Origin of the sequence: Nonomuraea candida (genome assembly GCF_000725485.1) — a bacterium.
Taxonomy (GTDB): Bacteria; Actinomycetota; Actinomycetes; order Streptosporangiales; family Streptosporangiaceae; genus Nonomuraea; species Nonomuraea candida.
On record NZ_JOAG01000030.1, the window covers coordinates 115,344 to 170,938 of the forward strand.

The following is a 55,595-nucleotide window of genomic DNA, read 5'->3' on the forward strand; positions in this document are numbered from 1 at the left end:
CGAGGGACGGCCGGGGCCGGTCCACATCCACGTGCCGCAGAACCTCACCGCCCCCGGCGCCGACGTGCCCGGCTACCACGACGTCCGCGTGGACGTGGCGCCGGTGCGGCCCGACCCCGAGCAGGTCGAGGCGATCGCCGGCACGCTGGCCGACGCGCTGCGGGACGGTCGCGGGGTCGTCGTCCTGGCCGGGTTCGGCGCGATCCGCAGCCACGCGGAGGAGGCGATGCTGCGCTTCGTCGAACGCTTCCAGATCCCGCTGATGACCACCCTGGACGGCAAGGGGATCATCCCCGAGACCCACCCGCTGGCCGCCGGGGTGTTCGCCGAGAGCGGCCACGCCCGGGCCCGCAAGGCCTTCCGCGAGGCCGGCGTGGTCCTGGCCGTCGGCAACTCCTTCAGCCAGCACGCGACCTTCGGCCTGCGCGAGGACCTGTTCGACGGCAAGGAGCTCATCCACGTCAACATCGCGGCCGGCGAGATCGGCAAGATGTACGCGCCCCGGCACCGGCTCGTCTCCGACGCGCGCCTGGCGGTCGAGGCGATCACCGAGGCGCTGGAGCGCCGGTCCCCGCCCGTCAGGCCGCCGCACGTCGCGGGCCGCGACCACGAAAGACGACGTCTCCTGCGGCTCCCCGGCAGGATCCACCCGGGCGAGCTGGCGCGGGCGATCGGCCGGATGTTGCCCGAGCGCGCGATCCTGCTCGCCGACGCCGGCGCGCACCTGGCCTGGCTCGGCTACTACGTGGACCTCGAAAGCGGCCAGAACTTCCGCAAGACGGGATCCTTCGGGCCGATGTCCGGGCACGTCAACGGCGCGATCGGGGCGAAGCTGGCGCAGCCGGACCGGACCGTCGTCGTCGGCTGCGGCGACGGGTGCTACTCGATGGCGGGATTCGAGCTGATGACCGCCGTGGAGAACGACGTGCCGGTCATCTGGGTCATCTTCAACGACTTCGAGTACAAGATCGTGAAGCTCTATCAGCTCGCCACGTACGGCGAGTCGGCCCTGGTGGACTTCAGGAACCCCGACTTCGCCGCCTACGCGCGCCTGTGCGGCGCGGACGGCCATCGCGTGGAGACGATCGAGCAGTTCGAGGAGGCGTTCCGCGCGGCGCTCGCCGCGAACCGGCCCACGGTGATCGACGCCATGATCGCCCGCTGGGCCGTCCCGCACTACAGCCCCTCCCCCGCCGGGGTGATCCCCGGCATCTGGGAGACGATCGAGGACCGGCTGCGCCACCAGTGACCGGCACCCGGCAAGAGTGAGGAATCCATGAAGGTGTACGAGGCCATCGTCAAGGGCCTGGAGGACGTCGGGGTGCGGGCCGCGTTCGGCGGCGCGGGGGAGAACGCGGCCGGGCTGATGCTGGCGCTGAAGCACTCACCGCGGATTCGGCCGATCATCACCCGGCACGAGCAGGCGGCGTCGTTCATGGCGTGCGGGTACGCGATGTTCACGGGCGAGCTCGGCTTCTGCTTCGCCACGGCCGGGCCGGGGGCGTTCAACCTGTTCTCCGGCCTGGCCATGGCGATGTCCGACTCCTACCCGGTCCTCGCCGTCTCGGGCTACGCGCCCAGGAAATGGCGGGGCTGGGGCTCGCTCAACGAGACCTCGGGCGTGAACGGGACACCCGACTCGCAGGCCATGTTCGCCGCCACGACCAAGAAGTCCTACCTGCTGGAGGACGCCGCGGACACGTTCGACGTCCTGGAGGAGGCGGTCAACGTCGCCCTCGCGGGGCGGCCGGGGCCGGTGCACATCCACGTGCCGCTGGACCTGACCGAGCCCGGGGTCGAGGTGGAGCAGGCCCGGCCCGTCCGGCTGGACGTCGCGCCGGTGCGGCCCGACCCGGCCCGCGTGGAGGAGATCGCGTCGGTGCTGGCCCAGGCCATCGGCGACGGCCGGCGCGTCGTCGCGCTCGCCGGGTTCGGCGCCGTGCGCAGCGGCGCGGGCCCGGAGATCAAGCGGTTCATCGAACGCTTCCAGATCCCGCTCCTGACCACGCTCGACGGCAAGGGCGTCGTCTCCGAGCGGCATCCGCTGTCGGCGGGCGTCTTCGCCGACAGCGGCCACGCCGCCGCCTGGAAGACCTTCCGCGAGGCGGACGTCGTGGTGTGCATCGGCAACTCGCTCAACCAGCACGCCACCTTCAACTACCGCGACGACCTGTTCGACGGCAAGCTCCTCATCTACGTCAACATCTCCGAGACCGAGTTCCGCAAGGCGTACCCGCCGGACCACGCGCTGCTGTCGGACGCGCGCCCGGCAGTGGCGGCCATCACCGACGCGCTGGAGCGGAAGGTGGGCGAGGTGCCGCCCGCCGCCGTCGAGAGCAGGGACTACGAGTTCCGGCACATCACCCGCCTGACCAAAGAGCTGATCCACCCGGGCGAGCTCGCGCAGGCGATCGGGCGCCTGCTCCCCGACGGCGGCGTGCTCCTCGCCGACGCCGGCGCGCACCTGGCCTGGCTCGGCTACTACGTCGACGTGGAGGAGGGCCAGAACTTCCGCAAGGCGGGCTCGTTCGGGCCGATGGCCGGGCACGTCAACGGCGCGATCGGGGTGAAGGTCGCGCAACCGGAGCGGACGGTCGTCGTCGGCTGCGGCGACGGCTGCTACTCCCTGTCGGGCTTCGAGCTGATGACGGCCATCGAGCACGACATCCCGGTCATCTGGATCATCTTCAACGACGGCGAGTTCAAGCTGATCAAGCTCTACCAGCTCTCGGCGTACCTGGAGAGCGGGCTCGTCGAGTTCGACAACCCGGACTTCGCGGCGTACGCGCGGGCGTGCGGCGCCGACGGCCACCGCGTGGAGACGATCGAGCAGTTCGAGGAGGCCTTCCGCGCGGCGCTCGCCGCCAACCGGCCCACGGTGATCGACGCCAGGATCACCCGCTGGGCCGTCCCGCACTACAGCCCCTCCCCCGACGGCGTGATCGCCGGGCTGGTCGAGATCATCGAGGACCGCCTCCGGGGTTAGCAAGGCGCCGCGGGCTTTCCGGCCAGGGCTCCCCGGCCAGGGCTCCCCGGCCGGGGCTTCCCGGCCAGGGCTTCCCGGCCAGGGCTTCCCGGCCAGGGCTTCCCGGCCAGCTCCTTTCCGGTCCGGGCCCGCGGGCTCTCAGGCGAGGGCCGGGGAGGTGAGCGCGCTGCCGACCACCTGGGCGACCTCGGGGTGCGCGAGATACTCCTCGATGTCGTGGGCCCGGCCCGCCGGGTTGGCGACGGGAGCCTCGGTCAGCTCTCCCCGCCAGTGGTCGTTCAGGGGGCAGCCGATGGCGACCGGGTCGATCGGGCACCAGGAGTTGAACCAGCGGGCCACCCGGCCGGGACGGTGCGGCCCGCCGCTCAGCAGCCGCTCGTGGACGCTGTCCAGGCCGAGCGGGCTGCCGGCCGTGACGAGCAGGCCGACCTCGACCGCCGGATCGAGCCGGGTGAGCACGTCCATGGCGACGACCGTGCCGAGGCTGTGGCTGACCAGCACCAGCCGCCCGGTACGCGGCATCGCCTGGAGGACGCAGTCCAGGACCGCCTCGCGTACGCGCTGGTCCTCGAGGTAGGCGGCGACGTCCCCGAAGATCGCGGCGATGAGGAGGCGGTCGAGGTCGGTGGTGTCGGCCAGCCAGCTCAGGGCCCGGTGCACGGCGTCGCCGAGGCCCTCGGCGCCTGCCGGGCGGGCGGCGGGCAGCCCGGCGCGGGCGGCCGCCTCGATGATCAGCTGCTCGTACCGGCGGCGGGCGCCGGAGGGAGCCGGCGCGGCGGCCTCCACGGGGTCGCCCAGGGCATCCCCGGCCAGGCGGGGAACGGTCTCCAACCCGCCCATCGCCTGGATGAGCTGCGGCGCGTAGAACGGGAAGCAGACGTCGTCCGGCCTGATCGTGTCCAGGCCCGCTCTGGTGAGGCCGCCGTTCAGCCCCGCGGCCCAGTAGCGGCGCAGGAGCTCGGGGTCGCGCCCCTGCTGGCCGCGCCCGTGGAGGAAGACCAGGTGGGTGGATCCGCCGAACGCCGCCGGCCGTGACACCAGCCCGGCGCCGGGCACGGTGGCCGCCGGCGCGGCCGCCTCGGCGAGGGCCCCGTCGGGTGCGGGGGCCTGGGGCGGGACCAGGCCGGTGGCGCCCGCCTGCAGCGCGGCGCGGTCCTGCAGTCCGGGCTCGGCCCCGTTCTGAAGTCCGGCCTGGAGTCCGGGCTGGAGTCCGGGCTGGGGTCCGGGCTGGGGTCCGGGCTGGAATCCAGGCTCGGCCTCGGGCTGGAGTCCGGGTTGTGGGCCGGCCAGGGGCGGCTGGGCTTGGGGGCCGGGCCGGAGACCGCCGGTGGAAGTGGCCTGGAGGCCGGTGGAAGTGGCCTGGAGGCCGGTGGAAGTGGCCTGGAGGCCGGATTCGGGGCCCATCTCCGAGAGCAGGGCCCGGTGGGGCTCGTCGAGCGGGAGCGCGGCCAGGTGCATGAGGATGACGCTGATGCGGACGCCCTCGTTGGAGACCCAGTCCACGGCGTCGTCGCCGTCCCCCTCGCGCCAGACCTGCCCGTCGCGCCGCAGGATCCGGCCCTGCTCGTCCGTCCTGGGGACGCCGCTGTGGTGCAGGGCCGTGACCTCCCACTGGTCGTTGTACACGGGGGAGCCGGAGCTGCCGGGCTCGGTGTCGGTCTGGTACTCGAGGAAGTGCTCAAGACGGGCCTCCAGCCGGTTCTCGCGGATGGAGATCTCCTTCAGCCGCCCGCTGGGGTGGCCGATGATGTTGACCGGCTCACCGACGACCAGCTTGCCCCGCTGGACGCTGAGCCTGTTCCAGCCGAAGGCCTCACCGACGGGACGGCCGTCCGCGCCGGGGCTCACCGGGACCAGCGCGAAGTCGAGATCCCGGACGGCGACGAAGAACGTGTCGGGGTCGAGGGCGAACCGCCTGGCCACGTCCGGGGTGTTGTCGACGGTCACCTGGGCGTCGAACTCCACGATGGCCGAGCGCGCCACCGAGGCGTCGGGGAGCACGTGGTGGTTGGTCATGAGCAGCCGCGGCGAGACCAGGAAACCGGTGCCGATCGGGATCTCGCGGCCGTTTTCGCAGACGGAGATCCGGGCGACGGTCCGCGCGGCCCGGGCGCCCCGGGGCAGGAAGCTCCACGCCTGGAGGTCCTTGGCGACGCCCAGGATGCGCTCGTACATCCTGGGCCGGTCCAGGCCGTCGGCCCGGGTGGCCTCCAGCGCCGCCTCGACCGGCACGCCGTTGCGCTGGATGAGGCGGGCGGTGCGGGTGGCGAGCATCTCCGGCGAGTCGGGGAACGCCTCTCCGCGCGTACGCCTCTGCCGGGCCTCGTCGCGATCGGAGGCGCTCCATCGGTACCGTACGGCGGCGTCCTTCGTGTGCTTGACCCTGTTTTCCCGGACTTCCGCGGATATCTCCATAACACACGACCTCATCTAGAGGGTGCATATCACCCTAAATATGCATGCCGCTTCGAGCGGGTGTCCAGCGACGGCCAATGAGTTGGACGCCGCCTTACGTTGGCGATAATGCCTTCATGCCACGTGTCCCACCTTTTCCGATATTTTGTACGGCCCGAGCTAGGCTTGACAGAGAAGGGGTAAGGAGGCAGTCCCATGGGAAATGTCGTGGACTATGTCACCGTCGAATCGCTGGACAGGCGGACTCAGCAGCTCACCCCGGCCGAACTCGATCGGCTGGCGGAAATGCGGCCCGCGACGCCGGACGACGACGACCAGTAGACAGAGACAGAATTTCCTCGCGGCGCCGGAAGCAGCCGGCCGGCCGGTGGGCGGAGCCCCGCGCGTGACCGCCTTTTGACCGTTTCTCCATCGGGGCTTGGGCGCGACCCAAGGCCCGCGCGGGCACTGACCCTGTGGAAACACCCGTCCCGGGGGACGGCGGAAAGCGGGGAGTGTGGCGCCCATGGGCGAGAGATACAGCGTGCTGCGTGACATGAGCGGCGTGCGCACGGCCAGTCCGTTCGAATCGACGCGCCCCGCCGTACCCGCGGCGCCTGCGATCCTCGCCGGCGGCGAACCCCACGTGGAGATCGTCGAGCTCGGCAAACGCGAGCTGCGCGACGTGGCACGCGACCCTGAGGTGCGCGCGGTGGCGCCGGTCATGCCGACGGCGCTCATCCACCCGGTCGAGGAGGGCGCCGACGCGCAGGCGGTGGAGGCGGCGGCCGCCGCGGCGGCCACGTGGGGCGTCAAGGCGGTGGGCGCGGACGTCTCCACGCGTACGGGGGCGGACGTCATCGTGGCCGTCCTGGACACCGGCATCGACGGCACCCATCCTGCCTTCACCGGCGTGACCCTCATCCAGGAGGACTTCAGCGGCTCCGGCGTGGGCGACAAGGAGGGCCACGGCACGCACTGCGCCGGCACGATCTTCGGCCGGGCGGTCGACGGCACCCGCATCGGCGTCGCGCCCGGCGTGACCCGGGCGCTCATCGGCAAGGTCCTCTCCGACGACGGGGGCGGCGACACCGAGGGCCTGCTGCGCGGCATGCAGTGGGCGCTGCAGCAGGGCGCCCAGGTGATCTCGATGTCCCTGGGGTTCGACTTCCCCGGGATGGTGCAGCGGATGGTGGACCTGGGACGGCAGCCCAGGTTCGCCACCTCGCTCGCGCTGGAGGCGTACCGGGCCAACCTGCGGCTCTTCGACGCGCTGATGCAGATGGTGGCCGCCCGCGCGGCCATCGGCCCCGGCACGATCGTCGTGGCGGCGGCGGGGAACGAGAGCGAGCGCCAGACGCGTCCCGACTTCGAGATCGCGGTGTCGTTGCCCGCGGGCGCGGAGGGCGTGGTCGCGGTGGGCGCGCTGGCGCAGTCGTCCACCGGCAACGGCCTGGTCGTGGCGCCGTTCTCCAACACGTTCCCGCAGATCAGCGCGCCCGGCGTCGGCATCGTCTCCGCGCGGGCCGGGGGCGGCCTGCGGGCCCTGAGCGGCACGAGCATGGCGACGCCGCACGTCGCCGGCGTGGCGGCGCTGTGGTGGGAGGACGTGATGAAGTCGCCGCTGCCCGCGACGTCGTCCACCGTCACGGCCCGCCTGCTCGCCCACGCCGACGTCGGCGCGCTGGCCTCCGGCGTGGACATCGCCGACCGCGGCGTCGGCCTGGTACGCGCGCCGTAGCCGGGCGTTCGGGCCGCGTGCCCGATCTTCGGCCGGGCAGAGCCGGGAAGCGCAGGAACTTCACGCGCCCCGGCTTGACATCTCGCCGAAAGGCACGTGCTTCCAGCACGCTCCGCCTCACGGCGCAGGCCGTGCTTCGTACAGTCCCCAGGCGGGCGAAGCACCCGGAACGGTCCCGAGGATGTCGTGGCAGTCGATCAGCCCCAGCTGGCGGGAGTCCTGCGAGCGCGGATTGTCCCCGACCACCGCGACATGCCCGGCAGGTACCCGCGGCACGTTCGGCAGTGTCACGGCGAGCCAGTCCGGCAGCAGATCGCCGGCGACGGCGGCGACCCGCTTGATCCGGTGCGGCAGCTCCTCGTCCGCCACCCGGAAGACGATCACCTCGCCGCGCCGAGGTGCCCGCCGCAGCCGCCGCGCCAGCACGCGCTGGCCGTCCCGCAGAGTGGGCGACATGCTGTTGCCCCGCACGGTCACCCTGATCCACCCGATCATCGCACTCTCGCATCCTGGTAGCCTCCGGCCTGGAGGCGGAACAGCCGGGCGTACTCGCCGCCCGCGTCCATGAGCTCGTCATGACTGCCCTGCTCGGCGATCCGGCCGTCGACGAGCGTGACGATCAGCTCCGCGCCACGCAGCGCGGACAGCCGGTGGGAGATCAGCAGCCGGGTACGGCCCTCCGTGTGCCGGCGCAGGGTGCTGTGCACCCGGTGCTCGCCCTCGGCGTCCAGTCCCGAGGTCGGCTCGTCGAGCACGATCAGCTCGGCGTCGGTGCGCATCAGGCAGCGGGCCAGGGCCAGCCGCTGCCACTGCCCGCCGGACAGTGGCACGCCAGCCCGCTCACCGTCGTCCGTGTGCGTCCTGGACAGCACGGTGTCGTAACCGTGGGGCAGAGCCGCCACCGTGTCGTCGATCCGTGCCGTCCGCGCGGCCGCGACGATCCGCGACCGGTCGTCGAGGTGCCGGACCTGGCCGATGCCGATGTTCTCGGCCGCGGTCAGGTCGTAGGTCATGAACTCCTGGAACACCACGCCGATCCGGGCGCGCAGGGCCGTGACGTCCAGCTCGCGGAGGTCCACGCCACCCCAGGTGATCGTGCCGCGCTGCGGGTCGTAGAACCGGCACAACAGTTTCACCAGCGTGCTCTTGCCCGCGCAGCACCACGGAGGACAGCCCGGTCTGCGCGCCGGTCACCGCGCTGAGGAAGAGCACGAGGTCGCCGACCGACGAGTCACTGGTGACGACGTTCGTGGCGACCACGACCGTGCCGACCCCGGTGACGGCGGCTCCGAGCAGCGCGAGCCCGCTCTGCACCAGTGCGCCCCGGCGTGAGGCGGACAGCCGCGCGTGCGAGACCGCCGCCAGCGAGCCGATCATCCTGGCGTGGAGCAGCGTGCCGAGGCCGAACAGCCGGATCTCCTTGGCGGCACGCACGTCGGTGAGCAGCGCCCGATAGAACAGGCGGCGCCGGTCGGTGGCCACCCACGCCTCCTCGGTGGCCGCCTCGCGCCGCGCGGTCGCCAGCCTGGCGAGCACGGCGATCAGCACCGAGGCGAGCAGCAGCAGGGCCATCGGCGGCCACACCACCAGCAACGCACCCGCGAAACCGGCGAGCAGCACCACTGAGCGGACCAGCTCCTGCGCGAACTGGGAGACCGTGCCGGGCGCCTCCTGCGCGGCCTGCTCGGCGAGCCGCAGCCGGTCGTGGAAGGCGGGGTCCTCGACGTGCCGTGGTCGCGGGCGCGGCACCCGAAAGCACGGTGAGCGCCAGGGCGACGGTGGCCGTCACCGGCGCGGACCGGAACGGCAGCGCGAGCGCCGCCATGCCCGTGCGGAGGAACGAACGGATCATGCCACCTTCGCCGGGGTGCCGGTCGTACCCGCGAAATCGTCCAACCGGGAGCCGGAGGCGGTCACCACGCCGCCGTGCGTGTGCAGCAGCGTCGGGAACGCGACGACCTCGAACGCGGTCAGCACGGGATCGTCGACACCGATGACCGCGACCCGCCCGAGAGCGCCGAGCTTGCCGACCATGAGCGCGGTGGCGTCGGGGGCTTCCTGGTCACCCTGCACGATGGACACGAATCGGGCCGGTGGCGGAGCGGTGACGAGCGCGTCGGACAGCATCCGGCACGGCCCGCACCCGACCTGGAAGAACCCGACCTGCACCGGGCCGTCGAGGTCGGCTTCGGTGATCGTGGCGCCGTCGGTGCCGGTGAGCGAGAAGGGGCGGACGACCGTGCCGGGCTTCGGCAGCTGCGGGTTGTGGGCGTGGGCGCCGCCGTGCTGTTGCAGCTCGCGGATCCTGGCGACCAGCGCGAACGTGAACAGCAGGTGCACCGCGACCACGACGGCGAGCAGGATGACGGCGGTGGTGAGCAGTATCAATAGTTCCTCCCGGCGGGAAAGAGCAGGGTCAACGGTTCCTCCCGGCGGGAAGGAGGAGGAACGCGACGTCCTCCCAGCGGGTCGTGAGCAGGCCGAGAAACGCTCCGGTCACCGCGGCGACCAGCATGGCGGGCGCCGAGGCCGGCACATCACCGGCGAGCGCGCCGGTGACGGAGACGGCGGCCAGCAGACCATTGCGGACGAGGTGCTTCGGGCCGAGCAGCCCGCCGCCCGCGCCGAAGCACTGGCAGCGTACGGACTTCCTGGCCAGGGCCACCCGGGCGATGCCGGCGCAGAACACGATGAGGAGCACGGTCGCGAGGGCGTAGCCGGCGAGCCGCGTGCCGGGGACGGCGAGCAGCACCACGGCGGCGGCCTCCCCTGCGACGACCGCGACGGCGGCCGGACCGGCGGGCAGCCACCGTGGCCCGATCACCGCGACCGAGTCGCGGAACTCGGCGAACCCCTGCCGGGAACGCGCCTTCCCCACGACCGCCGCGAAGAAGACGACCGCGAGCAGCGTACGAGCGAGCAGATCGAGCACGACGGCCTCCGGGCGGGATGAGGGCCGGCGGGGCACGAGGTGACGTCCCCGCCGGCCACTCCTGTCAGTGGGTGGTCAGCAGCTGGACGACCTGGAGGAGCACTGGCCGTAGCAGTTGAAGCGGTACCCCGGCTTACAACACGCACCGTGCTCCGGCACGCACGCCCCGGCCTCCACCTTCGGCAGCACCATCCCGACGAGGCGCTCACCCGTTCGCTGCATGAGTCGCTTCATTTCAATTCCTTTCGTGACCGGTGACGCGGACACCGGCCAGAAGAATGGCCATCCCACCGTCACGGCGACCGCGAATACGCGTCGTCCGCTCCGTCCGGGACACGAACTCCCACCTCTTCTGGCGGCATTGCCAAAACTGCCCCGATTCCACACGAGAGTCAAGATCTTCGATTCGCCGATTTTCGCCGCCGCCAACAAGTAGGGAATAGGGGTTTTCCCGTCCGCAGCCCGCCGGCTCCGGCCGGGCATCGCCATGACGCGCGGAGCACACGCGCCTCTTCCCCGCTCTGGCCAGGATGTTTCCATCCTCTCCGGCCGTGTGTGGCTGATGTGTGGCGGGTATGTGGAGAAAATATGGGAGCCGGCGATTAATCTTTCTTGAGCGCACCTCTCGCCGAAAACGCGTTCATCTTGAATCGCGAGAACGCGAATCATCGCATCGGCGCAGCGAAGTTCCGCAAGAGCGCGTGCGGCGATACCCGCCGTGGCCGGGCCGGCATTCGCCGGCATCGTCAACGTGCCGAATCCGAGCGATTCTTCTGGCCATACTCCGCCGCCGCGAGTCGCGGGCCACGGGCGGTGACGCCCACGGCCACGGCGCCTCCGGCCTCCGGACGACCGGTCGGATCACCGCGACCGTCCACCGGGAGAGAGCGCGCCACGTCCGAGACGGGGGCGCGCCGAACGATCACCGAGCGCAGCGGCCTGATCCACGACTCCCCGGCATCGCGTCCGCGAAGATCGCGGACGCGGACAGAGCATGATCGAAAGTTACCGCACAACGCCCACCCCGCCCGGCGAGGCCATGGTAGATATGCGCCCGTAAGTGGCTCAGTGGGCCGGTATAGGGGAGTGTGTCGGTGATGGTCAGGAGTCGTCTGCTGTGACCCTGTTTAGAGTGCTCGGTTCTGTTCAGGCGGTATCCCCGGACGGGCCTGTGCGTCTCTCAGGAAAGCAGCGGTGCATGCTCGGTGTGCTGCTGCTCTACCCCAACACGCCGGTCTCCCTGGAGCGCATGATCGACTGCCTGTGGGAGAAGCCGCCCGCGTCGGCCGTGTCCAACATCCACAGCTACGCCACCCGTCTCCGCCGGACGGTCGCCCCCCACCTCGTCACCCGCGACCACCACTATCTCCTCGAGGTCGAGCGGACCCAGCTCGACCTGCTCCTCTTCGAGGACACCCTGGACAGGGCCCGCCGCCACGCGGACGCCGGAGACCTGGCCGCGGCCGACGAGGAATACCGCGCAGCCCTGTCGCTGTGGCGCGGCCGGCCTGCCGAGGACGCGCTGCTCACCGCCGCCGTGACACCGCGCATCGCCGAACTGGAGGAACTAGCGCATTCCGCCCGGTCCGGCTGGACCGACATCCGCTTGCGGATGGGCCGGCACGAGGAGCTGATCAGCGAGTTACGGACGCTCGCCGAAGCCGGCTCGATCGACGAACGCGTCTGGCGGCAGCTCATCCTCGCGCTCCACCGATCCGGCCGGCGGGCCGAGGCCCTGGAGACGTACGGCCGGGTCCGGACGATGCTGGCGAGCGAGTTGGGCGTCGAGCCGGGCCCCGAGCTCCAGCGCCTGCACCTGGCGATCCTGGGGAACGAGGAGAGCCTCACCCCGTCCGTGCCGGAGACCGTGCGCCGCCTCGTTCCCCGTCAGCTTCCGCCCGAGGTGGGCCGGCTGATCGGCAGGCGGGCGGAGCTCCAGCAGCTGGACGAGGCGTCGGCCGCGAAGGTGATCCTCGTGGTCGGGGGCGCCGGTGTCGGCAAGACGACGCTCGCCGTCCACTGGGCGCACCAGGTGGCGGAGCGGTTCCCCGACGGGCAGCTCTTCGTCGACCTGCGGGGGTTCGACCAGGCGCCGCCGATGAGCACGGCCGAGGCCCTGCCCCGCCTGATCCAGGCGCTCGGCTGGCCCAGGGAGGACGTCCCCGTGGAGCTGGAGGCCCAGATCGGCCTCTACCGGTCGATCCTGGCCGGACAGCGGGTTCTCGTGGTGCTGGACAACGCCGCCGAGCCGGACCAGATCCGTTCGCTGATACCCCCGGAAACCGGTTCCCGGATCCTGGTCACCAGCCGGGACCGGCTGAGCGGCCTGGTGGCCTTGGAGTCGGCCGGGCGGGTCACGCTGGACGTGCTCAAGCCGGACGAAGCCGTCGAGCTGCTCGCCGACGCCGTGGGACCGGACCGGATCCGCGCCGAACCGCACGCCGCCGCGCGCCTGGCCGAGCTCTGCGCGCGCCTGCCGCTGGCACTGCGGGTGGCGGGCGCCAGGGTGGCCGGCAGCCCGCACAAGACGCTCTCCCAGTACGTGGCCGGGCTCGGCGATCACGGCCTGCTCTCTCAGCTGGAGGTCGAGGGCGATCGGCGAACGGCGGTGCGCGGCGCGGTCGGCCGCTCCCATGAGGCGCTGACCCCCGCGGGACAGCGGTTGTTCCGGCTGATCGGGCTGCTGCCGAACACCGGCGTCACGGTCGAAGGCGCGGCGGCACTGTCCGGCTACTCCCCGGCGGACACGGCCAGGCTCCTGGACGACCTGGCGCGGGTCCACCTGATGAACGCCGAACCGGACCGCTACACCTGTCACGACCTGCTGGTCACGTACGCCGCGGAGCGAAGCGAGACGGAGGACCCGCCCGCCGAGCGCGAGGCCGCCGTCAACCGGTACTTCGACTTCTACCTGCGGACGATCGTCTCCGTGGGTGAGCACGTCGGGCGCGTGGTCAGCCCGGCACCGGACGGACCGGTCACGAAGGTGGCGCCCCTCTCCTTCGGCGACGCGGCCGAGGCGGAGAGGTGGCTCGACCGGGAGTGGGACACCATTGCCGCGCTGGTCGCCCATGCGGCGGAGCGCGGTCCGCACCGCTGGGCCTGGCGGCTGGCCGACGCCCTGAGAGACGTCATGTCCTGGAAACGGCCCGTCGCCGAGTGCCTGCGCATCGCCGAGCTCGGGCTCAAGGCCGCCCGCGCAGCGCAGGACGGCATGGGACAGGGCGCGATGCTGATGTCCATCGGCTACATCCGCTGGCGGATCGCCGATCCGGACGCCTCCATGGACGCCTATCGCCAGGCGCTGCCCTTCGTGCGCGAGGCCGGCTGGCGTGAGGGGGAATCGGCCGTGCTGCGGGCCGGCGGGGTGGCCCTCGCGCAGACCGGGGCGCCCGAGCAGGCCATCGGCCAGTTCCGGCGGGCCCTGACCATCGACCGCGAGCTGGGCGACCGCACGGGCGAGACGTCCAGTCTCACCAACCTGGCGGCGCTCCATCTTGACCTCGGCCGCCTGCACGACGCGGAAGAGCGCCACCGGCAGGCGCTCACCGCCGCCCTCAAGATCGGCAAGCGCCAGCTGGAGGCCGTGATCCGCACCAACCTCGGAGTGGTCCAGCGGGAGATGGGCCGGCTCAGGAGCGCCCTCGACACGCTCAGCAGGTCCTTGGCCGTCGGGCGCGAGATCGGGTTCCCGTACGTGGAGGCCATGGCGCTGGAATCCCTCGGCAGCGTGCACCTGGAGGCCGGTCGCCATGACTCGGCGTTGCAGGTCCTGTCGCAGGCGGCATCCGTGGCCAAGGGCGTCGAGAACCGCGAGGTCGAGGTGTTCGCGCTGATCGGGCTGGCACTGGCGAGCCTGCGGAGCGGGGACGCGGAAGCCGCCGCCGACCGCCTCGCCGGGGCCGCGGCCATCGCCGAAGGCACCAGCAACCGGCCGAACCAGGTGGGCCTGCTGCTGGCGCGGTCGGAGCTGGCCCGCTTCCACGGTCTGCACGCCGAGGCGCTGGCCCATGCCGGCCATGCCCGGCGCCTGGCCGGGGAAGGGTACGCCCTGGCGCTGGGCAAGGCGCACAGCGCCCTCTCGTCCGCCTGCCTCGGCCTGGGCGATCTGGTCTCCTGCGAGGAGCACGGCGAGGAGGCGCTGCGGGTGTTCCGGCGAACCGGGCAGCAGCTCGCGCGAGCCAGAACGAAGGCCGGCGCACCGGAACGGGCGGAGACCCTTGCCCTGCTGCACACCCTGCTCTGATCGCCCTCCGGATGCCGACGCGGGTGCCGCCTCAGCCGGCTGCGACGGCATGCCGGGGCGACGGCGGTGCGCCTTCCCCCTCGCGGGTCCAACCGTGCTCGTCGGCGTCACTGGATGAGCCGTTGCTCGATCTTCAGGCGAGCCCGCAGGCGTGGAGGGTATCCGCGATCCCGGCGAGCACTGCCCCGGCAACTCACCAAGGAATGCCATGAGACCCCGGTCCATCGCCGCGGCCCTGGCGATCTCAGCGGGCGGTGAATCCGCCGTCCACGGGCAGGGCGGCGCCGATGACGAAGGCGGCGGCCGGGCTGCACGGTCACAGGACGGCGTCGGCGATCTCGTCGGCGGCGCCCAGGCGGCCGATGGGCTGCTGCTTCATGAGTTCGGCCACGGCCTCGTGGGTCTGGCTGCGGGGAGGCCGCCCTGGTGAGGCGGTCCTGTCGCGCTGATCACGACCTTGTGCCGGACGGGGCGATGACCATGGTGGGGTGGTAGCGGACGGGAGGCTCGTCGACAGGGCGTCCCTCGGCCTCGATCCAGGCGTGGGCGGCGAAGGGGTGCACGCGGACGCCGGTGCACCAGGTGGGCCACGTGCCGTGCAGCCGGCACAGCAGGGCGGCGGCGATGGAGCGGGGCAGGCAGCCCTCGCCGGCGCAGGACAGGCTGACCGCGATCACGGCGTCTCGTGCCCGCTTGGCCTGTGCGGCGGTGGCGGGGGCGGCGCCGCGGCGGGCGAGGGTGAGCACCGCGCGGATGCGTGCCGGCGGCAGCCGGGCGATCAGATGCGCGAGTGTCACGGCCGCCAGCGCGGCCGGGCGGCGGCGCCAGGGCAGCCCGGGCCGGGCGGCGGGCACCATCGGAGTGCTCATGGTGTCGTTCCGGCCCGGCGGGTGAGGGGCCGGGTCAGTCCGGCGGCGTGCAGCTGCTCCAGCAGCGCGGTGACGTCGGCCTCGGCGGTGGGCGCGGCGTCGGGGTGGGCGGTGGTGAGCCGGCGGACGAGCTCGGCCGGGGCGGCGCCGTCGACCAGGGCTTGCACGATGAGGTGGGCGGTGGCGTTGAGCTGATGGTAGTGGCCGGTGCGTTCGTCCAGCAGGACCGCGTCCTCGCCGACCGCGGTCAGGGTGATGCCCGGTCGCAACTGTACGGTGTCGCTCATGTCGGGGTTCCTTTCCCCGCGTACCCAGGTGGGAGCGGTGTGCCGGTGCCCGGGAGGGCGCGCAGCCAGTTCTCGGCCGCGAGCAGGATCTGCAGGTAGACGGCCTCGCCGCGCAGGGTGTGGGACCGGGTCAGGGCCTCGCGCAACGCCGCCTGGTCCGCCAGGCCGAGCGCGGCCAGCCGGGAGTCCTCGGCCAGCGCGGCGAGCCGGTCCCGGTGCAGGCGCCGGCCCTGGTGTTCCGGCTGGGTGAAGTTGCCCTTGGTCGTGCGTGACAGGCACTCGCCGGGCATGCGGCCGGTCATGGCGGCCACGATGAGCGGCTTGTACGCGCCGGGCCTGGCCCGGTGGTCGATTCGCACCGCGCAGGCGGCCTCCAGCACCCGATCGTCCAGAAAGGGGATCTGGACGGCGGCGCCGTGCCGGGCGGTCAGGCGCTGTAGCTGCCGGTAGGTGGAGCTCGCGCAGCGCACCATGGACAGCATCTGGTGCTGGGTGCGCCAGGCCGCCGAAGGGGCGGCGTCTTCGGCGGCCCGCCGTACCAGCGCGGCGACGGCGGCGACCGCGTCGGGGCGCGCCCACGGCGGCAGCCGCATCGGCGGTTCCCAGCCGAAGTCGGGGCCCGATGACAGGTAGTGCGGCGTGGCCAGCAGCGGGGCCTGCGCGGCCAGCCACGTCCGGTACGAGCCCCGCCTGGCCAGCGCGGCGGCCGCCGCGGCGATCGGCCAGCGGGTCTGGGCGCGACGGGCGCGCAGGTGGGCGGGCAGCGCCAGGGGCCGCAGGCGGGCCAGGTCGTGCAGGTGGCACGGCGGGGTGTGGGTGAGCTCGTCGCCGCCGTGCCCGCTCAGGTGGACGGCCGCCCCCTGCTCGGCCAGCGTGGCGGCGATGGCGGCGCTGCGGGCGGCGACGTGCAGCAGCCGGGGCGGTTCGTCGTAGCCGGGGATGGGGCTGGTGGCGTCGGCGTACCAGGCGGGAAGCTGGTCGTGGGGCAGGGTCAGGTGCTCACCGGCCAGGTGGGCGGCGGCCCGGCGGGCCCACGGCTCGTCGTCGTGCGCGGGGTCGTCGACGCCGATGCGGGCGGTGAGCAGCGTCGTGCCGCGCTCGCGGGCCGCCGCGTCGGCCAGGAAGCACACGGGGGTGGAGTCGAGCCCGCCGGACAGGTCGGCGGCTATGGTGCCGCCGCGCGGCACGCGCAGCGCCACCGCCTCCTCCAGGGCGTCGGCCAGGGCGGGGGCGGCCTCTTCGATGGGCAGGCGGGCTTCGGGGGGCTGCCACCAGCGATGCAGGCGGATGGCGCCGTCCGGCTCCATGACGGCGGCGGCGCCGGGAGGCACGGCGTGCACACCCCGCCAGAGCGGGGCGGCCAGGACCGGGACGGGGTAGGTGAGCAGGCGTACGGCGACCTGCTCGGGCAGCAGGGTGGCCTGGGTGAGTGCGGCCAGCAGGTCGGCCCGGTCGGCGGCCAGGCTCACGGCGCCGGCGCCGGAGCCCAGCCGGGCGTGGAAGATCCGCCGCATGCCGGAGGCGGTGCCCTGCGCCCGGACCTGGCCCGCGTGGGCGGCGACCAGGTGCGCGCTGCCGGGCAGGACGGCGAGCCTGCCGGCCTGGCCGAGGTGGCCGAGGTGACCGAGGTGGCCGAGGTGACCGCGGCGGCCGATCGTGTCCGCGCACCGGGCCAGAGCGGCCGGGGTGATCGGGCAGTGCCCGATCAGTGCCAGGCCGGTGGGACCCGCTTGTACGGACACGATCGGCTCGCGTTCGAAGACGCCGATCAGGCAGGGGCGGCCCGAGGGGTGCCGCAGCACCACCCGCGCCCCGGGATGAGACGACAGCCGCCGTCCGACCGGCAGCGCCGCGGGGCTGTCGGGCAGGACGACGAACCAGTCGTCGGGAAAGTCCGGCACGTGGTGGGCCCTTTCCTGCTCTCTTGGCGCCGGGAAGGGCTGTTACCAGTAGTACCAGTAGAGGCTGTCCGGGAAGTCCCCGAGCGGGTAGCCGTGAGTCACCTCGGCGAAGCGGCCGAGTGACCGCAGGGTGGGCGGCTCGTACGGGACGTGGGTGGGCTGGGTCTGCATGATCAGTCCCCTTTTCTGAATACCTCGTGTTGCTCGGCAGGCCTGTCACACCCGCCGCGTCTGCCATCCTGCCTCCCACGGCAACCACGCACTGTAGTCGAGGAGTGACAATCTGCGATTGCCTGAGTGACGTCCACATGCCCGCTCAGCTCAGCCGGCCACGAACCCGGCACCTCGACGGCTTCCTCACCGACCTCCTGGCCGCCAACCCGATGAAACCGCCTCGCGACCGCCCCACGTCCGAGCCACTGCCCCCGGGCGGTCTCCGTCCCGGGGGCGCGGCGCGCGGCGGTGGGGTCAGGTCGCCGCGGGCCGGCAGGTGCGGTCGCCGACGAACACGTCGTCGACGGCCCACCAGCCGGACAACTGGCCCCGATAGTGGAGGCGGATCCGCACGTCGGCCCGCCCGGCCGCGTCCGGCAGCGGGATGACGTGCACGGCCGGTCCTGGAGCGCCGGGGAAGCCCCTGGCCGACCACACGCTCTTCCAGGTACGGCCCCCGTCCACGCTGAGGCCGACGCCGGTCGTGGAGTTGACCGCCGGCTTCAGGTCGTGGGCGAACTCCAGGGTCGCCGAGGTCCGGGCGGTCAGGTTGTAGGAAGGGCTGGTCAGGTAGGTGTCCTGGAGGTGGCCCTTGCCGGAGTGCAGGGAGTCGACGATGGCGAACCCGCCCGCGCCGCCGGTGCGGTTGCCCCGTCCGCCGGCGTCGGTGAAGACCCAGCCGGGCTGGTAGGCGTAGTTGGGGATGCGGGGGTCGACGTCGGTGACCGTCCAGCCCTTGGGCGCCGCGGCGCCGTCGAACCGCTCGGTGCCGCCGTCGCGGATCACCTCGTAGCCGCGGGCGACGCAGGACAGGGAGACGGTCAGGCCGAGGTCGAGCCGGCGGCCGGTCTCACCCATGGTGACCTGCTGGACGGCCGGGTCGTAGCCGGGCTCCGTGGCGCGGGTGGTGAGGGTGTAGGTCGTCGACGGGAGCAGGGACAAGGTGTAGGCGCCGGTGGCGGGGTCGGACTCGGCGTTCCACGTGTGGCCCTTGCCGTCGTCGGCGGTGATCTTCGCGGCGAGCCCGCGGCCGAGGCCGGAGCCGTCGGAGACGGTGCCGGTCAGGTTGATCCGCTCGGTCTGCGGCAGGGCGACGTCCAGGGTGAGAGAGCCGTCCTTGGCCAGGGTGGCGGTTCTCGTCGTGGTCCGGTAGCCGAACGCCTCGGCCTTGAGCTGGTACTCCCCCGCGACGAGGGTGTAGCGGTAGGCGCCTTCGGCGCCGAGGGTGGAGGTGCGGGTCAGCGGGCCGGTGAGGGTGACGGTGGCGCCCTCGACCGGCCGGCCGGTGGTCGCGTCCGTGACGGTGCCGGCCAGCGTGGCGGTGCCGCGCGTGCCGGCCTCGACCAGGGCCAGGGCGTCGAGGCGGCCTTCGCCGTAGACGGCGTTGTCGGCCGCGGTGCCGCCGCAGGTGGTGTCCTCGGTGTCGATGGCCGACAGGTCCAGCAGCAGGCGGGTGGCCGCGGTGTCGCGTACGTACTCGGGGCGGGCCGACCACAGCAGCGCGACCGCTCCCGCGACGTGCGGCGCCGCCATCGAGGTGCCGTCGAAGAACGCGTAGGCGCCGCCGGGCACCGAGGAGCGGACGCTCACGCCCGGTGCGGAGATGTTCGGCTTGATCTCGCCGTCCTGGCCGGGACCGCGGCTGGAGAAGCTCGCGATCTTGTTGTTGACGTCGTACGCGCCCACCGAGTAGTTGATGACGCGCCCGCCGGGCGTTCCGGAGGTCTGGCAGGCGGGGCCGTCGTTGCCGTTGGACCAGATGCCCATGATGCCGGAGGCCGCCCAGGCGAGCTGGATGTCCTCCATGAACGGCTGGGTGGTCAGCCTCGCGCCCCACGAGTTGTTGACGATGTGCGGGCGCTTGGCCGCGTCGGGGTTGGCGCCAGTGGAGTCGGTGGGCGCGAGCATCCACTGCGATGACGCGACGAGGGCCTCCTCCGAGCACTGGTCGGTGGTGCAGCCCTTGGCCGCGATCCAGCGCACGCCCGGGGCGACGCCGATCTGGTTGCCCTGGCCGTCGTCGCCGGCCATGGTGCCCATGGTGTGGGTGCCGTGGGAGTTGTTGTCGCACGGCGCGTCGCTCGGGCACTCGCTCAGCGGGTCGTGCCAGTTGTAGTCGTGGGTGAAGGTGCCGTCTCCGTTGTCGCCCCGGTAGCTCTTGGCCAGGGCGGGGTGGTCGTACTGGACGCCGGAGTCGATGTTGGCGATGACGATGTCCTCGCCGCGGCGGCCGGTCCGCGCCCACACGTCGTCGGCGTTGATGTCGGACACGCCCCAGGTGAGGCCCGCCGCGGCGGCGGCCCCGGCGGGCGTGCTCCGGACCGGCTCGGGGATGGTGTACGTGACGGGCGCGCGGATCTCCTCGACCCCGGGTAACTTCGCGATCTTCTCGGCCAGCGCCCGCGAGGCGTTCTTCACGTGGACGGCGTTGGTGACCCAGAACGCCGTGAACTTCACTCCCTCCGCCTTGAGCAGCTTGCGCAGCGGCTCCTGGTCGCGGTCGGCCCTGGCGTGCAGCCGCTCGACCACGTCCCGGCCGCGGGCGGCGGGGCCGGCGATCTTCTTGGCCGGGGCGAGGTCGGCCTTGCCCGACATGCGCACCCAGAAGTCCGTGGTGGCGCGCGCGTCGAAGCTCGCCAGCACCTCCGGCGCGATCACCGGATCGTCCGCGGCGGCCGCCGCGGGGACGGCGCCCGGCAGGGCAGTGGCCGGCAGGGCAGTGGCCGGCAGGGCAGCGGCCGGCAGGGCAGTGGCCGGCAGGGCAGCGGCCGGCAGGGCGGTGGCCAGCAGGGCGGTGGCCAGCAGGGTCAGGGCGCGCGCCCGCGCGGGCGCCTTACGGGGAACTCTCACGTCACTCACTCCCGCAGCTCAGGTGGGCGATCAGGCGGCGCGGCAGCAACTGCGGGTAGCCGATGTCGGAGGGCACCGTCCGGGTGGAGGTGCCGGTCACCCACACGTCGTCGGGGCCGCTGCCGTCCACGTCGTGGAAGATGAAGCCGAACGCCTCCGGCTGCTCGCCCTGGGGCTTGACCTCCCGCCAGGAGGCGCCGTCCCAATGCCGCACGTGGAAGACGCCCATGCTGCTGTCGTTGGTGAGGGCCCACAACTGGCCGGGGGCGGGGGCGTACAGCTTGAAGATGTCGCCGCCGTAGGGGCCCGGCTCGGGCGCGGGCATGGTGGTCCAGCTCTGGCCGTCCCAGTGGAGCAGGAGCGGCCTCGGGCTGCTCTGGCCGCCGGAGATGCCGGCGACCCAGACGTCGTCGGGGCCGGAGGCGTCGAGCGCGTACAACATCCCTTCCGCGCCGGGGTCCGGCAGCGCGACGTCGGCCCAGGCCGTCCCGTCGTGGCGCAGGACCATCGGCTGGTACGAGCCCGTCTGCTCGTTCTTCTGGAAGCCGGCGGCCCAGACGCCGCCGCCCGGCACGGCTTTCACCGATCTCAGACCGGCGGAGGCGCGGCGGGCCGCGGGGTGGCCGACCGTCGTCCACTCCGTGCCGTCCCAGCGCTGAATGAGCGCGCCGCCCGCCGGCCCGTCGACGCGGCCCACCGCCCACGCCTGGGCGGAGTCCACCGTGGCGACGTCCGCCAGCCAGGACGGGCCGGTCTGCGGGCTCTGCGACGCGCCCGCCGTGGTGAGCGTCCAGCGGCCGCGGTCGAGGCGGGCCAGCACGCCTGCCCCGTCCGGCTGGTAGGGGCCGTGCAGGTTGACCAGCGACCAGCCGCCGGTGACGTCGAACGAGCCGGCGCCCACCTGGAACAGGTTCGCGGTGCGCGGGGGCACGGGGATCTGGGGGCCGTTCTCGACCAGCGAGCGGCCGTTCCAGCGCAGCGACCGGGCGCCCTCCTCGAGCTGCTCGGAGAAGCGCACGTTGTCACGCGAGATCACGTCGACGTCGACGACGCCCTCGCTCGCGGGCGCGTCGAGCATCGTCCAGGCCGGTACGCAGTCCGTCCCGGCGGTGGCGGGAGCCTGGGTGGCGGAGGTGGCGGCGGTGCTCAGCAGGGCGGTCAGGCCGGCCGCGACGGTGGCCCGGCGCAACCGCCCGCGGGGAGATCGTGGTGTTCGCATCAGGGTTCTCCTAGAAGGCGCCGGTGCCGTTGGGGGTGCCCATGCCGCTGGGCCCGTCGTAGCCGCGCGCCGCGGTGCAGATCCTGCCGCCGCCGCAGGCGCCGTTGCTTCCGGCGACGATGTCGTTCAGGTACGGCGCGGCGGCGTAGAGCCGCTTGCCCGCCGGGGTGGCCGAATCGGTGCCGGCCAGGCCGTACACGCCGGCGATGAACGCCGCCGCGATGGGGGTGCCCGCGGCGGTGCCCCAGCCACCCAGGCTGGTGCTGTAGACCTGGACCGGGGTGTCGGAGGAGGCCACCGCCGCGACGTCGGCCACGGTGCGCCGGCTTCCGCACGCTCCGGCCGGCTGCCAGGCCGGGCGCGGCGCGTACATCGAGCAGCCGGAGGCGGTGTCGCGCCAGGCGGACTCGTTCCAGCCGCGCGTGGTGGCGGGGTCCCGGTAGAGCTGGGTGCCGCCGACGGCGATCACCGACGGGTAGGCGGCGGGGAGGATCTGGCGGCCGCCGCTGTTGAAGCCCGCGCCGGAGGGCGCGACGACGGTGGTCGGCGCGTGGTCGAAGCGGGCGGCCAGGGCGTTCTGGCCGTCGTACTCGGCCACGCCCCACATGGGCACGACCGCGGTGGCGCCCTGCGCGGCGGCCTGGTCCACGGCCGCCGCCATGGCGGCCAGGGACGGGTCGTCGGCCTGCACCAGCAGGAGCTTGCAGTTCGGGCAGGCCGCCGCGGCGAGCTGCAGCCCGACGCTGCTGTGCACCGCCCAGGCGGGGCTCGGGGCGGGCGGTGTGTCGCCGCCCCGCTGGTTGATCTTCTTGAAGCAGGGGAAGTCGGCGTCGCACGGGGGCATGCCGTTCGCCTTGCGGTACTCGGCCAGCTCGTCCCCGGCCTCGGGGTTGTCGTACGGGGTGACGACGGCCACGCTCTGGCCGCCGCCCAGCCAGTCCGAGGGCAGCCGGTAGGCCTCCTGGAGGTCCCTGGCGGTCAGCGGGCCGCGGCCGGCGGCGACGCGCGGCAGCGGCTGGTCGCCGCCTCCCGTGCCGGCGCGCAGGAGGCACGTCGCCGGTCCGGTGTCCTTGGCGTCCTTGGGGCAGGCCGGGCTCGGGGCGGGCGGCGCGGCGACGGTGGCGCCGTTAGAGGTGGCCGCGGCGGAAGGGGTGAGCGGGGTCGGCGGGGCGACCGTGGTGAGCAGCGTGGTGAGGAGCGTGGTGAGCAGGATCGCCACCGCGCTCCCGTGCGTCGTCCGTCGATGGGTGCGCATGTCAGGTCTCCCGGTCAGCCGGCGAGCCGGTAGGCACGGATGTTGGTCTGGGTGACGGTGCTGCCGTCACCGGCCCGCGCGTTGACCCGCAGCGACACCCAGCGGGCGGGCTCGGAGTACTCCGGATGCGTGATCGGCGCGGTGAGCGTGCCGTCGCGCCTGGCGGTGGCGGTCTTGGGAGCCGACCAGGTCCTGCCGTCGTCGTACGACACCTCGACCGTGGCCCGCACGCCCGTGGGCCGGGCCTGGTGCTCCTGGCGCGAGACCCGGAACGCCACGTCGAACGGCTGCCCGGCCTTGGCCCGGGAGTCCAGGTCGAGCGACAGGTTCCAGTGCACGAACAGCAGCGGCAGGAAGGAGCACGAACGCGTGGAGTCGGCGCACTGCACGGTACGGGGCAGCGCGGCGGCGGCGTCACGCGGCCCGCTGCGGAAGGTCCACTCGGTACGGCTCGGCGACTGGGAGTTGCCCCGGCCGGCGAAGTCCCACACCAGGCGGTAGCCGGCCGGGCGCGGCGCCAGCGGCAGCGACAACGGCATGGGCAGATAGGGCGTGTAGCCGCCGGCGCCCAGGTCGAAGACGAGCTTGCCGTCCCGGTAGAACGTCGTGCGCGACGCGGCGTACGCCTCCGACGTCGAGTGCAGCGGCACCGAGTCGGCGAACCCGTTCAGGTAGACCGCGCCCAGCGAGCCCTGCCTGCACGCCAGGCACACCTGCAGCCACGGTTTGTCCACCCTGCTGCCCGGGCCTCCGAGTCCGAGCAGGGTCTCCTGCACGTAGGTGGCGGCGGCCGACGGCGTGCGGGGGCCGAGGTTCCACACCTCTGTGATCTCCTGGCCGGGGCGCAGCTTGCGGCGCTGCCCGAGGATGACCTCGTTGGTGTCGGCGGCCATGACGTGCTGCCAGTACGTCTCGTCGGGCCTGCTGCTGTAGACGTAGTCGACGCGCTCGCCGGCGGCCGGCAGGAAGCCGTGGCTCACGTCGGACCACCCCCACGGCAGGAACACGAAGGACGCCCGGGTCACCGGCCCTGGCGAGGCGGCGTCGGAGGCCGTGTTGTAGAGCGTGGAGCGCACCGCGGCCAGCTCCGACTTCCTGACGACCGGCGTCAGCCTGCCCGGCACGGCGGGGCCGTAGGCGAACACCAGCTTGTACGTCGCGCCCATCTCGGGCCCCGAGTCGGCGTTCTCGGCCAGCAGCGTGAAGCCCGTGAACGTGAAGTCGCCCTTCCTGACCGGCCTGGTCGGGGTGACGTAGAGGTCGGGGCTGCCGGTGACCGGGTCGGAGTAGGTCCTCCAGGTGAAGCCCGCGATCAATCCCGAGGGGCTGACGCCCGTCTCGTCGCCCGCGGCGCTGGTGCGTACGAACGACAGGGATTCGGAGCGGATCAGCGGCGCCCGCGGCGGCGAGGCCAGCGTCGGCCGGTAGCGGACCGCCTTCCTGGCGTCCAGCACCACGCTGGTGTCGGCGCCGACCCGCACCTCGGGCTCGATCACCAGTGCCGTCTCCGACGTGAGGTCGGTGGCCGGGGCGGTGAGCACGCTGGCCATGATGCTGTAGGTGCCTTCCGGCACCATGAACGACTTCTTGCCCTCGCCGGGGTAGGTGAAGGCGAAGGTGGCCAGGGCCCCGTCACTGACGTTCTGGACGGCTCCGATCATCGTGCCGGGCGTGCCGTCCCTGGCGATGGAGTCGACGGTCAGCATGTGGTAGCTCAGCTCCCCGCCGGCCGCCTTGGCCGCGGGCGCGTCGGCGGTCAGCGGCGAGGGCGGCGGCTCGGGAGCGCCCTCGGGGGCGGCCAGCTCGATCCGCTCGATTCCGGGCAGTGTGCCGGCGGCGTCGCCCTTCGCACCGCGCCAGGTCTCGGCCAGCAGCCTGCCGAGCGCCGGGGCCTCTCTCTTGGTCACCGTCGCGGTGGCCGCGCCGCCGGCGGCGGCGGTGACGCTGGTGGCGGGCAGGGCCTCGGCCTGGGCACGACCGGCCCGCACGGTGACCGGGAGGGTGGCGCTGCGCTCGTCGTCCAGCTCGGCCCGCACCAGGTAGCCGACGTTGAACAGGCGCAGGTCGATGGTCTTGCCGAGGTAGGGCACCACTTCGGACGGCACGACGTAGGTGTCGCCGCCGAGGGTGAACTGCGAGAACGTGCCTCCGGCCGGGCCGCCGCCGGGGAGCCTGCTGACCTGCTGGCCGCCGCGCTCGTCGACGTCGACCTGGAAGCGGTCACCGGTCAGCAGGGTCACCGTCGAGGTGCTCGCCTCAGGCGCTCTGGCGGCAGGACCGGTGACGTGGGGGGTGGGGTCCAGCGGCGGGGCTGCCGCGGCGGGTGCGGCGACCACCGCCACCGCCAGCGCCAGTGCCAGGCCGGCCGTGGCCAGGCGGGGAAGGCGTGCGGAGCCTGACCGGTGGTGGGTTGTCATCTCTGTCCCGCTTTCTGACCGCGCCTGTACGGCAGGCGCACGACGTGCCGGTTCACAGCGGCTCGTGTGCGCCGTCGGGCGCCGTCTCACCCAGGAGGCCCTCCTGGGAAACGGCGTCCGGCTCGACGTCGGGCCCAGCATCGGGCCCAGCATCGGGCCCGGCGTCCGGCTTGGCGTCCGGCTCGACGTCCGGTTGATCGTTACGCATGAAGATCAGGATCAGGCGCACCCGCCGATGTCGCGAGTCGGGAAATCACCCAATTAATGGGGAAAAGCAATCTATGTCGGTGTCTCGTCCAGCAGTCCGTCGGCGGCGGCCGTGGTGACCAGGGCGGTGCGCGTGGTGACCGACAGCTTGCGCATGGCCGCGCTGAGGTGGCGCTCCACCGTACGCGGCGACAGCGTCAGGCTCTCGGCGATGCGCTTGTTGGTCCATCCGAGCGCCACCAGGCGGACGATCTCCACCTCACGCGGGGACAGGCGGTCGCCGTACCCCTTGCGCCCGCCGCGCCACGGCCTGGCCACCTCGACCCCCTGCTCGCGCAGCAGGTGAGCGACCCGGTCGGCGTCCCAGCGCGCGCCCAGCGCGGTCAGCTTCCGCTGGCTCTCCTCCAGCACCGTCAGCGCCCGCTCGCGCTCGCCCGCGTCGAGCAGGCGGCGGCCCTGGCGCTCGGCGGCGAGCAGCCCGTCGTAAGGGCGGGGCAGCGCCGCCCACATCGCCGCGGCCCGGCCGAACAGGCCCGCCGCCGCCCCCGGGTCGGCGGCGACCATGGCCTGGCAGGTCACGACCGCCGCGGCGGCGGCCGGAGCGTCACGTCCCGCCATCCCGGCGGCGAAGGCCGCCGCCAGGCCGGCCCGCTCCTCCGTCCGCCCGACGGCCAGCAGCGCGTCCAGGTGGACCGGCAGCAGCTCCGTGGCCCACAGCCACACGTCCTTGCGGGCGATCATCTCCAGCATCGGTCCGGTGATCTCCACCGCGGCCTCCGGCTCGCCGCGCGCGAGCAGGATCCGGGCCAGCGCCGCGTCGGGGAAGATGAACGGGTCCGCGTGCCCGCGCGCCAGGCTGGCGGCGAGGACCTCGCGCAGCCGCTGCTCGGCCCGCTGCGGTACGCCGCGCGCCAGGTCCAGGCAGCCGAGGATCATGCGGGCCTCCAGGCGGGTCGCCTCGTCGGCCGTCTCCGAGCCGGCCAGCTCGGCCGCCATGTCGTCCAGGCCGTCCCAGTGCCCGTCGTGCCAGGCCAGGTGTGCCCGCGCCAGCCTCAGCACGTCCTCGATCCGGCGGTAACCGGCCCGTTCCACCAGCGCCGCGGCGGAGTCCAGGTAGGCGCGGGCGTCGTCGTGCCGGCCCCATAACGTACAGAACTGAGCGACCATCAGCCGCCCCCGGGCGATCTCCTGGCGCTCCAGGCGGCTGTCCCCGTCGGCGGGAAGGGCGCGTGCCACGCGCCAGCCGTCCTCCTCGCCGAGGCAGAGCAGCGCCGCGGCCTGGTTGGACAGGAACGCGGCCCGCTCGGCCGGCAGGCCGACCAGCGGGAAGAGCCGCTCCGCCCGGCCGGCCCACTCCAGGTGGCGGGCCCGCGGCCAGGCGCGGATCATCGGGTTGGCCAGCAGGAGCATGGCCTGGACGGCGAGCTCGGGCCGGTCCTCCAGATCCGGCATGGCGGCCTCCAGACCGGCCATCGCGGCCTCGAACTCGCCGAGGTGGAAGCGGAGCCGCCCCAGCCTCAGCCCGAGCTCTCCCCTGGCCTCGGCCGGCAGCCCGGGATGCGCGAGCGTCTCCTCCAGCGCGGCGCGCACCCGCTCCCCCAGCCCCAGCAGCGGCTCGGCGGTGACGGAGACCGCCGCGCCGAGCCGCCTGGCCAGGCGGACCAGGCGCTCCACCGGGTGGTCGGCGGCGGTCAGCAGGTCCAGCATCATGGCGACCGTCGTGTGGCCGTCGCCCGCCTCCATGGCGAGCTCGGCCGCCGCCTCGGCGTAGCGGCACCACTCCTCGACGTCACCGGACTCGCGGAAGTGGCGGCACAGCCGTACGACGGGAGGATGCTCGCCCTCGCTCAGGGCCAGGGCCGCGCGGTGGTGCAGCCGGCGGCGCGACGGGATCGGGGTCGCCTCGGCGACCGCGCGCGAGGCCAGAACATGGTTGAAGCCGAACGCGCCCCGGCCGGCCTCGCGCAGCAGGCCGGAGGCGAGCGCGACGGCCAGGCCGTCCTGGACGGCGGCCTCGTCGAGGCCCGCGACCGCCGCGAGGAGCGCCTCGCCGGCGGGCGCCTCCAGCACGGCGGCGGCCTCCAGCACGGCCCGGGTGGGCGGGTCGAGCCGGGTCACGCGTTCCAGGACGGAGTCGCGCACCGTGGGCGGCACGCGCAGCTCCTCGGTGATACGGCGACGCCAGCCGCTCTCGGACCGGAAGATGTCGCGCCGGGCGCGCAGCAGGCGTACGGTCTCCTCCAGCGCGAGCGGGATGCCGCCGGTGTGCTCGTGCAGGAAGGCCGCGAAGTGGTCGGACACGTCGGCGGTCGCGAACATCGACTTCACCAGGGCGCCGGTCTGCGGCACGTCCAGCGGCTCCAGCACGATGCGTTCCCAGGACATGCTCCTGGGCGGGCGCGAGGTCAGGCGCAGCAGCGGCGAGCCCTCGCCGACGTCGAGCGGCCGGTAGGTGACCACGATCGAGCGCGCGGCGCCACGCGAGGTGGTGAGGGTGAGCAGCCAGTCGAGCGTGGCCGTGTCCGCCCAGTGCGCGTCCTCGACCACCAGCACGTCCACTCCGAGCGCGTCGATCAGCTCGCCGAGCGCGCGGAAGAGCCGGTGGCGGGTCTCCTGCGGGTCGGGCAGCGCCTCCAGCGCCGGCGGCAGCCACGACGCCCACTCGGGGAACAGCGTGCGCAGCGCACCGGCGAGCGGGCTCAGCGCCAGCTCGCCCAGGCGCTCGTGGAAGGCCCGCAGCCCGTCCACCACCGCGCCGAGCGGGAACGGCTCCCGCAGGGGCGGGCAGGCGGCCATCAGCACGGTACGGCCGCGTAAGCCGGGATCGGCCAGGCACTCGTCCAGCAGGCGGGACTTGCCGATGCCCGCCTCGCCCTCGACGAGCACGAGGGCGTGTTGTGACACCGCGGCGACCATCGCGGCCATGGCGTCGTCGCGGCCGATGAGCGCCGGCGGGAGCGCGTCCGAGGGCGCCCTCCGCCGAATATGAGTTTCGTTCATCCCTTTATGGGTGTATATATCACGTCCGAACCCCAAGGAACCGCCGCGAACGCAGACCTCGCCGGCCACGGCCGCAACGACGTCGCCTGGACGAGCGCGGCAGGCGGAGCTCGAACCGCTCGGCTCTGGCCGACGGCACAGACCTCGATCGGTCAGCCACCACGTCGGTCGTCGACGGTCACGGCCAGGCCGGGCCATCCGGCCGCGAAACGGCGCAGGTCGCCGGTGAGCGGGGGCAGGTGCGCGCCGGGCAGGAAGTGCACGGCCGTCCCCATGGCGCCGTCTCCGGCGACGGGCGCCAGGCCGGTGACGGGGATGCCGTGCTCGTACCGCTGGGTCCAGGACCCGTTCCGGCGGCGGTTGGTGTGGATGAGCCACTCGCTGAGCGCGGCGACGACGGACATGCCGCGGCGCGGATGCCCGTCGGGAAGCGTCTGCGCGCCGGGGTCGTCGAAGAAACGCAGGTCCTTGGAGGCCATGACGGGCTTCTTCACCGGCCGCCCCTGCTCATCGAAACGGGTGTCGGTGCCGCGGCCCTCGTCGGCCACGGACACCGAGCCGTCGGGGTGGAGGGTGACGGTGCAGCGTCCGGCGCCCGCGCTCGCCGCCTCGTCGGCCGGGTAGGCGAGGACTTCGAGGATCAGGTGCCGGACGCCGCCGGGGGCGAACTCGGCCGAGCTCCCCCGGATGCGGGAGAGGTGGCCGAGGTCGACGTCGGCTGCCCAGTCATGGGTGGTGTTACGCCACGAGGCTCGGGAGGTGCTCACCACAGCACCCTAGTCACGGCCCAGAAGGGGCCGCGCGCCTGCCGGCAAGGACGGCTCCTCTCCCGGTGGCCGTTGCGAACGCCTCGTCCTATGACATAACATCCGTTACGTAACAACGGTTATGCATCATGGGGGATGCGGTGCCCAAACAGGTCGACCAGGCCGAGCGTCGCCAGGCGATGTCCGAGGCCGTGTGGCGGGTCGTCGCGGAGCGGGGCATGGACGGGCTGACGCTGCGCGCCGTCGCCGCCGCCGCGGGCTGCACCACCGGCATGGTGACCCACTACTTCCGGGACAAGAAGGCCCTGCTGACCCACGCCCGGTCCCTCATGCACCACCGCATGGCCGACCGCGTCGAAGCACTCGCCGCCCACGGCAGCGCGCAGGACAGGCTGCGCTCGGCCTGCGAGCAGGCCCTGCCTCTCGACGACGAACGCCACCTGGAGACCGTCGTCTGGGCCCACTTCCAGCTTTCCGTCCGGGCCGACCCCGAGCTGCTCCGGCACCACGCGGCGGCGCACGCCTCCTGGATACGCCGCCTCACCGGGCTCGTCCGCGACGCGCTCCCCCACCCCGAGCCCCCCGACCTGCACGAGCGGGCCCACAGCCTGGCCGCCTTCCTGGACGGCCTGGCCATCAACGCCGTGACCGACCCCGGCGCCTACCCATCCGAACTCCAGCGCCGCGTCCTGACGACCCACCTCAGCCTGATCCTCACCACCGCGAAAGGCCCCGCGGCCCCGTGACCACCGCCGATCTCACCATCAGCGCGACCGCCGGCGACGACCCCCGCGTCCGGCGGCTGGTCCGCGACCTCGACGCCGACCTCGCCGCCCGCTACCCCGACGCCCCCTATGACACCGACGACGTCGCCGCCCGGCTCGACCCGGCCGTTCGCTTCCTGCTCGCCGAGCTGGACGGCCGCCCGGTCGGCTGCTGCGCCATCCAGCCCCTTCCCGGGGGCGCCGAGCTGAAGCGCCTGTACGTGACCCCGCAGGCCCGTGGCCGTGGGGTCGCCAGGCGCCTGGTCGCCGAGGCCGAAGCGCTCGCCACCGCCCTCGGCCACGCCGAGATTCGCCTGGAGACCGGCATCCACCAGCCCGAGGCCATCGCTCTCTACACCCGTCTCGGCTACCTGCCCATCCCCGCCTATCCGCCCTACCAGCACGACCCGCTCAGCCGCTGCTACGCCAAGCGCCTGTCACCGTGAAGCCCCATGCGCTCGGCCTGCCGCGCTGCGCGAGTGCGTCGGCGCAGGAGGGCGAGGAAATCGAATGCTGGTCCGGGAGCACACCGACCGGCTGGACGTGCTGATCAACAATGCCGGCACGCCGGGCGGCGGTGTCAACCCGGCGGACGCGACGGCCAAGGACCTCCACGCCGTCTACGACACCAATGTGTACGGGGCCGGTCCGAGCCCAGAACGGTGAGACAGCCGAGCAAGGCTGGTTCGTCACAGGCTCCCGGCCGCCTCGTGCGCCCCGAACCGAGGGGCCGGCCACGGTCGAGTCTCCCTGCCTCGCCGGTCAGGCCCTGCCGCACGTCCGGCCACCGACTGACTACGCGACAGCTTCTTCGTTGCGGGGCCGGTCAACTCGCCCGTCGTGAATAATCACAGGTCAGGGCAGTTTTCCGTGATCTACTTCATTCTCACGGGAAAACTGATCATGCTCCTGTAATGTTCATTTTGTCGTACGCCGGCTCTGGGACACCCCCCCTCAGCCTGCCGGCGACGGCTCTGCGCATCCAACGAACATGAGGAAGGCTTGTGCTTCGAAGCTTCCAGGTCGTGTTACCGGCAGCGGCCATCCTGCTCGCCTGCACCGCCGCTTACCCCGCTGCGGCGGACAGCACCGACATCGACCGGCCCATCATCATAGAAACGGTCTCGGGCACCAGCCCGCTGCCCGCCGGCTGCGGGGTCCCGCCGGCCGACGGCTATACCCTGAACCCGAACACCGAGGTCCTCCCCTCGCTGGCCCGCGACCCGAACCGGCCGCAGCGCCTCGTCACGATCTACCAGCAGGATCGATGGAACCGCTACGGCAGCAACGGCGCGGTCACCGCCGTGTCGGACGACTACGGCCAGACCTGGCGGCGATCTGCGAACCTGCCCGCCTTCTCCCGGTGCAACGGCGGCACGAGCGCCAACGGCGGCGACTACGACGTCACGACGGACCACTGGGTCACGGTCACGCCCTCGGGCGCGGCGGTGGCGGCGTCGCTGTCGATGTCCCGCTCCGGGGACGTGACCGCCATCCTGGTGTCCCGCTCCGGCGACGGCGGCCGTACCTGGGAGGCGCCCGTCACCCTGCAGCGCAACGACGACCCCGACTTCTTCAACGACCGGCCGACGGTGACCGCGGACCCGTACCGTCCCGGCGTGGTCTACGCGGTGTGGGACCGGGTCGACCAGGAGACCGCCAACGGCACGTCGACCTGGAAGCAGCCGGTCTACCTGGCCAGGTCGACCGACGACGGGCGTACCTGGACCACCAGCAAGGTCGTCGACATGCCGGCCAACAGCGGCGTCATCGGCACCCAGCTCGTGGCGCTCCCGGACGGGACGCTGCTGATCGGCATGCACCACGAGACGGACACCGCCGCCTCCACCCAGGTCATCCGCTCCACGGACGGTGGCAAGACCTGGTCGGCGCCGACGCTGAACGTCCCGGCCCCGTTCGCGGTCGGCGTCCGCATCCCGGACCCGGACGACTCCGGCGACCCGATCCGCAACGCCGCCCTGCCCCTGCTCGCCGCCCAGCCGGGCACCAAGAACGTCAACGCCGTCTGGCCCAGCCAGGAGTCCGACGGCACCTTCCACGTCGCCTACTCGCGTTCGGCGGACGGCGGGAAGACCTGGTCCGCCCCGATCCGCCTGGACAAGACACCCACCGGTTCCGCCGCCGTGCCGGCCGTCGCCGCGTCCGAGACGGGCGCCGTGGCGGTCACGTACTACGACTTCCGCAACAACACCTCCGATCCGGCCACCCTGCCCACCGACGTGTGGGCCGTGACCTGTTCGAGGGACTGCACGAAGCCGGGCTCATGGCGTGAGCGGCACCTCGAAGGGCCGTTCGACGCCCGGAAGGTCCCCTCGACCAGCGTGGGGCGCCTGCTCGGCGACTACACCGGCCTCGTCGCGGGCGGCAACGCCTTCACGGCCGTGTACGGCGTCTCCACCGGCGACGCCGCCAACCCGGTCGACCTGCACAGCGTGATCTTCTCCCGCTGATCACGACCGCGCTGACGACGGCGCTGCTCACATAGAGCTGCTCACATAGAGCCGACAGAACGGCGGGGTCCGGTTCCACCGGGCCCCGCCTCCTCGTGTCAGCCGCTCGTACGGCGTCGAACCGGATCACCGTGACCCTGGCTCACGGGCGGGGCCGGTTCTGCCTGCCACCCGGTGTTCACCGCAGGGTGGGCGGTGTCCTGGCGCCGCCGGGATCGGCTTCTTCAGGACGCGGACGCGTGGGAGCGGCGTGCGCTCGCGCCGCGTCCCCGCCGTGTGACATCCGTCCTCTGTGGCGTAAGGCACACCACCGCACTGTCACAAAAGGCGGGCCGCCGCCGCCACATGGTCGTCAGGATGCGCGCCCCATCAGATGGGGAGCACCGCGCAACCGCCATCCGAAAGAACGGAAAGACACCATGAGCAAGGTCTGGTTCGTCACCGGTTCGTCCCGCGGCCTGGGCCGCGAGTTCGTCGCGGCCGCCCTGTCGCGCGGCGACAAGGTGGCCGCCACCGCCCGGAACGCCGCGAGCCTCGACGACCTGGTCGCCGCCCACGGCGCGGCGGTGCTCCCGCTGGGGCTGGACGTGACCGACAGGGCCGCCGTCCTCGAGAGCGTGAAGCGGGCCAGGGAGCACTTCGGCCGGCTGGACGTCATCGTCAACAACGCCGGCTACGCCCAGGTCGGCGCGGTCGAGGAACTGACCGGGCAGGACCTGCGCGACCAGCTGGAGACCAACCTGTTCGGCGCCCTGTGGGTGATCCAGGCGGCCCTGCCCTACCTGCGCGAGCAGGGCTCGGGACACATCATCCAGCTGTCCTCGGCCGCCGGGCTCATGGCGATGCCGCTCAGCGGCGCCTACAGCGCCTCCAAGTGGGCCCTGGAAGCCCTGAACGAATCCCTCGCCCAGGAGGTCGCCGGCTTCGGCATCAAGGTCACCGTCATCGAGCCCGGCGGCTTCGCCACCCGCTCCGGCAAGAACCCCGACCCCCTCGCCAACGGCCACCTGTCCCAGCCGAACCCGATCTACGACGGCCTGCGCAGCCGCATCGCCGCGTTCACCGGCAAGCAGCCCGCCGGCGACCCCACCGCCGCCGCACAGGCCCTCCTCAAGCTCGTCGACTCCGACAACCCGCCCCTGCGGGTCCTGTTCGGCCAGGGCTTCTACCCCATGCTCCAGCAGGTCTACGCCGACCGGCTCAAGACCTGGGCCGACTGGCAGGACCTTTCCGCGCAGGCTCACGGCGACCTCGATCAAGACGATCGCTGACGTGGAGCCGCGTCCGCCCGACCGGCGCAGGCCGACCGGCGGGAGCGCCGCATGAAGCATCGCGTCGTCGTCCTCGGCGCCGGCTATGCCGGGGGCTGCGTGGCCGGGAACCTGGCCCGCCGGCTGTCCCCGAAGGGCACCAGGATCACCGTGGTCGACGCTGTGCCGGACTTCGTCCAGCGCATGCGGCTGCACCAGCGCTCGGCAGCCGCGGCGACGACGGCAGCGTTCCCGGTGCGACCGAGCACGCCTTCGACGTGGCCACCCGGCCCACGGCGCTGCGGCTGCGCGAGCGCCTGGACAGGCTGGAGGGGCAGGGCAAGGGCGGGAACGTGGTGGTCGTCGGCGACGGGGCTGACCGGTATCGAGGCCACCGCGGACCTGCTGGACTGGCTGCACCACCCGCACCCTGCCGGGGGCTGACCTCGGCCGGCCCCCGGCCGCCGTCCACGCTGTCCGCCGTCCGCTGCGCGCCGTCGTGGCGCGCCGGGAGGCCGGGCGGGCGGCTTCGGCGAGCCGCCCGCGGGGTCAGGCGTCGCCCAGGACGAGCCGCCCGCAGCGGTCGCCGATCATCATCGACGGGGCGTTGGTGTTGCCGGAGGTGATGCTGGGCATGATCGCGGCGCTGGCCAGCCGCAGGCCGCTGACGCCGCGTACCCGCAGGTGGGGGTCCACGACGGCGTGCCCGTCCGTGCCCATCCGGCAGGTGCCGACCGCGTGGAAGTCGGCCAGCGAATAGGTGCGCACCGCTCGGATCAGCTCCTCGCGGGTGTTGACGGCAGGGCCGGGGATGGCGCCGTCGTCGATCACCCAGTCGCGCAGCCCCTTCGCGTTGATCAGCTCGATGGCCAGCCGGTAGCCCTCGAGCTGCGTCTCGAGATCCTCTCTGGTCCGCAGGAAGTTCGGCTGGATGATCGGCGGCACGTCCGGATCGGCCGACCGCAGCTTGACGTACCCTCGGCTGGTGGGGTGCAGGTTGATCATGCCGAACGCCTGCGAGTGCGGCGAGAAGGGCGGATACCCTCCCGCGCCGATGTGGTAGACCTGCCCCTGGAACTTCGGCGTCCCCGGCACCCGGCCCCTGCCGGTGAAGACGGTGACGTCCATCGAGGTGAGGTGCGTCGGTGGCTCGGGGGTGCGGAGCCTCTTCAGCGCCACCGAGATCAGGTGGTCGTGCAGGTCGGCGCCCACGCCGGGCAGGTCGGCGACGACCGGGATGCCGAGCCGTCGCAGGTCCCGGGCCGCACCGATGCCGGACCGCTGCAGCAGGAGAGGGGTGTTGACCGTGCCCGTGCTGAGGATCACCTCCCGCTCGGCCCGGACGGTGAACCGGCGGCGGCCGGCGCTGATGACGACACCGTCGACCGCGTTGCGGCGATCGAACGTCAGCCGCGTGACCTCCGCCTCCGTCATGATCGTCAGGCGCGGATCGGTGAGGTACGGGACCAGGAACGAGGTGAACGCGTCCTGGCGGATCTTGTCCACCACGTTGAGCTGTGTGTAGGAGACCCCGAACTGGGTCGCGCCGTTGTAGTCGGGGTTGAACGTGTAGCCGAGGTCGACGGCCGCCGCCACCGTGGCCTGGGAGAGCAGGTTGCGCCGCGTCAGCTCGTCCGACGGCTTGATGGGCCCCGACAGCGCTTCCAGCGACGGCCGCACGCTCGCGTAGTCCCAGCCGGTGGCGCCCTGGGCGGCCCAGCCGTCGTAGTCGCCCGGGTTGCCGAGCACCCACACCATCCCGTTCACCGAGCTGCTGCCGCCCTCGAGCTTGCCGCACACGAACGACTGCGGCTCGTCCAGCAGCTCCCGCTGCGGCACCGACTGGTACGGCCAGACGAGCCCCGAGTTCGGCGCCGCCGCCATGGCCGACTTGGTGAAGTCGCGCACCACCGGCAGGTCGTTCGTGCCGCCGGCCTCGATGAGCAGCACGCTCGCCCGCGAGTCCGCCAGTAAGCGCGCGGCCAGCGTGCACCCGGCCGAGCCGGCTCCCACGATCACGTAGTCGTGGCGGCGCGTCGCCGCGGTGGCCGTGCCCGTGGCGGAGGCGATCGCCACCGACGCCGCCGACACCCCGAACATCGTGAGCAGATTCCGTCTGGTGAGACTCCCGTCCCGCACCCGGCGTACGAGCTCGTCCGGGTCCCGCCAGGTGTTGCGTTCCTCAGCGGACATCAGCGTCCCTTCGCGTTGGAGTGGCATCGCCACGCCGCCGGCCCGGTGGATGGTGACTCACAGCCGCACCGTCACGGCGGAGCGAAATGGCTGCTCACGTGGTCGTCTCGACGCCGACCGCCCGGATCCGGCCCCTCGACCGGCGGGTGCTGGCCGCGCACGAGATTCCCCGCTGACGATCACCCGGGACGTTGGCGCGATGCCGGATGGCAAGGAGAGCTTGTCGCACCGTGGGTTCCGTGTCGTTGACGGTCCGCGCCGTCATCTTGCCCGTCCGTGCCGTCACGTGGACGTCGCCGGTCGGCGCGGGACCCGTGGTCTCAGCGGGACGGCCGGGAGTGGTGCCGGTGTTCGCCGGGGGACATTCCGTAGGCGGCGCGGAAGGTGCGGCTGAAGTGCGCGGGGTTGGGAAACCCCCAGCGAGCGGCGACGACGTGGATGGGACGACGGCGCCAGCGGGGATCGGCGAGGTCGCGGTGGCACTGTTCGAGCCGGCGGCGGCGGATCCAGCCGGCGACGGTCAGGCCGGCGGCGTTGAACAGCCGGTGCAGGTGCCGGGTGGAGATGTGGTGGGCTGCGGCGATCATGCTCGGCGACAGGTCGGCGTCGCCGAGATGCTGGTGGATGAACGCCTTGGCCTGGCTCAGGAGAGTCATGTGGTGGGCCGGGCCCGCGGGCCGGCGGTCGTCGAGCTCGTTGACCAGCAGCGCGGTCAGGAGCTCCAGCGCGGCGGCGCCCAAGCGGGGGCCGTCGGCGGGCCGGAACTGGCCCGGGTCGGCCAGCACCCGGCCGAGCAGCTGGGTGAGCAGCAGGCCGACTCCGCTCCGCCCGGGCAACGGCCTGATCATGAGCTCTGTCAGGTCGTCGGGGGTCAGCGGCAGCAACGCGCGCGGCACCTGGAGGATCGTCACCCCGGCGCCCGCACCGTGGTCCGCGGCGATGTGGGCCTCGAAGGCGTAGGAGCTGTCGTAGGCGAGCAACCCGCCGGGGCGTAAGATCAGGTCCCTGCCGAGCTGGGAGATGCCCATGGTGCCGCGCGGGTTCAGGGCGAGCTGACAGGTCTCCGGGTCATGCCGCCGGATCAGCTTCCGGGTCCGGTGTGAGCGCAGTGACGGGAACGTCAGCACCGACACCTGCAGGACCCGAAGATCCAGCGCCCGGGCCTCCGCCCGGAAGTCGCCGGCGTGGTCGGAGCTGATGGCGGTCGGGATCATGGATCGGGCGACCATCTCGACCCAGGAGTCGTATCTGTCCGCGACGGGCAGCTCGACCGTACGGAACACAGATTCGATCACGGCTCCCCCAGCGGTCTGCGACCAGAATTCTCCGCGATATCCGGGTGCAGAAGTATACTCACCGAAACGACACGCATTAAGGCTTCATCCTCGCCATTCGCGGCGCTTCAGTGAAATGGGACGTGAAATACCTATCAGCCACAGGCGGCGTTGCGGGGAGGGACGCGCCCCCTTCGCGGGGCTGGGCCCGATCAGGCGATGAGCCCATGGTCGTGCCGTTCATGGACGGGCCGATCGGCGGTTCCGATCCGGAAACATCGTCCCGTAGTGAATTGACGTCCGGATGGCCCGCGTGACGCCCGGCACCGCCCTTGTCCGCCTTATTGGACCGGCCACGGAATAACCGGGCCGGACGATTTGCCGCCGCCTTTCCCACAGCCGGCCGGCGGCCCAGGATTTCGGTGGGCTGTTCGCAGCACCGTGGATCGAGAACGGGGATCCCGGCGAGCTCGCCCGGCCTCCCCCGGCTCTCCTCGCGGGAGACGCCCAGCAGCAGACACAGACGGCCCTCGCAACGGCGGCGACACCGCTCACCGACCCGGCGGAGGGGGTTCGCGGCGGAACCGCGTGACGAACTCATGTGACAATGATTATCATTCGCTTGACTTGTCAGAGTTTGGATGGCTTCTGCAGTGAAGGATGACCGCATGCCCGCTTCCACGGCTCCACCGGCGCGCGAGGCGCGGGCCGCCGGCCGCCCCCGAAACCCCGCGTTCCGCCCCGTTCCCGATGGAGTGACCCCATGACTTCCGCCGGCATCGGCACCGTCTTCGACAGCGCCGCCACCCAGTACGCCGAGATCTCACCGCTGCTGTGGGACCCCATCGGCGCGGCCACGGTCGCGGCCGCCGCGATCGGCTCCGGCGCGCGGGTGCTGGACGTGTGCTGCGGCGCGGGCGCCTCGGCCGTCCCCGCCGCGCGGGCCGCCGGGCCGCACGGCCACGTGGACGCCGTCGACCTCGCCGCGGAGCTCCTCGCCCACGGCCGCCGCCGCGCGGCCGCCGAGGGGCTGGGCAACGTGCGCTTCGTCCGGGCCGACGCCACCACCTGGCGGGACGGGCCCTACGACGTGGTGCAGTGCGTCCACGGCGTCTTCTTCCTGCCGGACATGGACGCCTCCGTCACCCGCCTGGCCGGCCTGCTGCGGCCCGGCGGGCGGCTGGTCGTCACCACCTGGGGCCGGGGCGCGATGGAGAGCTTCGGCCGGCTGTTCGCCGAAGCCGTCGCGCACGTCCGGCAAGCCCCGGTGGCTCCGCCCACCGGCAGGCAGGCGGCGACCAGGATCGACACCGAGGAGGACCTGCACGCCTGGCTCGCCGCCCGCGGCCTGACGCGGGTCACCGTGACGCGCTTCCCCCTGCGCCTCCCCCTGGACGCCGCGCTCGCCTGGCAGGTGGTGCTCGGCAGCGGCTTCCGCGGCATGCTCACCGGCCTGCCGGACCCCGCCGCCGGCCAGGTGCGCGCCGCCTTCGGACGCCTCCTGGACGAGCGGGGGATGGCCGAGCTGGACGCCACGTCCCTCATCGGAGCCGGAACGCGCCCGTGATCGACGGCACCACCGGACCACAACCCACCGGACCACAACCCGCCGAATCACAACCCGCCGAATCACAACCCGCCGGAGCCGCGCCGGCCGGCCCGCCCGGACGGAGGACGGCCGCCGCGCCGGGCGGCCGGCCCCGGCGCAGAACGGCCGCCGCGCTGGGCGGGCCGGCCGCGCTGCTCGTCGTGGTGAGCGTGGCGGCCATCTCGCTCGGGCCGGTCCCGGTCCCGCCGGGCGAGGTCGCGGCGATCCTGGCCGGGCGCCTCGGCCTGCCGGTGGGCGAGGTGACGGCGCAGGACGCCCTGGTGGTCGGCCAGATCCGGCTGCCGAGAATCCTGGTGGCGGCGCTGGCCGGGGCCGCGCTGGGCGTGGCCGGCGCGGTGATGCAGGCGCTGTTCGGCAACCCGCTGGCCGAGCCCGGCGTGACCGGCGTGTCGGCGGGCGCGGCCGTCGGCGCGGTGCTGGCCATCACCTCCGGCGCGGCCGGGACCCTCGTGCTCCCGGCCGCCGCGTTCGCCGGCGCGCTGCTCACGGTGGCCGCGGTCTACGCCATCGGGGCGTTCGGCCGGGGGCGGGGACCGGCGACCGTGCTGCTGGCCGGGATCGCGCTCAACGCGCTGCTCGGCGCGGTGGTCTCGGCGCTGGTGGCCAACGCTCCCGACGAGCAGTCGCTGCGCGGGATCGTCTTCTGGCTGCAGGGCGACCTGGACGCGCGTACCTGGGAGCACGTCCGCCTGGCGGCGCTGCCGGTGCTCGCCGGCGTCGCGGCGACGCTGGTGTTCTCCCGCGACCTGAACGTCCTGCTGCTCGGCGATGACGCCGCCCGCACCAGCGGTGTGGACGTGGCGCGCACCCGGCACGTCCTGCTGGTGCTGGCGTCGTTGCTGACCGGGGTGGCGGTGGCGGTCGGCGGCGTGATCGGCTTCGTCGGGCTGGTGGCCCCGCACGTGATCCGGCTGACCGCCGGCCCGGATCACCGGCTGCTGCTTCCGGCGAGCGCGCTGCTGGGGGCGGCGTTCCTGGTACTGGCCGACACGGCGGCGCGGATGTTGCTGGCGCCGGTGACGTTGCAGACCGGTGTGGTCACCGCGTTCGTCGGCGCGCCGGTGTTCCTGCTGCTCGTGCTCTGGTCCCGCCGGAGGGCGTTGTGATCGCGCTCGACGGCCTGCGGGTCGGCCTGGACGGGACGGTGATCCTCGACGGTGTCGACCTGGAGGTGCCCGCCGGCCGCCTGATGGGGCTGGTCGGCCCGAACGGCGCGGGCAAGTCCACGCTGCTGCGCACGATCGCCGGCCTGCACCGCCCCGCGCGGGGCCGGGTGCTGCTGGACGGCCGGCCGGTGCACGAGCGGCGGCCCCGGGAGCTGGCCCGCGCGATCGCCTACCTGCCCCAGGACACCGCGCTGTCGTTCCCCTTCACCGCCTACCAGGTGACGCTCATGGGCCGGCACCCGCACGTGGGCCGGTTCGCGCCGGAAAGCGCGGCCGACCATCGCGAGGCCGAGCGGGCCATGGCCGCCACCGGCACCACGCACCTGGCCGGCCGGAGCGTGGCCACGCTCTCGGGCGGGGAGCGCCAGCTCGTGCTCCTGGCCAAGGCGCTCGCCCAGGACGCCCCCGTGCTGCTGGCCGACGAGCCCGTCTCCGCCCTGGACCTGCGCCACCAGCTCGACGTCCTGCGGCTGCTGCGCGCCTGCGCCGACGCCGGCCGGACGGTGCTGGTCGTACTGCACGACCTCAACCTCGCCGCCCGCTACTGCACCGAGCTGGCCCTGCTGGCCGGCGGCCGCATGGTCGCCGCCGGCGAGCCGGCGCGCGTGCTCACCCCCGAACACCTGGCGAGGGCGTACGGGGTGCGCGCGGTGGTCCGCCCCGACGACGCGACCGGCTCCCTCACCGTCACCGCTCTGGAGAACCTGTGAACCGCATCCTCATCCGCCTCGGCGCCGCCGTGCTCAGTCTCGGCCTTCTCACCGCCTGCGCCCAGGAACCCGCCGCCGCCCCGGCCGCGCAACCGGCCGGAGCCGCCTCCTACCCGCGCACGGTCCAGGTGCCCGGCAAGCCCGCACGGCAGGTGACGATCCCGGCCCGGCCGGAGCGGATCGCCGCACTGTCGGCGGACGCGGCCGAAGCCGCCCTGGAGCTGGCCGGCCCCGAACGGCTCATCGCCGTCCCGGCCTCCGCGGCCAACGCGTCGCTGTCCAGCCACGCCGGGGAGATGGCCACCGTCGCCACCCAGCTCCCGCCGGGCACCGACCCCGACCCCGAACAGATCATCTCCCTCGAACCCGATCTGATCCTCGTCACCACCAGGCACGGCGGCGAGCGGGACGCCCAGGCGACGCTCGCCCAGGCCGGCATCCCGATGATCACCATCGGCAACAACTGGGGCACCCTGGAGGAGGTCAAGCAGAACCTCACCCTGCTCGGCACGGCACTCGGCGCCGAGTCCAGGGCCGGCGAGCTGATCGCCGAGCTCGACCGGCGAGCCGCAGGCGTGGCCGAGAAGCTCGGTGACCCCGCCCGCAGGCCCAGCGTGGCCATCCTGTCCAACCAGGCGGGCCGGCCCTTCATCAACGCCGCCGACGTGCTCACCTCCGACCTCGTCCGGCGCGCCGGCGGGGACCTGGTGGCCGACCGGATCGGCCTGCGCGCCACCGCGCCGGTCAGCGCCGAGCAGCTCATCGCCGCCGGGCCGGACGCCATCCTGCTCATCGACGTCACCGGCAAGGGCCGGGCCTCGTTCGCGAGCGTCATGAGCGACCCGGCCGTGGCCGCGCTGGCCGCCGTCCGCGAGGGCCGGGTCAAGCTGCTGCCGGCGCGGATCTCGTACGGGACCGGCGGCGTGCGCATCGCCGACGGGCTGGAGGAGATCGCCCGCTGGCTGCACCCCGAGGCGATGCGATGAGCCGGGCGACGGAGCCGGGCCGGTGGCGTCCTGAGGCCGGTTCGCGAACCCTGGACAGGTGACGCCGCTTCCCCGGGCCACCGGGCGGCCCGCCGGCCGCCGCGCCCGGCTGTCTCTGGCGCGGCGGGCCGGCCCGGTGACCCGGTGGCCTCAGTCGATGACGATCAGCCCGCGCTGGTAGGCGCGGACGAGACGGCGCGGGACGAGCAGCTCACGCCCGCCGGCCGTGATCGGGACCAGGGCGGGGACGGCCGCCTTCCACTGGCTGCGGCGGTGGCGGGTGTTGCTGCGCGAGGTCTTGCGCTTGGGCACGGCCATGGCTACCAGCTCGCCTTCGTGATGCCGGGCAGCTCGCCGCGGTGCGCCATCTCGCGGAAGCGCACCCGGGAGAGCCCGAACTTGGTCAGGTGGCCGCGGGGCCGGCCGTCCACGGAGTCGCGGTTGCGGATGCGGGTGGCGCTGGCGTCGCGTGGCTGACGCGCCAGCTCGCGGGCCGCATCCGCCCGTTCCTGCGGCGTACCGGTGCGGATGATCTCCTTCAGCTCGGCGCGCCGGCCGGCATGGCGGGCGACGACGGCCTTGCGCCGCTCGTTCGCGGCGATCTTGCTCTTCTTGGCCATCAGACCTTCTCTCCCCTGGCGCGGATGCGGGCGACGGCCGCCTCGACGCCGATCTTGTCCACCGTCTTGATCGCGCGGGCGCTGAGCGTGAGCCGGACGAAGCGGTCCTCGGCGGCCAGCCAGTAGCGGCGCTGCTGGATGTTGGGGTTCCAGCGGCGGCGGGTGCGGCGGTGGGAGTGGGAGACGTGGTTGCCGAAGACCGGCTTGACGCCGGTGAGCTGGCAGTGCGCGGACATCAGGTCCTTCCGTAGCGCTGGTTGAACCGCTCGACGCGGCCCGCGGTGTCCAGGACGCGGCTACGTCCGGTGTAGAACGGGTGGCTCGCCGACGACACGTCGACGTCGACCACCGGGTACGTCCTGCCGTCGGTCCACTCGATCGTCTTGTCGCTGGTGATCGTCGAGCGGGTGAGGAACGCGAAGCCCGCGCCCGGGTCGCGGAAGACGACCGGGCGGTAGCCGGGGTGGATGCCCTTCTTCATCGTTCCTCCCTGAACAGCACGTGCTGCCGGATGGTGGGGTCGTACTTGCGCAGGGTGAGCCGGTCGGGGTCGTTGCGCCGGTTCTTGGTCGTCACGTACGTGTAGCCGGTGCCGGCCGTGGACTTGAGTTTGATCACGGGTCGCACCTCGTTTCTGGCCACAGGGTTCCCTTCTGGTTGCGGAGCTGTGCCATGATAACGAAAACGATTATCATCACAACACCTGGAGGTTCGTTGGCCACCCCCGTCGTCCTCGTCGCGGGCCTGCACCCCACGGCCCGCACCGCCACCGTCGAACGGCTCCTGGCCGGGCACCCCGGCTCGGTCGCCGTCCACCACGACCTCGGCGAGGTCACCCGCGGCCGCGTGCGGCGCACCGTCCGCGACGCCGGGCGCGTGCTCGACTCGGCCGACGTGCTCCTGGCGCACGGCTGCGTCACCTGCACCGTGCGCGAGGACCTCCTGCCCCAGCTCGTCCTGCTCGCGCCCGGCGCGCCGCTGCTGATCGTGGACCTGTGGGACTCGGTCGAGCCGCGCGCGGTCGCCGAGGCCATCGACTGCGACGCGGCGCGCGAGACCCTCCGGCTCACCGCCGTCCTCACGGCCCTGGACGCCGAGGCCCTGCCGGACGACCTCACCCGCGGCGAACGCCTCGCCGAGATCGGCAGGCCCGCCGCCGGCGGCGACCAGCGCTATCTGGCCGAGGTGCTCGCCCGGCAGCTCGAATACGCCACCGGCCTGGTCCTGCACGGCGGCGACGAAGACGATCACGAGCTGTCGCTGCGGGTGCTCACCCACCTCGCCCCGCTCACCCCGGTGCACGCCGTCGCCGCCCTCCCCCGGGTCACCGGCGCCGCGCTGTGCGCCGCGGAGCTGGCCGAACGCGTCGATCCGGGCACCGCCCGGCTCCCCTGCGACGCCCGTACCGACGAGATCGTCACCACCGTCTGGCGCAGCCGCCGTCCCCTCCACCCCGCCCGCCTCTTCGAGGCCGTCGACGAGCTGGTGACGGAGTCCGTACGCTCACGCGGCCGCTTCTGGCTGGCCACCCGGCCCGGGCAGCTCCTCGCGTGGGACGCCGTCGCCGGCGTCGTCTCGGCCGAGGACGCCGGCCCCTGGCTGGCCGCGCTGCCCGAAGCCGCCTGGGACCTGGTCTCCCCCGCCCGCCGCCTCACCGGCGCCCTCGACTGGGCCGACCCGTACGGCGACCGCGTCCAGCACCTGGTTTTCACCGGCCCCGGCCTCGACCCCGGCCGCTTCCACGCCCTGCTCGACTCCTGCCTGCTCACCGGGGAGGAGGAAGCGGCCGGCCCCGGCGCCTGGGCCCGCTACGACGACCCGTTCGCCCCCATCCTCAACCTCAAGGAGACCGCGTGAAGCCCCGCCGCGCCCCGCGCAAGAAGCCCAACCCGCTACTGAACGTCGACCGCATCGACTACAAGGACACCGCGCTGCTGCGCAGGTTCATCTCCGACCGCGGCAAGATCCGCAGCCGCCGCGTCACCGGCGTCACCGTCCGGCAGCAGCGCCAGATCGCCAAGGCCGTCAAGACCGCCCGCGAGATGGCCCTGCTCCCCTACGCCTCGCTCCCCGGCGGCCCGCCACCGCGGGCCTGACCGGCTCCGCGGCGGTCGCCGCCCTGGCCCGCTCGTCCCGGAGCCCGGGTGTCACCCGCCGCCCCGGCTCGCCGGTCCCGGCGTGGGCGCCACCCGCCGCCCTGGCCCGCCGGTCCCGTCGTGGGCGTCACCCGCCGCCCGGGGGCGTCCGAGCCGGCCGGGCGGAGCCTCAGCGGCCCTGAAGGCGTCGCTGCTTGCGGCGCTCCCAGCTGTTGGGGTGCCGGACGACCACCCCGCCGGCGCCGCCGGTGCCGGTGAGGCGGATCAGCGGTGTGCCGGGGAGCCGCTGCGGTGTCGTCTTGTCCTTGAAGCCCCCGAGGCCCCCGTCCATGCGGGACGCCTCCACGGCCCAGCCGTCGGGGATGACGATCGTGATGCCGGCCATCTGGCCGTGTGCCTCGATCCGGACCTCGGGCAGCCGGCAGTCGGTGTCGGTGAAGTCGAGCTTGACGGCGCCCATGCCGCCGTACACGGTGATGTGCCCGGGCACCTCCCAGCGCCCGGAGCGGCTCAGACCGTGCATGCCGCCCTTGAGGACCAGCGGTTCCTGGTTCACCCGGGCGTCCGGCGGCAGGTCGGCGGTGAGGGGCGCCAGATCGGCGTACGTCTTGGCGCTCAGCGCCAGCCCCAGCCGCACATCCAGCTCGGCGAGGTCGATCCGGCCCTCGGCCGCCGCGGTGTTCAGCCGTTCCACCACCGCTTCGCGCTCGTCGTGCGAGACGCGCCACTCAGCACGGCGAACAGGTTCCGGAAGCCCAGCAGTCATAAGGCCAATCATACGGAGATCCGGGGCAAACAGCCCGTCAACTCCGGGACGACGGCGTCCCGGCGCCGGGGCCGGCACGGCACGATGCGCGCCGGGCGGCAGGGCCGTCCGACCCGTCCGGCGGGCCCCAGCCGCCCGTCAGCTCATCGGGTCGCGTCGGCCCACGTCACGTCGAGAAGGCGGGCCCCGGCGTCGTGCAGGGTGATGCCGTAGGCCCGCTCCTGGCCGGCGGTCGCCCCCTCGCTCGTCGCGCTCATCGCCTTGAAGCGGGTCTCGCGGGTCGGGCCGTCGCCGACGAGATGACCACGCAGCCGCCCGGCGCGGTCGTAGACGGCCCACCGCCCGTCGCCCACCTGCGGCATGGCGTCGGGGTTGTCCTTGAGCCACTGCGCGTTGGCCGCGTGGTCGGGCCGCTCATCGGCCTCATCCGGCCGGGCCGGATCTCCGGTGGCTTGATCGGAGGTGTTGCGAGCACTGCTCATGTCGTGTCTCGCTCTCTCATCATGGCCGATCGTCTCCGAGAGGTCGGAGAGTGTACTCTCAGCCAACGACCCCAGGGTATGGCACGGACCTCATTCGCCCGGCACCGCCAAGACGCGCTCTCCCCGCCCGATGACCGGCTTCACCGTTCAGCGACGCCGAGTGCGAGCTGCGATCGGCTGCGGCGATGAGCATTGCTCGGAACGCCCATATCCGTCCCGGGGCAAGGTGAGGTTGACTGACAGTGTCCGGTCACCTGACTTCGGCAGGATGCGCCGGCGATACTGGAGCGGAGGCGGTCATGTCCGCCGAGACCGTCATATGGCTGGCCGCCGCCGTCGGGGTGATGGCGGCGATGCCGGCCGCCGGCTTCCTGCGCGGGCGTCGAGATCGCCTCCGGGAGCGATCCGGCCCCGAGGACGAACACACTGTCGCCGTGGCGGGTGACCGCAGGGCGGCCGAGCGTGAGCTGCGGGCCCGCCGGACACGATCAGGGCCGCTCGACATCCGACCACTCGATCCCGACGCCCACCGCCGCTATGCCGACAGATGGGCCGCGGTCCAGGAGCGTTTCGTGAACGAGCCGGGCCCCGCGGTCGGCGATGCCGATCTGCTGGTACGCGCCGTCATGGCCAAGCGCGGATATGCCACCGAGGACTTCGCGCAGCAGGCCTCGGAGTCGTCGCTGCGACACGACCGCACCCTGGAGCACTACCGCCACGCCCACGAGATCAGCGGGCGCGCCACGAGCGGCCGGGTGTCCCTTCAGGAGCTGCGGCAGGCCATGGCCCACTACCACGCCTTGTTCGATGCCCTCCTCGGCGGCGACCGGCGGCCTCTCCGTACCCGGGCCGCCTCCCGATCACCCCTGACACGCCCGCGCGGAACCACGGGCCCGCGCCGGTAGACCGCGGAGCGCTCAGGAGGCCGCCGGGCGCGGCGACGCGCCCGGGACGGCCGCACCGCCGCCCGGCCGCGCCCCAGGCGCAAGCCCGGCAATGCATGTCACACTTCACGGGGTTCGGCGGCTCTTGAGACGGGGCTCACACAGGAGCACGTCTTCCGTGCGAAGCCCGGAGGCGATGCGGGCCGGCATCCGAACGGCCGGCGCGCCTCACCGTGTCAGGCAGGAACCAAGGAGGAGACCGCGCTGATGAGCGGAGTGAGACGGACCTTCCAGGTGGCACTGGCCACACTCCTGGGCCTGGTGATCACCACCTTGCCCGTGTCAGCGGCCGAGCCGCCCACCCATGCCTTCCACAAGCAGACCTTATGGCGTTCGTTCACGACCGGCGGCATGGTGACCTGTTTCCGGCTCCCGGCGGTCGCCAAGACCAGGAACGACGTGCTGCTGGCCTTCGCCGAGCGGCGTAACGGGAACAACTGCCACGACCACGGCCCGTTCGACATCGTCATGCGGCGCTCGCTGGACAACGGACGGACCTGGGAAGCGAGCAGGACCGTGCTGGCCGGCACGGCCGGAGCGGCCCTGCAGGGGCACGCGACGGTGGTCGCGGACTCGACCGGTCCCGTGTTCCTGTTCAGCACCTCGGAGCCGACCGAGGCACGCCCGTGGCTGCCGCGGACGCCGAAGGTCCAGGTGAGCAGGGACGACGGCCGCACCTGGTCCGCGCCACGGGATCTGTCGGACGTCATCAAGGCTCCCGCGGGCGACCAGGACTGGTTCGCCACGGGGCCGGGTCACGGCATCCAGCTGACCCGTGGCGACCACGCGGGACGGCTGGTCGTGCCGGTCTACTTCGCCGTGGGCGGGCGGCAGAGCGTCCGGCTCGTCTACAGCGACGACCACGGGGCGAACTGGAAGATCGGCGCGACCGCGACGTACGACAAGTCAGAGCTGCAGCTCGGCGAGCAGACGCTGGTCGAGCGGGCGGACGGCAGCATCCTCGTGATCGCCCGCAACGGCGCCGTCCCCAACGACACCTCCATCCACGGCCTGGCCGAAAGCGTCAGCAGGGACGGCGGCGAGACCTTCGCCGGCCCCTTCAGAGCCGACCAGGCCATCGTGGCCCCTCCCACCCATCCCGCCCTGCTGCGCCAGCGCTGGGACACCGCCGGCTACAGCCGGATCCTGCTGTCGGCCCCCGCCACCCCGAAGACCGACAACAACGCGGTGGGCATGAACGTCCGCTCGTCCTTCGACGAGGGCGCCACCTGGCGCACCTACGACAACAAGGTGGGCAACGCCGGCGTCCGCATCGACGGCGACCACGCCGGCTACTCCGACATGACGCTCATCGGCAACGGCGCGATCGGCGTCCTGTACGAGGCGGGCGCGGCCCGCTTCCGGGACGAGATCCGCTGGAACTGGTTCTGGGAGAGCGCCCTCGGCCTCCCGTAACCCTTGTCCGGTCGAGCCGGTCCTCGCGGGAACCGTCACTTGGATTCGAGCCGTCCCAGCGGGTGGGCGTGGCCGGCCAGGGCCGCCTGCGCCTCCCGCCAGGCCGAGCCGTCGACGCCGAGGACGTGGCGCAGGTAGGCGAGGGTGACCTGCCCGACGAGGGCGACGCGGCCGGGATTCTCGTCGGTGGTCTCGGCGGCGTCGTAGCCGGAGATGCCGCCGAGGAGGTGCTCGCCGCCGAAGAGGGTGAGCAGGCTCTTGCTCCCGGGGCTGAAGGCGTAGGGCTCGGTGGTCCATTCCGGTCCCCGGGTGGTCACCGGGAGGTGGTCCTTGTCGCCGGCGACCACGAGGGCCGGCGCGGTGAAGTGGGAGAAGTCCACCTCACGGAGCCAGGGGAGGTTCTCGACGGCGTAGGGGGTCAGATGGTCGCCGCCGCGCCCGGCCGTGGCCAGCAGGACGCCTGCCGTGACCCGCGGGTCGGACAGGTCTTCGGCGACCCCGGTCCGCGGGTCGGTGACGCGCATGCCGAGCAGGATCGCGGCGGTGTGGCCGCCGAAGGAGTGCCCGGCCGCGGCGATCCGGCCCCGGTCCAAGCGCCCGGACAGGCCGGGGACGGCCGCCTCCAGCACGTCGAGGTCGTCGAGGAGGCGCTTCATGTCGGCGACGCGGAACCGCCACAGGGCGGGCCTGCGGGAGTCGTCCGCAGCGAGGTTCAGCCGCCTGGAGTCCAGGTGGGTGGCCTGGATCACCGCGAAGCCGTGGGCGGCCCAGTGGTCGGTCAGGGGTGCGTAGGCGTCCAGGTTGGAGCCGTAGCCGTGCGCGAACAGCACGATCGGCAGGTCGCGTCCGGTGACCGGCGCGGACACGCGCACGTGCAGGTCCTCGCCGCGTTCGGGGGCGGGCAGCACGATCGGCTTGACCGAGACGATCGGGGCTGCGGCGAGGGGGCCAGTGATCCCGGTCGCCTCGGTTGCGGAAGTGGTCATGGGATTGCCTTCTTCGATGGTTCTGTGCGGCGTTTGATGCGGTGTCTGGTGCGGTGGCCGGCCTCGGGCTGAGGCGGGCGAGCTCACCCCGGGTACGCTAAAACCTGACATTGATGTCAGAGGCAATGGCGTGTGCCGCACGTCACAGCGCCACCGAGGGGGACGGATGCGCATCGGGGATCTCTCCGCCAGGACGGGCTGCAGCGTCCGGTCCCTGCGGTACTACGAGCAGCAGGGCCTGCTCGCCGCCGAACGCAGCTCCAGCGGTCAGCGGCACTACCCCGACGGCGCGGTCGACCGGGTCCTGCTGATCCAGCAACTGTTCGCCGCCGGGCTGTCCAGCCCGACCATCGCCGAGCTCCTCCCGTGCGTCGTCGACGGTCGCGCCACGCCCGAGCTGCTCGCCCGGCTGGCCGACCAGCGCGACCAGATCGACAGGCGGATCGCCGATCTGATCGGCACCCGCGACCGGCTCGACTCGGTCATCACCGCCGCCGGCGCCAACCTGCTCACCGGCCGGCCCTGCCGCGGCGAAGGCCCGCGATGAGGGGCGCCTCCCAGCGCGCGGAGGCGTCCACGAAGGTGGTGCTATCGGCCCAGCAGGACGCAGAGCGCCTGGGAGGGGTCGCTCGCGACCAGCAGCCCCTGCCCGCCGAGCTGCTCCGAGATCTGGGCGCTCGCACCGGCCGCCTCCGCGGCCTGCCGGCACATCTCGGACAGGTCCAGAGGCCCGGGAGCGGCGTGGGCCGGCGCGGCGAGAACGGCGGCGACTGCCAGGACGGCGGCGGACAGGACGGCGGGCCGGGTGAGCAGCATGCGGTTCATCGGTGGCTCCTGATGCCGGGACGGCGAATCGGACGGGGAGATGGCCAGAAGGCGGGCGCGGGGGCCGGATGGTCGTGACGACAGCCTTCCCATCAGTCATCACTACATAACGTAACGATAAAGTCACGACCTGTACTGGGTGGACGACCGTCGCCACACAGGCCGTCGCCGGAGCGGCCCGGTCAGCCGATCCCAGCGCAGGCGGTTTCGCTGATCTCGGCTCCGTACGGGCTCTAGTTCGGGATGGCGCTGCCCGCGCAGCCGCGGTCGATGCGGCCGGTGGTGAAGTATCCGACCACGTCGGCGGCGCATTCCGGCACGCGGGTGACGGAGCCGTGGACGTCGTCGGTGACGGTGTAGACGGTGCCGCCGATGGCGCGCCGGGTCTGCAGCGTCCACTCGTACGCCGACATGTACTCATGCAGGTGCCCGGACAGCACCAGCGAGCCCTTGCCGCGTTTGACCGGGCTTTCCTGTACGGGAAGCGGCCAGCCGGGGCATTCCACTCCCAGCCCCCAGGCCCGGCCGGTCACCGGGTAGCGCCTGACCCGCTCCTGGTAGGCGTTCCAGGCGGCGGCGAAGGTGGGCCGGCTGGCGTCCTCGTTGCATTTGACCGCGCGGTTCATGGTCAGGTTCAGCGTCTCGGGCAGGCCGGGCACGGGTGCTCCCCTGGGCGGGCCGAAGAGCTCCTTGACGGTGGGCGGGGCGGTGGCGCCGGTCGCGTCGCGCAGCTCGGCCAGGGCCTTGCCGGCCCGCGCCCATTCGGTGGAGTTGCGGCGGGCCAGATCGGCCACGGCCGCGCCGTCGATGGGCCGCTGCAGGTCGGTGAACGTCTTCGGCGTCTTGTCGTGGTCGCGCACCAGCTTCAGCACCGCGTCGCGGACCTGCCGTGCGGTGGATCCCAGGCCGTGGATCTCGTCCTTGCGCGCCAGCCAGGCCGCCATCCGGGCGAAGTTGCGCTCGGCGGCGCCGGCGCTGCCGGCGAGGTGGTCGTCCTGGCGGGTCCACGGCGGTGCCGTGCTGTCGAGGAAGACCCGGCCGGTGCTGCGGGGGTGGTTGCCGCGGTAGAGCATGCCGAGATGGGTGCCCCAGGACACGCCGAGCAGGTTGAGCCGGCGCTCGCCGAGCGCGGCCCTGATCAGGTCGAGGTCGTCGGCGACGTTCTCGGTGGTGAGCGCGCCGAGGAAGGCGGGGTTGGAACGCCCGCAGGCGTCGTTGGCGGCCGACTGGGCGTCGTAGATCGTGCGGGCCGTCTCCTCGGTGAGCGGGCCGGGCCCGGGCCGGGGGCCTTGCGCGGGCGGGCAGGCGACCTTGGTGCTGGCGCCCACCCCTCGGGGGTCGAAGCCGATGAGGTCGTAGCGCTCGTTGAGCTTGGCGATCTCCTCGTTCCTGAGCCTGATCCGCAGGACGGGATCGAGGTATCCGCTGTTGCCGGGCCCGCCGGGCAGGATCACGGTGGCGCCGAGCCGCCGCTTGGGGTTGGCGGCGGCGAGGCGGGTGACCGCGATGTCGATTTTCAGCCCGTCGGAGCGGTCGTGGTCCAGCGGGACGCTGACCGTCCCGCACTGCAGGCGCTTCATCTCGGCGCGGAAGGCCGGTAGTTGCTCCTGGGTCACGCCCATGGCCCGGACCACCTCGTCGGCGTAGGCGGGGCAGGGCTTCCACGCCACGGTCGGAGCCGGCCGGTCAACGGTGGCCGCCGCAGGGGCCGGCTGCGCCGCCGGCACCGCCGTTCCCACAAGCGTCAGGCACGCGAGGGCAGTGAGCCGGCGCAGCGGTTTCACGGAGAAAGTCATGACCGCCATCGCTACACCAGCGCTTGTTTCCTCGTGGTTTCTGCGAGGCGCGAAGCGTGGGCGGAAACAGGCAGGAAACGCCCTCTGGTCTAGGTATGAGCCCGACCATCGCGGCCGGCGCCACCGCTGGACCGCGATATTCGACGGAAGGAACTCTCTCGTGAATCGTGCGACAGCGGCCGGCCTCGCCGGACTGGCCTGCGCCATGCTGACGCTGAGCACTCTGCCCGCCGCGGCCGACCCCGCGGCGGGCCGGCCCCGGCTGGGCGACGTGCAGAAGGCGCTGGCGGCCCTGGCCAAGTCTCCGCAGGTGGTGGGCGCCATCGGCGAGGTCTACGTCGACGGCGAGCGTGTCGGCAAGGGCTCGGCCGGCACCCGCCTGCTGAACGGCAAGGGCGGCAGGATCCCGACCGGCTCGCGCTTCCGGGTCGGCTCCCAGACCAAGCAGATGACCGGCGTCGTGGTGCTGCAGCTGGTCAAGGAGGGCAAGCTCAAGCTCGACGACAAGCTCGGCGACCTGCTCCCGGAGGTGGCCGAGAAGGACCTGGTGGAACGGGCCGGCGAGATCACCTTGCAGCAGCTCGTCCAGCACACCTCCGGCATCCCCAACTTCTTCGACGACAAGCTGGTCGACACCTTCGACTTCACCACCCACTACCCGCCGATGGAGCTGGTGAAGAAGTCACGCACCCTCCCCCGGGCCCAGGAGCCGGGAGAGAGGTTCTCCTACTCCAACACCAACTACATGCTGCTGGGCCTGATCATCGAGAAGTACACCGAGCACACCCTGGCCGCCGAGTTCGAGCGGCGCGTCTTCGACCCCGTCGGCATGGACGACTCCTACCTGCCCACCACGTTCCCCGGCGGCATCAAGGGCCCGCACGGCCACGGCTACTTCCCCGACAGCACGGGCAAGCCGCGCGATGTGGACCGGCTCAACATGAGCTACGGCTACGCCGCCGGCGGGGTCATCTCCACGGCGCACGACATCAGCGCCTTCCAGCGGGCCTTCGCCCAGAACCGGCTGCTGCCCGAAGAGCTGAAGAAGGTGCTCATGGGACCGCCCAGAAGCGCGCCCCAGCCGCCGGGGCAACCGTCGGGGCAGCCGTCCGAGGGCGGGAGCGGCCAGCAGCAGCCTGCGCTGCCGTGCGGCGGCAAGCCGTTGGTCATGCCGCTCAAGGGCAGCGCGCCCGGCTTCAACGCGGTCACCTTCACCACGCCCGACGGCCGGATGCAGTTCGCCGTGTCGGCCACCCTGGCCGTCTCCAACCTCGACGAATCGGTGCATCCGCTCCTGGTCAAGGCAGCCGAAGCGGTCTTCTGCCCGCAGAAGTGACAACAAGCCTGAAGCACGGACAACAGCCCCGAATGGACCGATAACAAAGAGGAAACAGCGATTCCGGCACGCTCTAGCCCTTGACGAATCCTTCGACGAAAGGGCGGACCGAGTGACGGAAGTCAGCAGGAGAGCCGTGCTGACCGCCGGTGCGGCGGCGCTCGCCGCACCGGCGGTCACGGCGAGCGCCGCGGCCGCGCGGGAACGACCCTTCCGCGCCGCGGCGGGCATCGGACGGCCGGCACGGCCGAACGTGCTGTTCATCTTCGCCGATGACCTGGGATGGGCCGATCTGAGCTGCTACGGCTCGCCGGACATCCGCACACCCCACCTGGACGCGCTGGCCGCGGACGGGGTGCGCTTCACCCACGGCTACGCGGCCGCGGCGGTGTGCTCACCCACCCGGTTCGCGCTCTACACCGGCCGCTATCCCGGCCGGTTGCCCGGCGGGCTGAGGGAGCCGATCAACCAGCCCGCCGAGCGGGACGGCATCCCTCCCGGGCATCCCACGCTGGCCTCGCTGCTCAGGCAGGCCGGTTACGGCACCGCCATGTTCGGCAAATGGCATTGCGGCTTCCTGCCCTGGTTCAGCCCGATCAAGTCCGGCTGGGACACCTTCTTCGGCAACCTCGGAGGCGCCATCGACTACTACTCCAAAGTCAGCGGCAGAGGCGAGGTGGACCTGTACGCGGGCGAGGTCCCGGCGCAATCGCTGGACTACTACACCGACACCGTGGCCGCGCACGCGGCGGCGTACATCAGCGCACATCGCGAGCGGCCCTGGCTGCTCAACCTCAACTTCACCGCGCCGCACTGGCCCTGGGAGGCGCCCGGCGACCAGGACGTCAGCAAGGACCTCACCGCCCGCGTCAAGGCCGGGGAGCGGGGAGCGCTCCAGCACGCCGACGGCGGCTCGCTGGGCACCTACCGCAGAATGGTCGAGGCCATGGACGCCGGCGTCGGCCGCGTGCTGAAGGCCCTGACCGACAGCGGGCAGCGCGACAACACCCTCGTCGTCTTCTCCAGTGACAACGGCGGCGAGCGCTGGTCCTACCAGTGGCCGCTGAGCGGGTCCAAGGGCCGGCTCAACGAGGGCGGCATCCGGGTGCCCACCATCGCGCGCTGGCCCGCCGCCCTCCACGGCCGCCAGGTCAGCGACGTCCCCGTCATCACCCAGGACTGGACCGCGACCATCCTGGACGCGGCGGGCGTGCAACCCGCCGACAGCCACCCGCTGGACGGGCACAGCCTCCTGCCCTACCTCCTGGACGGGGCCCAGGCGCCGGACAACGTCCTGTTCTGGCGCACCAGCCGGGCAGGAGCACTGCGCAGCGGCCGCTGGAAGTACCTGCGCGCCGACGACGCCGAAACGCTGCACGACGTGCCGGCCGACCCCCGCGAACAGGCCAACCTGGCCGAACACCACCCCGGCATCCTCGACCAGCTCCGCACGCGCTGGGAGCAGATCAACGCCGGCCTGCTTCCCTACCCCGCCACCCCGGCGGGGGCATCACTCCTCACCCCCGGGTCAGCATGATGTCCGGCAATTGGTCCGCTAGATGGACCAATTCTCCCGGATTGGCTCTGTCATGGGGCCACTCTGCAGGCAAGGATCGGAGGCATGACCACACACCATGAAGCTTCGCGTCACCTTTCCGCGGTCTCGGTGGCAGAGGCCATCGCCGCGCTCCCGGGGCCCTTCCAGCAGCACAATCTGGCGGCGGTGAACGACACCACCGTTGTCCGCCTGGCCCGGCTGGAAGGCGAGTTCCCCTGGCATCACCACGATGAGGACGAGCTCTTCCTGTGCTGGGACGGCAGCTTCGAGATCCAGCTGGAGGGACATGACCCGGTGGTGCTGAACCCGGGTGAACTGTTCGTCGTCCCCAGGGGAACGCGGCACCGTCCCGTTGCCGACAAGACCGCCCATATCCTGCTCATCGAGCACCCGGACACCAAGCAGTACGGGAACTGACGCTCAGAGGGGTCTTCGAACCTTAGAAGTGATCTCGGAGGAGCGCCCGAAGGGGCTTGGCCTGGAACTCCTATAGCTACGGCGAGCCGCAAGGTAGCGGTGAGCTGTCTTGCGGGTTCGTCGCGTAGTGGTTGCAAGTAGATCAAACCGGGGCGGAACGGCCCGGCTCCTCTTGATCGTGATCTCTGTCCGTTCGGAGAGTTCCCGGCCTGGGGTCCACCACGATGCCCGGGGTGACGCGGCCGGCCTGACCGCACCGGAGGGCTCAGGCCGGCGGCGGTCCGGCCTCCTCGCTCTCCAGCCGCCGCTTGGACCCCCGCACCTCGTTGCGGACGTCGGCGGGCAGCCGGCGGCGCAGGGCCGGCTCCAGCAGCCAGCGCAGGAACGGGGCGAAGTCGATGGAGATCGTGCGCCGCACCCGGGAGAGGCCGTCCGCGACGGCCTCCGCCTCGAAGGAGGCGCTGAAGCGGGACAGCAGGTGGTTGAGCCGGTTGCGGGGCAGGGGCGCGTAGCGGACGTCGACGCGCCGGCCGGGGGTCAGGCGCATCTGGGAGACGAGCTTGGGCGCGGGGCCCGGGATGCCCGGCAGCCGGGGGCGGAACCTGAACTCCACGACGTCGCCGGCGCGACGCACCCAGTCGATCGG

The 55,595-nt window shown here is 72.8% G+C and carries 54 protein-coding genes and 1 pseudogene (2 of these 55 cut by a window edge); 25 read left to right on the top strand and 30 right to left on the bottom strand.

Features of this window, described 5'->3' with window-relative positions; all coding sequences use genetic code 11:
• Positions 1–1,249, top strand: the 3' portion of a protein-coding gene (locus IO39_RS28045; RefSeq protein WP_043628999.1) for a thiamine pyrophosphate-binding protein. Its footprint begins 461 nt before the window's first position; the window shows 1,249 of its 1,710 coding nt (coding positions 462–1,710); its start codon lies beyond the left edge, outside the window; the stop codon is at positions 1,247–1,249.
• A 27-nt stretch (positions 1,250–1,276) separates the two neighbouring features.
• Positions 1,277–2,986, top strand: a complete 1,710-nt coding sequence (locus tag IO39_RS28050; RefSeq protein WP_043629001.1) for a thiamine pyrophosphate-binding protein — start codon at positions 1,277–1,279, stop codon at positions 2,984–2,986.
• Between the two features lie 138 nt (positions 2,987–3,124).
• On the opposite strand, the gene IO39_RS59085 is transcribed toward IO39_RS28050, so the two are convergent.
• The gene (locus IO39_RS59085) at positions 3,125–5,401 is read right to left on the bottom strand and encodes a trypsin-like serine peptidase (RefSeq protein ID WP_043629002.1); all 2,277 of its coding nucleotides are present in this window, start codon (positions 5,399–5,401) and stop codon (positions 3,125–3,127) included.
• A 195-nt stretch (positions 5,402–5,596) separates the two neighbouring features.
• Here IO39_RS59085 and IO39_RS59090 point away from each other — a divergent pair, with 195 nt between their 5' ends.
• The gene (locus IO39_RS59090) at positions 5,597–5,722 is read left to right on the top strand and encodes a hypothetical protein (protein WP_281200162.1); all 126 of its coding nucleotides are present in this window, start codon (positions 5,597–5,599) and stop codon (positions 5,720–5,722) included.
• A 184-nt stretch (positions 5,723–5,906) separates the two neighbouring features.
• Positions 5,907–7,121 (top strand): S8 family peptidase, encoded by a 1,215-nt coding sequence (locus IO39_RS28060; protein WP_043629004.1) that lies wholly within the window; start codon positions 5,907–5,909, stop codon positions 7,119–7,121.
• Positions 7,122–7,238: 117 nt separating this feature from the next.
• On the opposite strand, the gene IO39_RS28065 is transcribed toward IO39_RS28060, so the two are convergent.
• Together IO39_RS28065 and IO39_RS51040 are read right to left on the bottom strand one after the other, a co-directional pair.
• Complete coding sequence (locus IO39_RS28065; RefSeq protein ID WP_052423459.1) at positions 7,239–7,616, bottom strand: S26 family signal peptidase; 378 nt, start codon at positions 7,614–7,616, stop codon at positions 7,239–7,241.
• Positions 7,613–8,263: pseudogene (locus tag IO39_RS51040) on the bottom strand (ATP-binding cassette domain-containing protein); the annotation flags it as partial. The pseudogene IO39_RS51040 and the gene IO39_RS28065, both read right to left, overlap by 4 nt.
• A gap of 241 nt (positions 8,264–8,504) precedes the next feature.
• On the opposite strand from IO39_RS51040, the gene IO39_RS54860 reads away from it, so the two are divergent.
• Entirely contained in the window at positions 8,505–8,747 is a 243-nt protein-coding gene (locus IO39_RS54860; RefSeq protein WP_157548973.1) for a hypothetical protein, read from the top strand.
• 222 nt (positions 8,748–8,969) lie between these two features.
• Here the strand turns inward: IO39_RS54860 and IO39_RS28075 are convergent, their stop codons facing one another.
• The 3 genes from IO39_RS28075 to IO39_RS54865 all read right to left on the bottom strand — a co-directional run bounded on the left by IO39_RS28075 (position 8,970) and on the right by IO39_RS54865 (position 10,287).
• The gene (locus IO39_RS28075; protein WP_043629006.1) at positions 8,970–9,509 is read right to left on the bottom strand and encodes a thioredoxin domain-containing protein; all 540 of its coding nucleotides are present in this window, start codon (positions 9,507–9,509) and stop codon (positions 8,970–8,972) included.
• Positions 9,510–9,537: 28 nt separating this feature from the next.
• The gene (locus tag IO39_RS28080) at positions 9,538–10,053 is read right to left on the bottom strand and encodes a MauE/DoxX family redox-associated membrane protein (RefSeq protein ID WP_043629238.1); all 516 of its coding nucleotides are present in this window, start codon (positions 10,051–10,053) and stop codon (positions 9,538–9,540) included.
• 75 nt (positions 10,054–10,128) lie between these two features.
• Positions 10,129–10,287: a hypothetical protein gene (locus IO39_RS54865; protein ID WP_157548975.1), complete on the bottom strand. Its 159-nt coding sequence runs from the start codon at positions 10,285–10,287 to the stop codon at positions 10,129–10,131.
• Positions 10,288–11,251: 964 nt separating this feature from the next.
• Here IO39_RS54865 and IO39_RS28085 point away from each other — a divergent pair.
• Positions 11,252–14,299 carry an AfsR/SARP family transcriptional regulator gene (locus tag IO39_RS28085; RefSeq protein ID WP_052423463.1) on the top strand — a complete coding sequence of 1,016 codons (3,048 nt, stop codon included), beginning with the start codon at positions 11,252–11,254 and terminating at the stop codon, positions 14,297–14,299.
• Between the two features lie 208 nt (positions 14,300–14,507).
• Positions 14,508–14,729 carry a hypothetical protein gene (locus tag IO39_RS56905; RefSeq protein ID WP_043629008.1) on the top strand — a complete coding sequence of 74 codons (222 nt, stop codon included), beginning with the start codon at positions 14,508–14,510 and terminating at the stop codon, positions 14,727–14,729.
• Between the two features lie 19 nt (positions 14,730–14,748).
• On the opposite strand, the gene IO39_RS28095 is transcribed toward IO39_RS56905, so the two are convergent.
• From IO39_RS28095 to IO39_RS28135, 11 genes are all read right to left on the bottom strand, one after another.
• The gene (locus tag IO39_RS28095; protein WP_043629009.1) at positions 14,749–15,168 is read right to left on the bottom strand and encodes a lasso peptide biosynthesis B2 protein; all 420 of its coding nucleotides are present in this window, start codon (positions 15,166–15,168) and stop codon (positions 14,749–14,751) included.
• Positions 15,165–15,455 carry a lasso peptide biosynthesis PqqD family chaperone gene (locus tag IO39_RS28100; protein ID WP_043629010.1) on the bottom strand — a complete coding sequence of 97 codons (291 nt, stop codon included), beginning with the start codon at positions 15,453–15,455 and terminating at the stop codon, positions 15,165–15,167. The genes IO39_RS28095 and IO39_RS28100 overlap by 4 nt, the downstream gene beginning before the upstream one ends.
• Positions 15,452–17,356 (bottom strand): asparagine synthase-related protein, encoded by a 1,905-nt coding sequence (locus IO39_RS28105; RefSeq protein WP_052423464.1) that lies wholly within the window; start codon positions 17,354–17,356, stop codon positions 15,452–15,454. Before IO39_RS28105 ends, IO39_RS28100 begins: the two co-directional genes overlap by 4 nt.
• A gap of 42 nt (positions 17,357–17,398) precedes the next feature.
• Entirely contained in the window at positions 17,399–17,527 is a 129-nt protein-coding gene (locus IO39_RS54880) for a lasso RiPP family leader peptide-containing protein (RefSeq protein WP_157548977.1), read from the bottom strand.
• A 297-nt stretch (positions 17,528–17,824) separates the two neighbouring features.
• The gene (locus IO39_RS28110; RefSeq protein ID WP_052423465.1) at positions 17,825–20,419 is read right to left on the bottom strand and encodes a S8 family serine peptidase; all 2,595 of its coding nucleotides are present in this window, start codon (positions 20,417–20,419) and stop codon (positions 17,825–17,827) included.
• A 1-nt stretch (position 20,420) separates the two neighbouring features.
• Positions 20,421–21,638: a beta propeller repeat protein gene (locus tag IO39_RS28115; RefSeq protein WP_157548979.1), complete on the bottom strand. Its 1,218-nt coding sequence runs from the start codon at positions 21,636–21,638 to the stop codon at positions 20,421–20,423.
• A gap of 10 nt (positions 21,639–21,648) precedes the next feature.
• Positions 21,649–22,893 (bottom strand): S8/S53 family peptidase, encoded by a 1,245-nt coding sequence (locus tag IO39_RS28120; protein WP_157548981.1) that lies wholly within the window; start codon positions 22,891–22,893, stop codon positions 21,649–21,651.
• Between the two features lie 14 nt (positions 22,894–22,907).
• Positions 22,908–25,310: a hypothetical protein gene (locus tag IO39_RS28125; RefSeq protein ID WP_157548983.1), complete on the bottom strand. Its 2,403-nt coding sequence runs from the start codon at positions 25,308–25,310 to the stop codon at positions 22,908–22,910.
• Positions 25,311–25,362: 52 nt separating this feature from the next.
• Positions 25,363–25,539: a hypothetical protein gene (locus IO39_RS54885; RefSeq protein WP_157548985.1), complete on the bottom strand. Its 177-nt coding sequence runs from the start codon at positions 25,537–25,539 to the stop codon at positions 25,363–25,365.
• A 50-nt stretch (positions 25,540–25,589) separates the two neighbouring features.
• Positions 25,590–28,517, bottom strand: coding sequence for an ATP-binding protein (locus IO39_RS28130; protein ID WP_063765353.1), 2,928 nt, complete (start codon positions 28,515–28,517; stop codon positions 25,590–25,592).
• Positions 28,518–28,669: 152 nt separating this feature from the next.
• Entirely contained in the window at positions 28,670–29,284 is a 615-nt protein-coding gene (locus IO39_RS28135) for a hypothetical protein (RefSeq protein WP_043629251.1), read from the bottom strand.
• 140 nt (positions 29,285–29,424) lie between these two features.
• Between IO39_RS28135 and IO39_RS28140 the strand changes: the two genes are divergently transcribed.
• The 6 genes from IO39_RS28140 (at position 29,425) to IO39_RS54895 (ending at position 34,213) form a co-directional block, all read left to right on the top strand.
• Positions 29,425–30,030 carry a TetR/AcrR family transcriptional regulator gene (locus tag IO39_RS28140; protein WP_043629016.1) on the top strand — a complete coding sequence of 202 codons (606 nt, stop codon included), beginning with the start codon at positions 29,425–29,427 and terminating at the stop codon, positions 30,028–30,030.
• The gene (locus tag IO39_RS28145) at positions 30,027–30,494 is read left to right on the top strand and encodes a GNAT family N-acetyltransferase (RefSeq protein WP_084773623.1); all 468 of its coding nucleotides are present in this window, start codon (positions 30,027–30,029) and stop codon (positions 30,492–30,494) included. Before IO39_RS28140 ends, IO39_RS28145 begins: the two co-directional genes overlap by 4 nt.
• A gap of 64 nt (positions 30,495–30,558) precedes the next feature.
• Positions 30,559–30,714, top strand: coding sequence for a hypothetical protein (locus IO39_RS54890; protein ID WP_211267198.1), 156 nt, complete (start codon positions 30,559–30,561; stop codon positions 30,712–30,714).
• Between the two features lie 359 nt (positions 30,715–31,073).
• On the top strand, positions 31,074–32,519 hold the full coding sequence (locus IO39_RS28150) for a sialidase family protein (RefSeq protein WP_043629019.1): 1,446 nt from the start codon (positions 31,074–31,076) through the stop codon (positions 32,517–32,519).
• 419 nt (positions 32,520–32,938) lie between these two features.
• Complete coding sequence (locus IO39_RS28155) at positions 32,939–33,790, top strand: SDR family NAD(P)-dependent oxidoreductase (RefSeq protein WP_043629021.1); 852 nt, start codon at positions 32,939–32,941, stop codon at positions 33,788–33,790.
• A gap of 51 nt (positions 33,791–33,841) precedes the next feature.
• Positions 33,842–34,213 (top strand): hypothetical protein, encoded by a 372-nt coding sequence (locus tag IO39_RS54895; protein WP_245642289.1) that lies wholly within the window; start codon positions 33,842–33,844, stop codon positions 34,211–34,213.
• 105 nt (positions 34,214–34,318) lie between these two features.
• On the opposite strand, the gene IO39_RS28165 is transcribed toward IO39_RS54895, so the two are convergent.
• Both IO39_RS28165 and IO39_RS28170 read right to left on the bottom strand, forming a co-directional pair.
• Positions 34,319–35,962, bottom strand: coding sequence for a GMC family oxidoreductase (locus IO39_RS28165; protein WP_052423468.1), 1,644 nt, complete (start codon positions 35,960–35,962; stop codon positions 34,319–34,321).
• A 320-nt stretch (positions 35,963–36,282) separates the two neighbouring features.
• Positions 36,283–37,257, bottom strand: a complete 975-nt coding sequence (locus IO39_RS28170) for a helix-turn-helix domain-containing protein (protein WP_043629025.1) — start codon at positions 37,255–37,257, stop codon at positions 36,283–36,285.
• Between the two features lie 742 nt (positions 37,258–37,999).
• On the opposite strand from IO39_RS28170, the gene IO39_RS28175 reads away from it, so the two are divergent.
• Genes IO39_RS28175 through IO39_RS28190 form a run of 4 tightly spaced genes read left to right on the top strand, consistent with a single transcriptional unit; the run spans position 38,000 to position 41,707 of the window.
• On the top strand, positions 38,000–38,803 hold the full coding sequence (locus IO39_RS28175; RefSeq protein ID WP_043629026.1) for a class I SAM-dependent methyltransferase: 804 nt from the start codon (positions 38,000–38,002) through the stop codon (positions 38,801–38,803).
• Positions 38,800–39,951, top strand: a complete 1,152-nt coding sequence (locus IO39_RS28180; RefSeq protein WP_211267199.1) for a FecCD family ABC transporter permease — start codon at positions 38,800–38,802, stop codon at positions 39,949–39,951. The genes IO39_RS28175 and IO39_RS28180 overlap by 4 nt, the downstream gene beginning before the upstream one ends.
• Positions 39,948–40,721: a heme ABC transporter ATP-binding protein gene (locus IO39_RS28185; protein WP_157548989.1), complete on the top strand. Its 774-nt coding sequence runs from the start codon at positions 39,948–39,950 to the stop codon at positions 40,719–40,721. The genes IO39_RS28180 and IO39_RS28185 overlap by 4 nt, the downstream gene beginning before the upstream one ends.
• Positions 40,718–41,707 (top strand): ABC transporter substrate-binding protein, encoded by a 990-nt coding sequence (locus IO39_RS28190; protein ID WP_043629030.1) that lies wholly within the window; start codon positions 40,718–40,720, stop codon positions 41,705–41,707. The genes IO39_RS28185 and IO39_RS28190 overlap by 4 nt, the downstream gene beginning before the upstream one ends.
• A gap of 150 nt (positions 41,708–41,857) precedes the next feature.
• Here the strand turns inward: IO39_RS28190 and rpmF are convergent, their stop codons facing one another.
• The 5 genes from rpmF to rpmG are packed head-to-tail and all read right to left on the bottom strand — an operon-like array spanning position 41,858 to position 42,969.
• Positions 41,858–42,025 (bottom strand): 50S ribosomal protein L32, encoded by a 168-nt coding sequence (gene rpmF / locus IO39_RS28195; RefSeq protein ID WP_043629031.1) that lies wholly within the window; start codon positions 42,023–42,025, stop codon positions 41,858–41,860.
• A 2-nt stretch (positions 42,026–42,027) separates the two neighbouring features.
• On the bottom strand, positions 42,028–42,327 hold the full coding sequence (rpsN, locus tag IO39_RS28200) for a 30S ribosomal protein S14 (protein ID WP_043629033.1): 300 nt from the start codon (positions 42,325–42,327) through the stop codon (positions 42,028–42,030).
• On the bottom strand, positions 42,327–42,563 hold the full coding sequence (gene rpmB / locus IO39_RS28205) for a 50S ribosomal protein L28 (protein WP_043629035.1): 237 nt from the start codon (positions 42,561–42,563) through the stop codon (positions 42,327–42,329). Before rpmB ends, rpsN begins: the two co-directional genes overlap by 1 nt.
• Positions 42,563–42,808 (bottom strand): type B 50S ribosomal protein L31, encoded by a 246-nt coding sequence (locus tag IO39_RS28210; RefSeq protein WP_043629038.1) that lies wholly within the window; start codon positions 42,806–42,808, stop codon positions 42,563–42,565. The genes rpmB and IO39_RS28210 overlap by 1 nt, the downstream gene beginning before the upstream one ends.
• Positions 42,805–42,969 (bottom strand): 50S ribosomal protein L33, encoded by a 165-nt coding sequence (rpmG, locus tag IO39_RS28215; RefSeq protein WP_043629041.1) that lies wholly within the window; start codon positions 42,967–42,969, stop codon positions 42,805–42,807. Before rpmG ends, IO39_RS28210 begins: the two co-directional genes overlap by 4 nt.
• A 72-nt stretch (positions 42,970–43,041) precedes the next feature.
• Here rpmG and IO39_RS28220 point away from each other — a divergent pair, with 72 nt between their 5' ends.
• Positions 43,042–44,184, top strand: coding sequence for a CobW family GTP-binding protein (locus IO39_RS28220; RefSeq protein WP_043629043.1), 1,143 nt, complete (start codon positions 43,042–43,044; stop codon positions 44,182–44,184).
• A complete protein-coding gene (gene rpsR / locus IO39_RS28225) occupies positions 44,181–44,423 on the top strand; it encodes a 30S ribosomal protein S18 (RefSeq protein WP_043629046.1) in 243 nt (80 codons plus the stop codon). The genes IO39_RS28220 and rpsR overlap by 4 nt, the downstream gene beginning before the upstream one ends.
• 169 nt (positions 44,424–44,592) lie before the next feature.
• On the opposite strand, the gene IO39_RS28230 is transcribed toward rpsR, so the two are convergent.
• Both IO39_RS28230 and IO39_RS28235 read right to left on the bottom strand, forming a co-directional pair.
• Complete coding sequence (locus IO39_RS28230) at positions 44,593–45,189, bottom strand: DUF1707 SHOCT-like domain-containing protein (RefSeq protein WP_043629047.1); 597 nt, start codon at positions 45,187–45,189, stop codon at positions 44,593–44,595.
• 143 nt (positions 45,190–45,332) lie between these two features.
• The gene (locus tag IO39_RS28235; protein ID WP_043629050.1) at positions 45,333–45,671 is read right to left on the bottom strand and encodes a hypothetical protein; all 339 of its coding nucleotides are present in this window, start codon (positions 45,669–45,671) and stop codon (positions 45,333–45,335) included.
• A 299-nt stretch (positions 45,672–45,970) separates the two neighbouring features.
• On the opposite strand from IO39_RS28235, the gene IO39_RS28240 reads away from it, so the two are divergent.
• Together IO39_RS28240 and IO39_RS28245 are read left to right on the top strand one after the other, a co-directional pair.
• Positions 45,971–46,576, top strand: a complete 606-nt coding sequence (locus tag IO39_RS28240; protein ID WP_063765354.1) for a hypothetical protein — start codon at positions 45,971–45,973, stop codon at positions 46,574–46,576.
• Positions 46,577–46,822: 246 nt separating this feature from the next.
• Positions 46,823–48,031, top strand: coding sequence for a sialidase family protein (locus tag IO39_RS28245; protein ID WP_084773627.1), 1,209 nt, complete (start codon positions 46,823–46,825; stop codon positions 48,029–48,031).
• Between the two features lie 35 nt (positions 48,032–48,066).
• Here the strand turns inward: IO39_RS28245 and IO39_RS28250 are convergent, their stop codons facing one another.
• Positions 48,067–49,017: an alpha/beta hydrolase family protein gene (locus IO39_RS28250; RefSeq protein WP_043629053.1), complete on the bottom strand. Its 951-nt coding sequence runs from the start codon at positions 49,015–49,017 to the stop codon at positions 48,067–48,069.
• 166 nt (positions 49,018–49,183) lie between these two features.
• Here IO39_RS28250 and IO39_RS28255 point away from each other — a divergent pair, with 166 nt between their 5' ends.
• The gene (locus tag IO39_RS28255; protein WP_043629056.1) at positions 49,184–49,564 is read left to right on the top strand and encodes a MerR family transcriptional regulator; all 381 of its coding nucleotides are present in this window, start codon (positions 49,184–49,186) and stop codon (positions 49,562–49,564) included.
• A 41-nt stretch (positions 49,565–49,605) separates the two neighbouring features.
• Here the strand turns inward: IO39_RS28255 and IO39_RS28260 are convergent, their stop codons facing one another.
• Entirely contained in the window at positions 49,606–49,842 is a 237-nt protein-coding gene (locus IO39_RS28260; protein ID WP_043629059.1) for a hypothetical protein, read from the bottom strand.
• A 233-nt stretch (positions 49,843–50,075) separates the two neighbouring features.
• Positions 50,076–51,512 carry an alpha/beta fold hydrolase gene (locus IO39_RS28265; RefSeq protein ID WP_169789131.1) on the bottom strand — a complete coding sequence of 479 codons (1,437 nt, stop codon included), beginning with the start codon at positions 51,510–51,512 and terminating at the stop codon, positions 50,076–50,078.
• 286 nt (positions 51,513–51,798) lie between these two features.
• Between IO39_RS28265 and IO39_RS28270 the strand changes: the two genes are divergently transcribed.
• The 3 genes from IO39_RS28270 to IO39_RS28280 all read left to right on the top strand — a co-directional run bounded on the left by IO39_RS28270 (position 51,799) and on the right by IO39_RS28280 (position 54,949).
• Positions 51,799–52,974 (top strand): serine hydrolase domain-containing protein, encoded by a 1,176-nt coding sequence (locus tag IO39_RS28270; RefSeq protein WP_169789132.1) that lies wholly within the window; start codon positions 51,799–51,801, stop codon positions 52,972–52,974.
• Between the two features lie 112 nt (positions 52,975–53,086).
• Positions 53,087–54,511 (top strand): sulfatase-like hydrolase/transferase, encoded by a 1,425-nt coding sequence (locus IO39_RS28275; protein ID WP_043629065.1) that lies wholly within the window; start codon positions 53,087–53,089, stop codon positions 54,509–54,511.
• 84 nt (positions 54,512–54,595) lie between these two features.
• The gene (locus tag IO39_RS28280) at positions 54,596–54,949 is read left to right on the top strand and encodes a cupin domain-containing protein (protein ID WP_043629067.1); all 354 of its coding nucleotides are present in this window, start codon (positions 54,596–54,598) and stop codon (positions 54,947–54,949) included.
• Between the two features lie 265 nt (positions 54,950–55,214).
• Here the strand turns inward: IO39_RS28280 and IO39_RS28285 are convergent, their stop codons facing one another.
• Positions 55,215–55,595, bottom strand: partial view of an SRPBCC family protein gene (locus tag IO39_RS28285; protein WP_043629068.1) — the 3' portion only. 105 nt of this gene lie beyond the right edge of the window; the window shows 381 of its 486 coding nt (coding positions 106–486); its start codon lies off the right edge, out of view; it ends in the stop codon at positions 55,215–55,217.

What these genes read in the sequence shown, in the direction of transcription:
- IO39_RS28050 (WP_043629001.1), top strand. Translation starts at nt 1,277, where the DNA reads ATGAAGGTGTACGAGGCCATCGTCAAGGGCCTGGAGGACGTCGGGGTG.
- IO39_RS59085 (WP_043629002.1), bottom strand. Translation starts at nt 5,401, where the DNA reads ATGGAGATATCCGCGGAAGTCCGGGAAAACAGGGTCAAGCACACGAAG.
- IO39_RS59090 (WP_281200162.1), top strand. Translation starts at nt 5,597, where the DNA reads ATGGGAAATGTCGTGGACTATGTCACCGTCGAATCGCTGGACAGGCGG.
- IO39_RS28060 (WP_043629004.1), top strand. Translation starts at nt 5,907, where the DNA reads ATGGGCGAGAGATACAGCGTGCTGCGTGACATGAGCGGCGTGCGCACG.
- IO39_RS28065 (WP_052423459.1), bottom strand. Translation starts at nt 7,616, where the DNA reads ATGATCGGGTGGATCAGGGTGACCGTGCGGGGCAACAGCATGTCGCCC.
- IO39_RS54865 (WP_157548975.1), bottom strand. Translation starts at nt 10,287, where the DNA reads ATGAAGCGACTCATGCAGCGAACGGGTGAGCGCCTCGTCGGGATGGTG.
- IO39_RS28085 (WP_052423463.1), top strand. Translation starts at nt 11,252, where the DNA reads ATGCTCGGTGTGCTGCTGCTCTACCCCAACACGCCGGTCTCCCTGGAG.
- IO39_RS56905 (WP_043629008.1), top strand. Translation starts at nt 14,508, where the DNA reads ATGAGACCCCGGTCCATCGCCGCGGCCCTGGCGATCTCAGCGGGCGGT.
- IO39_RS28095 (WP_043629009.1), bottom strand. Translation starts at nt 15,168, where the DNA reads ATGAGCACTCCGATGGTGCCCGCCGCCCGGCCCGGGCTGCCCTGGCGC.
- IO39_RS28100 (WP_043629010.1), bottom strand. Translation starts at nt 15,455, where the DNA reads ATGAGCGACACCGTACAGTTGCGACCGGGCATCACCCTGACCGCGGTC.
- IO39_RS54880 (WP_157548977.1), bottom strand. Translation starts at nt 17,527, where the DNA reads ATGCAGACCCAGCCCACCCACGTCCCGTACGAGCCGCCCACCCTGCGG.
- IO39_RS28115 (WP_157548979.1), bottom strand. Translation starts at nt 21,638, where the DNA reads ATGCGAACACCACGATCTCCCCGCGGGCGGTTGCGCCGGGCCACCGTC.
- IO39_RS28120 (WP_157548981.1), bottom strand. Translation starts at nt 22,893, where the DNA reads ATGCGCACCCATCGACGGACGACGCACGGGAGCGCGGTGGCGATCCTG.
- IO39_RS28125 (WP_157548983.1), bottom strand. Translation starts at nt 25,310, where the DNA reads ATGACAACCCACCACCGGTCAGGCTCCGCACGCCTTCCCCGCCTGGCC.
- IO39_RS28130 (WP_063765353.1), bottom strand. Translation starts at nt 28,517, where the DNA reads ATGAACGAAACTCATATTCGGCGGAGGGCGCCCTCGGACGCGCTCCCG.
- IO39_RS54890 (WP_211267198.1), top strand. Translation starts at nt 30,559, where the DNA reads ATGCTGGTCCGGGAGCACACCGACCGGCTGGACGTGCTGATCAACAAT.
- IO39_RS28155 (WP_043629021.1), top strand. Translation starts at nt 32,939, where the DNA reads ATGAGCAAGGTCTGGTTCGTCACCGGTTCGTCCCGCGGCCTGGGCCGC.
- IO39_RS54895 (WP_245642289.1), top strand. Translation starts at nt 33,842, where the DNA reads ATGAAGCATCGCGTCGTCGTCCTCGGCGCCGGCTATGCCGGGGGCTGC.
- IO39_RS28165 (WP_052423468.1), bottom strand. Translation starts at nt 35,962, where the DNA reads ATGTCCGCTGAGGAACGCAACACCTGGCGGGACCCGGACGAGCTCGTA.
- IO39_RS28175 (WP_043629026.1), top strand. Translation starts at nt 38,000, where the DNA reads ATGACTTCCGCCGGCATCGGCACCGTCTTCGACAGCGCCGCCACCCAG.
- rpmF (WP_043629031.1), bottom strand. Translation starts at nt 42,025, where the DNA reads ATGGCCGTGCCCAAGCGCAAGACCTCGCGCAGCAACACCCGCCACCGC.
- rpsN (WP_043629033.1), bottom strand. Translation starts at nt 42,327, where the DNA reads ATGGCCAAGAAGAGCAAGATCGCCGCGAACGAGCGGCGCAAGGCCGTC.
- rpmB (WP_043629035.1), bottom strand. Translation starts at nt 42,563, where the DNA reads ATGTCCGCGCACTGCCAGCTCACCGGCGTCAAGCCGGTCTTCGGCAAC.
- IO39_RS28210 (WP_043629038.1), bottom strand. Translation starts at nt 42,808, where the DNA reads ATGAAGAAGGGCATCCACCCCGGCTACCGCCCGGTCGTCTTCCGCGAC.
- IO39_RS28230 (WP_043629047.1), bottom strand. Translation starts at nt 45,189, where the DNA reads ATGACTGCTGGGCTTCCGGAACCTGTTCGCCGTGCTGAGTGGCGCGTC.
- IO39_RS28235 (WP_043629050.1), bottom strand. Translation starts at nt 45,671, where the DNA reads ATGAGCAGTGCTCGCAACACCTCCGATCAAGCCACCGGAGATCCGGCC.
- IO39_RS28240 (WP_063765354.1), top strand. Translation starts at nt 45,971, where the DNA reads ATGTCCGCCGAGACCGTCATATGGCTGGCCGCCGCCGTCGGGGTGATG.
- IO39_RS28245 (WP_084773627.1), top strand. Translation starts at nt 46,823, where the DNA reads ATGAGCGGAGTGAGACGGACCTTCCAGGTGGCACTGGCCACACTCCTG.
- IO39_RS28250 (WP_043629053.1), bottom strand. Translation starts at nt 49,017, where the DNA reads ATGACCACTTCCGCAACCGAGGCGACCGGGATCACTGGCCCCCTCGCC.
- IO39_RS28255 (WP_043629056.1), top strand. Translation starts at nt 49,184, where the DNA reads ATGCGCATCGGGGATCTCTCCGCCAGGACGGGCTGCAGCGTCCGGTCC.
- IO39_RS28260 (WP_043629059.1), bottom strand. Translation starts at nt 49,842, where the DNA reads ATGAACCGCATGCTGCTCACCCGGCCCGCCGTCCTGTCCGCCGCCGTC.
- IO39_RS28280 (WP_043629067.1), top strand. Translation starts at nt 54,596, where the DNA reads ATGACCACACACCATGAAGCTTCGCGTCACCTTTCCGCGGTCTCGGTG.